The sequence below is a fragment of the Bacillus sp. SSR7 genome (genome assembly GCF_055902415.1).
This window is the reverse complement of the sequence record NZ_JBVVXV010000011.1, coordinates 57,672-112,712: the sequence shown is the minus strand read 5'-3', so window position 1 is coordinate 112,712 and position 55,041 is coordinate 57,672. Positions and strand designations below refer to the sequence as shown.

The window sequence follows — 55,041 nt, the reverse complement described above, 5'->3', positions numbered from 1 at the left end:
GCATTTGTTGCGATAATTGGTTGGACATATAAAAAATTAAAAGAAAAAAGATTAGCAACTCATATAGATGTATACAGCGATTTTCAAGTGCATCAACAGGTGGATATTTTAGATCAATGGGAACGTAATATTCGTAAGGAGGAGAAGTAATAATGGGTATTTTAAAACGTATTAAAAATATTGTAGTGGCGGATGTGCATCAAACGTTAGATAAGATAGAGAATCCGGTTAGTATGTTAAAGCAATATCTTCGCGAGACAGAACAGCAAATTACGAAGGCGGAAAAAGCACTTTCGCATCAATATTATTTAGAAAAAAAATATGAAGCATTAATTTCAGAAACGAATGCTCTTATTGCGAAGAGAACTCGCCAAGCGGAACTTGCCGTATCACGTGAAGAAGATCATATGGCGCAGTTAGCCCTGCAAGAAAAAATTGTGAATGAGAAAAAGGCGGAGTTATACCGTCAGCAGTACGAAATAACAAAAGAGCAAACAGCGACGCTTTATGAACAAATTGACAAACTGCAAAAGAAATATGGAGAATTGCAATATAAAGAACTCGTTCTTGTTTCAAGGTTAAATGCGGCGCAAGCGATAAAAGAAAGCAACAGAGCGATTGATTCGTTCCATACAGAAAGTACGGCGAAAGGTTTTGCACGTATTGAATCTTACGTACAGAAACTAGAAGCAGAAACAGCTGCTAGCAACTACTTTTACAACATGAAGTCTCCGAATCAACAAGAAGTGTTAGATCAAAATTTACAAGAAGAAGTGCAGCGGGAGTTAGAGAAGTTGAAAGAGAATAAATAGTATGTAAAAAGCCCATTTCATATGGGCTTTTTTTATCGATAAAATTATTCTTTGCCAAACTGAAAAATATCCCGGTTAATAAGTTGGTGGAGATACATATCCATTTCAGTAGCAGAAACTTTTCTTTCATTTTTAAACCACCATGCGTTTAATGAGGTAATTGCCCCTGAATAAAATTCAATGATTAAATCATTTGGCATCGTATGATTTTTACACAGTTGATTTAACGCTTCTATTTCTTGTTTTCTCGTTTCGTGACTTAAATATTGTGCACGACTAATAAATTGTTCATCAGACATTTGTGTTTCTAATATTTTACCGATTTCTTCATGATGTAGGAATTGTTCCATTACTTGAAATGGTTTACTTAATCGATCTGAGACCGGTATTTCAGCAATCATCTTGCCGTATCGTTTAAATCCAAATGTTAATAAAGCATCTTTATCTTCGAAGTGTTTATAAAAAGTTGTTCGGTGTACCATTGCGCGGTCACATATTTGGTTAATTGTGATCGTACTATATTTCTGTTTTGATTGTGTCATTAATTCGAATAAGGAATCCCATAGTAATTTATGTGTACGTCTAATACGTAAATCAAGTTGTTTTTCATTATCATTCATCTACAATTCTCCTTTTTTGTAGATTAAATATACAGTGGCTGAAAATTGATTCTCCCTTTTTAATCTACATATGTATATTATATTACATGTGTTCCGGTGTATTTAAAATGTTTTAAGCAAGAAACAGGAGGAGAATTTGTAAATGAATATGACAACTAAGAGCCCTGCAAGTGGCAAAGTTGATACTTCTAATTTGAAACATATCCCCATTTTAATTGCATTACTTTTAGGGGCAATGGTTGCATTATTAAACGAAACGTTACTTGGTAATGCGTTAACAGTATTAATGAAAGAATTCGACGTAACAGCTTCAACGATTCAATGGCTTTCTACAGCATACATGTTGGTGGTTGGGGTTTTAGTCCCAATTACAGCGTTACTTCAGCAATGGCTTACAACGAGACAGATGTTTTTGATCGCTATGGTAACGTTTTTAGCTGGTACATTAATTGCGGGATTTGCACCGACATTTTCTGTTTTATTAATTGGCCGTATCGTCCAAGCGATAGCGACAGGGTTAATTTCACCGTTATTAATGAATACGATTTTAATTATTTGTCCGCCTGAAAAACGCGGTGCCACAATGGGATTAATCGCACTTGTGATGATGGCAGCTCCGGCAATTGGCCCTACATTATCTGGAGTAATTGTGGATTCACTGAATTGGCGCTGGTTATTCTATATTGTTATTCCTATCGTAATCATTTCCATTATGATTGGAATGAAGTATATTCAAAATGTTTCAGAGTTAACAAGACCAAAAGTAGATTATCCATCTATCCTTTTATCGACATTAGGATTTGGCGGGCTTGTGTATAGCTTTAGTGCATCGGGTGATTTAGGATGGTCCGATGCGAAAGTATATGGTGCTTTAATTGTTGGGCTTATCTCATTATGTATTTTTATCGTGCGACAATTAAAAATCGAGAATCCAATTTTAGAATTACGCGCATTTAAAGTTCCGATGTTTACATTATCAGTTGGATTAATTGTCATTGTGATGATGTCGTTATTTTCAACGATGACTTTATTACCGATGTTCTTGCAAACCGTTTTACTCGTTACAGCTTTTAAATCAGGAATTATCATGCTTCCGGGAAGTATGATTAGCGCTATAATGGGACCAATTGCAGGTAAACTATTTGATAAATTTAGTCCGAAAGTTATTATCGTTCCCGGCATTGTGTTAGTAGGGATTGCAATGTTCTTATTTAAAGGCATTACGCCTGACACATCAATGTTACAAATTATTATTATGCACAGCATATTAATGGTTGGACTCATGTTTGTCATGACAGCACAAACATACGGTTTAAATCAATTAACACCAGATCTATATCCGCACGGAACAGCACTGTTTAATACGCTGCAGCAAGTAGCTGGCGCAATTGGTACGGCTATCTTTATTTCAAAAATGTCTTCAGGAACAACTCAGTATATGGAAAGCTCCGCAAATCCAATGGATCCAGTAGAGAAGTTAAATGGTTTAACGTCAGGATTCCAAGGGGCATTTGCACTTGGATTAGTCTTTATCGTTGTTGCATTTATCGTATCGTTGTTCTTAAAAGAAGAGAAAAAGGGAGTAAAGGTAGCAGGGGTTTTACAGAACGAAAATTAAGATTTATATAAAAAGACATCTTTATGATTAAAGATGTCTTTTACATTTCCTCCGTAACATCATACCGAAGCAACTCTTCCTGATTATAAAACCTCTCAAAAATAAGCCCCATAATATAGAAGAATACTAGACCAAAACAAATATGAATAAGTGTAAAAGTAGTGCCAAATGAAGAAAATTCATACACGAGAATTGGCAATTTCGCAGTTGTCCAAACGCCTAAGAAAAATACGATGTACCGAATGCTTGCACCTTTTTTTAATAGTAGTGCTGCGATTGGAAAGGCGACGTAGAGAGGACCAGCTGCAATGCCGCCTAATAATAGAGAGAATAAGATACCATAGATGCCTGATTTTTCACCCATATATTTCATGAGCGTTTCTTTTTTCACCCACTGATCAAGTAGCCCTACAAATAGTAAGACAGGGGGGAGGAGAAACAGCATATCTAAAATGCTATTCCCTGTTAGTTGTAATGCACTCCATCCTAAAGATTGATTTATAAAAGTTAATATAAAGAGCCCGAGTAGTAAGACGAAAAAGAAGCGATATCTTTTTAGTTCTTTCATACCATCACCATCCAAATGATATAGGAGAATAGAAGAGACATGAGCAAAGCAGCTGCATTACGTGCGTAAGCAAAGCTTCGCCCAAGTATCTTTTGTTCCATCGGTAAAGTTGTAATTCCTACTGACATGAGTGTAGACATAAGTGTCGCAACTTGAGGTAAGCCTGCACCGTGTTGGACTAACGTATGACCAAGAGGAAATACGACAAAGCTTGGAATAAGTGCAATGGATCCGAGTATTGCTGAATACATAATACCTAACAATCCGGACTGTTCTCCAATGATAGAAGAGATAAAGGACGGCGTTAATATAGAAAGCGATAAGCCAACGAAAAGCATGATGGAGAGCATCCCAGGGAGAAGGTTGCGAAACATTTTCCACGACTTCATTAGAGCATCTTTTGTTTTCTTGCGGTCCTTCATAAAAGAAATCCCCGTAAGAATAATGGCTAAAGTATAAAGAATCACGCCGTTAATCATGGTCGGATTCCTGTAAGTCTTTATATTTGCCCAGGAAAAAGGATAAGTTCTTCATTTTTTCTTCAATGTCCATTTGAAAGTCTGCCAATTGTTCCTTCCCAGCAGGCGTAATTTTGTACATCTTTCTCGGTTTGTCTTGATGATCTGTGCTTACGTAAGATTCAATCGCACCTTCGTTTTCTAATTTCTTTAACGTGCGATATAAAATGGCACTATCGATTGGATTGACGGGAAGTTCTTCCTCGCACTTTTGTAGTAATTGCCCGCCGTAGTTATCGCCCTGAGCTAAAAATAACAAAAGAAATGCACCTGTATGTCTTCCTGTATGTTTCATGGGTCTTCCTCCTAGAATGAATTAGGATTTATACTGTTAATGACAGTATACTGTTGTTAACAGTATATGGTGCATGAAGTGTTATGTCAATTTCAAAATGTACGAATTTCGAGGGAGAAGATAACAAGAACATTGTTTTTTTAGCGCTGGGAAACGACGGATAGGGAGGGCCTGTACATCCAAAAACACAAAAAAAGACACTCTCAAGAGTGCCTCCCCTTAGCAGCCGAATCCGCCGCCCCAACAGCTAGCGCCAACGATGATTAATAAAATAAACAGTACAACAAGTAAAGCGAATCCGCCGCCGAAACCGCAGCCTCCACCACAACTACCGCCATAGCCCATATTAACTCCTCCTTCCATAAAGACCATTAATTAATGGATTTAATTCACTTTATGTTTTTACGGATAATCTTGAGCAGGTCCTTTTGAAAAATAAAGGTGCTTAGATTTTAAAAGAGTTGACAACATTATTTTTGTCACCGCTATTCGGCTGATGACATATTGTATTTTATTCTGTGTATTGGGGGAAGGAGGATCTTTATGGCCAATTCTGAAATGATTTTACGATTACTTACGGATTTAAAGATTGAACAGCAAGCCTTAAAAGAGCAGTTGGAAAAAATACAGACAGCCGTGAATACTCTTGAAGAAAAATCAGTGATTGTGGAAGAAAAACCAAAGACTATTGAAGAAAAACCAGCTGTTGCTGCTGCAAAGCAAAGAGCTCATTCTGGACACCCAACATCTTTTCGTGCTTGGAGAGCATCTGCTCAACGGAATTCATAAAAAATATAAGAAAAGAAGACATCTAGTAAGATGTCTTCTTTTGCTTGTACAATCCAAATGAAGTTAAGAAGATATATCTATATTGCTTTAAAACTAAGAAGAAAATAACGATTGTCGACTCCTTTTTTAGTATAGCATGTAATAGTGAAATTTTTCTATGTAATATTGCATATATACGAATTATACAATTTTTATCGTATATATTTTAATTGTCTGTTATTTGTTTTAATTCATTTACTTATATTATTTTTTGAGTGCCCCAGTGATGGGGCCTTTTTTTCTAATTGTTTTAAAGTGGAAACCCCTCAAGCATAAGGAGGGGTTCCATAACTAGGGAAATGGTTATTAGTGTTTAATAAGATGAAGCTCAGGATATTGCTTCTGAATTTCTTCTAAATGATTTTCGTTTATCCCTTTTAAAGTTTGATCGAAAAAGCTAGTTACTAGTTTATTAATGAGTTTATAATTTGCGGCTACATCTTCACCGGGTTCATTAATAATACGTGAAAATGCGGCTAAATCTGTAAAACTATTATGATTTGTTTTTGGAATTACAACTGTGTACACGCCAGGTTTTTCAATGGTTTTATTTCTTAAATAGGATATTTCAAACAATTCATCTTGGATTCCGCCTGTCTTTTGATTCTCCGCTTCTTTCATATACTGAATGGTAGCTTCAGCGTTCATCAACATGAATGGTTTCTGAGGGCCGTCTTTAGGCATTGGATCTCCATACAATCCGCCGTCCATATCAATTGCAGCTTTAATACGAGTATCCTTTATTAACATTTGCGCGGCAGTTGCTCCTCCATAAGAGTGACCTAACATGCCGATTTTGTCATCGTCAATTAAATTTGCAATGGCTGTAAAGTTTTTATCAAAATTGCCTTTTATTACTTCGTTTAAAACAAAAGTAGTATCCTGTTCCCAATTTCGAACCATGTTATTTAAAGCGTTAGGTGTAAATTCAATTGGTACGGAATCTATACGTTTTCCATTAGGGAAAATTGTTGTTGCTGCGTATCCTGTGAAATTAAGAGCGATTACTACATAACCTTGACTAGCTAATTCTTCTAACTGGAATGTATTTTGTTGTCCGTATAATTCCATCCCATGGCCGAATAAAAGGAGTGGGAATTTTTCTTTAACTTGAAGTGGCTTAGCACCTTGATAAGAATGTGTTTTTGTCAGCCCTAAATGTGTCGTTACGATATACGGAGCACCTTTTGTTACACCCAATTGTTCAGCGAGGGCGTCTATGTTCTCAAAGTAGGCAGAAGGTTTCCCAGATCCTTTTTCAGCAGGATAGTACACTTGTATCATAAGTTCACGATTTCCATGACTACTACTCGGTACAATGGTTTCTTTTCGATTTGTATCAATTAAATGAAACGCTTTCGTTCCTACTGTATATTTTCCTGTAGGCTCTGGGAGTGTTAAGATCGGAAAAAGCAAGGGTAGCGTAAACATTGCGATAGCAGTTACGATAATTCCTAACCCTTTTAAAATTTTGATCACTAACTTTTTAGAAACAGCTGTAGTTTTTGGTTTCAAAAAAACTTGTAATGTTAAAACGAACAATAAGAAATAGGCAGGGATCATACGCCAGTTTGCGTCAATTAATACGATGGTGGCTAATAAGAATGTGTAATTTATTATTAAGATGAATACATTCTTTTTCGTCAACCCGCGCTTGATAAAGATAAGTTGGATGCTAGACAAAAGTAATACAGCAACAAAAATGATTTCTAACATTTTCAGTTTTTAGCTCCTTTCCTAATCATATAAATGTAGATTGCTAAATTGATAATCTATAATCTTATCGGTTATATAACCGTCATTGATAATTGTATGCATGTAAGTAAGTTTAGAATGTTTTCAGATGACATATTAAGAAAAAAGTACTCATACGAGTACTTTTTTCTTAAACCGTTCCCCATAAATGATAAACCATACCGATAACAAAAAAAGCGAGTCCCACAAATAAAACGATTAAAGCAAGTATTCCATTTTTATTATGTTCCATACAGTCAGCTCCTTTTTAGTTATATAGAAAAAAGCCTTTAGTCGTAATTATGGCTAAAGGCTTTGGGTATCATACGTTTAAGTTTATAAAAATTTACTTGGTTATGTATCCCACTATTTGCGGGCTAATAATCAGTGGAGGGTGGACAAAGCCCCGGCTGATTAAAGTTCCACTGTATGGGAGACTTATATCCTGTAATAATGAGAAAAACAATATAAAGATTCCGATGGAAATAGGTTGTATATTTGAATGTAATCCAAAATGAAAGAAGAATTTACGGCGTTACTAAATGTATTAACTTGATAATGATGCTTGATTATTAGAATCGAAAAATTTTATTTTTATTATAATTAATAGAAATGAAAGTAGTATAAATATAAATCCACTCCAAATAAGCTGGTGAATACCTAAGTTTGAAATAAACCAGCCTCCAATAGTTGTACCTAAAGTAATTCCGAGATTGGAGAATGAAACGAATAGGCTATTACCAAATTCAGGTGCTTCTTTTGCTTCGCTTATTAACCATGTTTGACCAACAATTAATCCGCCGGCATGTATGATTCCCCAAATGAATACCATAAAAATCATTGGAACAAGGTAGGAGCCTAAATAATAAACCAATATGTAAACAATAGAATATAAAATAGGGAACGATATTACTGTATTTACTATACTTTTTTGTAGGAGACCACCAAATAATTGATTGCCTAAAATCATAACTATACCAAATATAAATAGCATAATACTGATGAGCGATCCATTCATAGAAGTTACTTTTGCAAGGTACTCGGCGAAATAGCTGTATACAGAAAACATGGCCGCAAAAAGGAATGTGACGGTTAAAATATTTAACCATAATCCCGGTTTTCCGAGTATGCGAATTTGTTTGCCAAAGGACATTTTTTCTTTAACAGGCATAGAAGGAAGTGAAATTAATATTCCAATGAATGCAAGAGCGTTAACAAGCGCTCCGAATAAGAAAGCAATTTCTAGTGAAAACTGGTCTGCAAGGTAAGAGGTTAATGGTACACCTAGAGCAAAACCAACTGTAATTCCCATAAAAACTTTTGTAACTGCTTGACCACTTTTTTCAGGGGGGACAAGTTTAGCAGCAGTTACAAGAGCGATTGAAAAGAAGAGTGGGTGAAGAGCTGCTGGTAAAATACGAAAAATAAGCATGATTTCAAATTGTGTTGTATAAGCGTAGATTATATTTGAAATAACAAAAATAAAGATTGCTGTTAATAAAATTATTTTTCGATTCACACTAGAGACGAGCAAAATTAAAAACGGACCAGAAATAGCAACAACTAGCGCGAATATACTTACTAAAAATCCTGCTTGTGCAGTGGAAATACCAAATTTCTGAGTGATTTGTGGTAATACACCGACAATACCCATCTCGGTAGTAATAATTCCGAACACACCTATTGCTAGTGTCAGAATAAGTAAAGGATTTACTTTTTTCATTTGTAAAAATCTCCATTCTTATTATTATTTTGAAAATAAAGTTGATTCATTAACAAAGAAAATGAGCATTATTATAAGTATGATTGGATGTAAATAGTATTAGAATTATGTAATGTTAAATACAATAACAGATATCTAAATAACTAGATATGATATGTTAAAAAATTTTCTCCTTTCTATGTTTTTTGCTTTTATAGGTAGTGCAATTTTATAAAAGAGTAATTGGACACCTGTAAAAAAGCAGAAGGTGTGAAAGCTACTAATCAATTGGTAGTTTGATTAGTAGCTTTTACTTTATAATTCGTTTTGGACATATTCAGAAAACGCCCGTATTGTTTCTTCATTTCGACGATAGTATGTCCATTTTCCAATTCGATCAGAGTCTAGTAGCCCTGCCTTTTTCATAGTTAATAAATAACTAGAAATAACCGATTGGGCTAAGCCAGTTTTAAGCTGGATATCTCCTACACACACTCCAATCTGAAAATTAATTCCTTGTTCTAAATAAGGTTTTTCGTCGAAATGGTTTTCTGGATTTTTTAACCATGATAAAATTTGACATCTTGTTTCATTTGACAATGCTTTATAAATTAATGAAGGTTCCATAAGGATATTATATCTACTTTTATAGATTTGTAAATGGGTTTTGATGATTTTAAGGGAAGGAGGTATATGTAGATTCTTTTAAATGTGAATGGGATGCTCTAGTAAGGGGGGGGGTTCTAGATGTGAATTTATAAAAAGTTGTACTTCTGTATGAATTTGGAATATGATTATTTAAAGAGTAGGTGATGAGTACATGCAGGAAACAAAACAATTCCCGCTTATATCTGGAAATCTCTCATTAGATTTAGTGAATACAGAGTTAGTTAGGCGTGGACAACGTTATGATTTATTAATAACAGATGAAGATGTATTAGAATGGATACATGTAATAAAGGTTAATTTGCCTTTTTGGAATGAAAAAACACTTATAGAAATTCAAGAGCGCATGAATCAAGTTACATCTAGCATATTAGAGGCAAGAGAGGTACTGAGAAAACAGTTTGAGGCAATTGCTGATCAGCACGAAATTTCTAATGATTTTATTACGTATTTAGAAAAACAAATTGAGAAGGCACCATTTACATATAAAGTCATTGAACAACGTCTAGTACCTGTCCCAGTTGGAGAAATTGAGGATGTACTTGTATCGATAATTGCATTGGATGCTTTAACCTTAATAACAGAAAATAAGCTTATTTCTCTTAAAAGGTGTTCAAATCCCGACTGTGTTTTATTATTTATAGATAAAAGTGGAAAACGAAAATGGTGTTCTATGAAAATATGCGGGAACCGGAAAAAGGTAGCAAAATTCCAGGATCGAAAATGTGAAGAAGTTTAGGGGATCAACTTATATGAGTTGATTCTTTTTTTCCGTCTTTTAAAACTAACCCCTAAAATCAATATTGACTGGTTAGTTTTTTTAAAATATAATTGTTGGTAAATAAAGGAGGAGAATGATGAATCCTATAACAGCAGCTAAGCAGAAAGAGGCTCAACCAATAAGGGTACGATATTTTGCAAAAATGAAAGGGAAAGGAAGAAGTCCGTTACAAGTAAATATAAAAGATTCTTTAACGGGATTATTGGGGGGATTTTTAACAATTCTCACCTTAACATATTTAACGAGTATAACTTCTACAGAATTGTTAATGGCTCCATTTGGGGCGAGTTGTGTATTAGCGTTTGGAGTTTGGAATGCACCGTTATCGCAGCCGCGTAATATTATTGGAGGACATTTGATTTCAACTTTCATTGGTCTATCAATATATCATTTGTTTGGGAATGAATATTGGACAATTGCTTTAGCAGTTGGGATGTCGATTGCTATTATGATGTTAACGAGAACAACACATCCTCCGGCAGGGGCTGATCCAATTATCGTTATTTTAGGGGCATACAGTTGGAGTTATTTAGTAACACCCGTTTTAGTTGGTTCTCTTGTTATTGTAGTTATTGCTTTATTCATCAATAACATGAGTAGTAAAAGAAGCTATCCAACTTTTTGGATATAATTAATAAGGTGAAAAACAATTTGAGTAAGTATCCCGTTTTTCCTATGTCTTCATTTCATATACTTTTTAGTTTACAAAGAAAAGACACCCATATAAGAGTGTCTTTTCCGATAGTTTGTTTAGCAGAAGCAAGCAGCTCCAACGATGATTAATAAAATGAATAACACAACTAGTAAAGCAAAGCCTCCAGCGAAGCCACAGCCTCCACAACTACCACCAAAGCCCATAATAGTTCCTCCTTTAAATAAGAGGGAGAAAACAAAGGATCACTCATGCGTTTTAACGGATTCTATATACTTTATGTTTGACGCATGAATGTGAGCAGGTCCTTTTGAAAATAAAAAAAGACACCTTGAGGTGCCTTCTGTTCAATGGATGTAATTAATATTCGTTAGCATAAAACTCTTTTATTAGCTTTATTTCATTTGTATCCGGATCAAACTTAAATATTTTAATTTGATTAGATTCGTCTTTATAGGCAAATGTATGATCGCCAACTTGGGTCATATTGCTAGTGTTTAAGATAGGATCGCTACCATGATCAGTGATTTCTACAGGTTTCTCACGATCCCAAAATGCAATGACAATGATCAAGATAATAAGGCATACACGTATGTTACGTAGTTCTCTCGATACAGTATTCTCCATTCGATAGTTCTCCTTTGTTGTTTAATAGGTTTTGTTTATAAAAGAGATAATTCTTATGAAAATAAATAAAAAAGACACTTTCAAGTGTCTTTTTTATTTTAGTTATGCGCGTTGCTTAATAAGACGCTAGTTCCTCAGTATAAATATGAGTAACTATGTAGGGTGATTTCATTATAACATTTTAACCAGTAATGGGTCTATATGGAATTTTTGTAATGATTATGTTTATTTATTCAGAATGATAGATGTAGTGAAAGATAAATGCTACCTGCAGCAATTGTAAAATATAATGATGTTTGCTTTGTAAAAAAATATTCAATAATTCATCATTGCAACCGCTTACTTTTTGTGTATAATGAAGGTAAGTTAATAAGTAAAAGGATTGTTACTGTTCGGCAGGCAAAACCTAAATTGATTTAGAGGCTACGGGTGTAGTGTGGCTTTTGGAATCAGTTTAGGTTTTTTTATTACCTTTTGTGAATTTAATAAGAAGAAGGCGGAACACTATGAGAATCCATAAAATCTTAAATAACAATGTTGTTTGTACGATGAAGGATAATGAGACAGAAGTTGTACTTATGGGCAGAGGTTTGGGATTTCAGAAAAAAGTAGGCGATACGATTGATGAATCTAAGATAGAAAAGACCTTTGTGCTAGAAACAAGGGAATTATCAGAGAAACTTGCTAGGTTGCTAACTGAAATTCCTGTAGAAAATTTAGAGATTACCGAGAGAATTATTCAGTTTGCTAAGACAGTTTTGCCGGGGACTTTAAGTGATTATATTTATCTTACATTAACGGATCACTTAAGTTTCGCCTTAACTCGGCATAAAGAAGGAATGGATCTGAAAAATACTTTGCTTTGGGAGATTAAGAGATTCTATCAGAAAGAGTTTGAAATTGGTCTACAAGCTTTGAACATTATTGAAGAAGAGACTGGCTTTAGACTTTCTGAAGATGAAGCAGGGTCAATTGCCTTGCATTTCGTGAATGCGCAGCAAGGAGAGCCGGCAATGCAGCAAACGGTGGCGATGACGAAAATCGTCCAAGATATTTTAAATGTTGTAAAGTACCACTATAAGATGAACTTAGATGAAAATTCATTTAATTATAGTCGGTTCGTAACGCATTTACGATACTTTGCCCAGCGTTTAATGCAGAAGGAATTGCATTCGGCAGAGGATGATTTTTTATACGAGCAAGTGAAAAGTAAGTATGAAGAGGCATATTGTTGTACAGAAAAAATTGAAGCATACTTACAAAAAGCACATAATAGTCATCTTTCAAAAGATGAAAAAGTGTACTTAACGTTGCACATTCATCGTGTAACGAAACGCAATGCATTATGTAATTGAATAAACGGGATTGTTACTGTTTGGCAGGCAAAACCTAAATTGACTTGTAATGGAGTGATTCGTATGTATCACGTCGTTACGGTTAGTTTAGGTTTTTTCTTTTATAAAAATGATAAAAGGCATGATTGTAGGGAGGGAAAGTTACTATGAAGTATGAAAAATTAGCAAAAGACATACTGAAGAATGTTGGCGGGAGAGAAAATATAAGTAGCGTTGTACATTGTGTCACTCGTTTACGATTTCAGTTGAAAGATGAGGGGAAAGCAAATACAGAAGTACTGAAAAGTATGGAAGACATTGTGACTGTTATGAAAAGTGGCGGACAATATCAAGTTGTAATTGGTAACCATGTATCCGACGTATATAAAGCAGTTATTGCTGTTGGAGGGTTTCAAGAAACAGAGGAAGAAAGTGCGGGTGAGAAGAAAAAGAGTAGTCTTATAGATATTCTTTCTAGCATTTTCACTCCTATTTTAGGAGTGTTAGCTGCAACTGGGATGATTAAAGGATTGAATGCACTATTTGTAGCGTTAGGCTGGTTAAGTATGCAGTCAGGAACGTATCAAATATTAAATGCAGTTGGCGATTCGTTATTTTATTTCTTCCCAATCTTCTTAGGATATACAGCAAGTAAGAAATTTGGAGGATCACCATTCATCGGTATGGCAATTGGGGGAGCGTTAGTGTATCCGGCTTTATCCGGTTTAAAAGCAAGTGAGCCATTATATACGCTATTTGCAGGGACGATGTTTGAATCACCAATTCATATTACGTTTTTAGGAATACCAGTTATTTTAATGAACTACGCATCATCTGTTATTCCAATTATTCTTGCTGCTTATTTTGGAGCGAGAGTTGAACAGTCTTTAAAGAAAGTGATTCCGGATGTTGTGAAAACATTTGTACTACCATTCTTAACGTTACTAATCGTTGTACCAGTTACATTTCTCGTTATTGGTCCAATTGCGACGTGGGCAGGGCAGTTTTTAGGACAGGCGACACTTTGGGTTTATCATTTAAGCCCGTTAGTAGCAGGTTTGTTACTTGGCGCTTTCTGGCAAGTACTCGTTATATTCGGTCTTCATTGGGGAATTATTCCGATTGGTTTTAATAATTTAGCAGTGCACGGTATTGATCCGATACTCGCACTTATATTTGCTGCTTCATTTGCTCAAATTGGTGCGGTGCTTGGCGTTTGGATGAAAACGAAAGATAAGAAATTAAAAACACTTAGTATTCCAGCTTTTATTTCAGGTATTTTCGGCGTTACAGAGCCGGCGATTTATGGTATTACACTTCCGCTTAAAAAGCCGTTTATTATGAGCTGTATTGCCGGAGGAATTGGCGGCGCAATACTTGGTGTATTTGGTACACAAGGGTATATGACAGGCGGACTTGGTATATTTGCACTTCCGACATTTATTAGTCCGAAAGATGGGATTACTGCTGGATTTTGGGGAGCAATTGTTTCGATGGTTGTTTCTTTACTAGTCGGTTTTATTCTGACTTACTTATTCGGTTTTACGAAAAAGCAAACATCTGCAGAAACAGAGGAAACAAGTAATAAAATTGCTGCATCAAACGATGATGAAGTAATCTTTAGTCCTTTCCATGGGGCTGTTATGCCGCTTCAAAATATTGACGATGCTGCATTTGCATCAGGTGCACTAGGTGAAGGAGTTGCGATTGAGCCTTCAGAAGGAAAGTTGTTTTCACCCGTTTCAGGTACGATTTCTGCGCTGTTCCCGACAAATCATGCGGTAGGAATTACGGCAGATTCAGGTGCTGAAATTTTAATCCATATTGGGATGGATACTGTGAAATTAAATGGCGAATTTTTCTCCTCTCATATTGAACAAGGAATGAGGGTAGAAAAAGGGGAGTTACTTATTGAGTTTCATATATCTGAAATTCAAAAGGCGGGTTATATTGTGACAACACCAGTTGTTGTTACAAATTATGATAAATATAACATGAAAAAAACAGAAGTAGAAAAGATACAAGCAGGAGATTCCTTACTAAAGTTAGGAGTTAAATAGTAGTTACATTTCATACTGGTTCATACGAAGAAAGGTATTCTTTGAGAATCGTAATACCTTTCCTCGTTCATTCTTATATAAAGGAGTTTTTCTATATGTCTAAAGTTAATTTTCCAAAAGGATTTTTATGGGGTGGAGCAACTGCAGCCAATCAAGTTGAAGGCGCATATGTAGAAGATGGAAAAGGATTAACGACGGTTGATCTATTACCAACTGGTGAGAAACGTTGGGATATTATGAAAGGAAATATTCATTCCTTTACACCGGTAGAAGGAGAGTTTTACCCGTCACATGAAGCGATTGATTTTTACCATCGTTATAAAGAAGATATTGCGTTGTTTGCAGAGATGGGATTTAAAGCGTTACGCGTATCGATTGCTTGGACACGTATTTTCCCAAATGGTGATGATGAAAAGCCAAATGAGGCAGGGTTACAGTTTTATGATAATTTGTTTGATGAACTGTTAAAGCATGACATTGAACCAGTCGTTACGATGGCTCACTTTGATGTACCTGTTCATTTAGTAGAAAAGTATGGAAGCTGGAGAAGTAGAGAGCTTGTTACTTTCTTTGAGACGTACGCAAAAACGATTTTTAATAGATATAAAGATAAAGTGAAATATTGGATGACATTTAACGAAATTAATATGCTGTTACATTTACCTTTCATGGGAGCAGGATTAGCGTTTAAAGAAGGTGATAATAAAAAACAAATTCAGTATCAAGCAGCGCATCACCAACTTGTCGCAAGTGCGTTAGCTGTAAAAGCGTGTCATGAAATTATTCCAGATGCAAAAATCGGTTGTATGCTTGCTGCTGGTGCGACGTATCCGTACACATGTAATCCAGACGACGTTCAACGCGCGATGGAACAAGACCGTGAATCATTCTTCTTCATTGATGTACAAGCAAGAGGAGCATATCCTGGATACGCAAAACGCTTCTTTACAGATAATAATGTAACAATTGAAATGGAAAAAGAAGACAAGGAAATTTTAAAAGAGCATACGGTTGATTATATTGGCTTTAGCTACTATGCAAGCCGAGCAACAAGTACAGATCCAGAAGTGTTAAAAAGCATAACGAGCGGAAATGTATTCGGTTCTGTTGAAAATCCATATCTTGAAAAATCAGAGTGGGGATGGACGATTGATCCGAAAGGCTTCCGTATTACAGCGAACCAACTGTACGATCGTTACCAAAAACCTTTATTTGTTGTTGAAAATGGTCTCGGTGCAATCGATCAATTAAATGGTGAAGATGAAGTGAATGATGAATACCGTATTGATTATCTAGAGAAGCATATGATTGAAATGTCCGAAGCCATCCAAGATGGAGTAGATATTATCGGATACACAAGTTGGGGCCCGATTGACCTTGTAAGTGCTTCTACTGGAGAAATGAAAAAACGTTACGGATATATATATGTTGATAAAGATAATGAAGGAAAAGGTTCATTAAAAAGATCGAAGAAGAAAAGCTTCGATTGGTATAAGGAAGTAATTGCGACGAATGGTAAGAGTTTGGAGTTTTAAGTAGGAGAAGAAGACATCTTAATGGATGTCTTCTTTTTTCGTTGTGAATAAAGTGCGGAGCTAGATTTCCCTTTACACAAACATAACGGTATACTATAGTTAAGTTAAGTGAACTTAACTATTAAAACCGAAATAACCGCATGGAGGAAGAGTGCTATGACGAGAACGTATAAAGAAATAATTAATGAAATGAACCGAGCCTATAATGAATTCTACATTTTACTATTTCAGGAGTTAAAAGATGAGTACGGTCTTACAGGACAGCAAGAGAGTATGTTATTTCATATTCATTTAAATGAAAACACGACAGCAAATCACATTGCGACTACTTTTAATGTATCGAAAAGCGCTGTGAGCCAAGTGTTATCGAAATTGGAAAAGCAGAAGATGATTTCAAAACAAGTAAATCCTAATAATAAAAGGGAGTATTTCCTTACCCTTGGTCCAAACGGTAGTAAGTATATGGAGCAGTTGTCTGAGCTAGATGATGTATTAATTGAAAAGTATTTTTCAAAAATTGATATCGGTGCTTTAGAGCAAATGACGGATACGTTAAAGAAAATAAATAAGGTGATATTGGAAGAAAAACAGAAAGATCTTGATTGTAATGAGTAAAAAGGAGGAGAAGCATGTGATGAGTTACATACCAAATATGATGACGATAGCAAACTTTGTATGTGGACTTCTCGCTATTCACGCTGTTTTCGTTCACGATATGCATGGTGCAGTCATGTTCATTATTACAGGTATGGTATTTGATTTGTTTGATGGTATGGTGGCTCGGAAACTGGATGCTGTTTCGGAAATTGGCGGAGAGTTAGACTCATTTGCGGATTTAGTTACCTTTGGTGTGGCACCGTCTATTCTTGCCTATAGTGTCGCGTTAAAAGATTTGCAGTCTATTGGGATGATATGTGCGCTTGCTTATAGTATTTGCGGAATGCTTCGGCTTGCGAGATTTAATACACAACAAAGCAAACTCCCGACATTCATCGGAATGCCCATTCCATTTGCGGCAATGTGTCTCCTCATTTTATGTCTCTTAAATAAACCAGTTTCCGTGGCATTTGGCACATGCGTACTTGCTTATTTAATGGTGAGCAAAATCAAATTCCCTCATTTTAAAAAAGATATATCGGAAAGCTTGAAGCCCGAAAGATGGGAGTAATAGGAAAGGTAAGGAGCATAACATGATTCGTATGGCATTAAGATCATTTAACATACAAATATATTGTTTGCTAGGCGTGATGTTACTGGGATGGCTGATGACACCTTTTCGAGCACAGTTTGTAGGGATAAGCATTGGCCTTATAGTTAGTATGTACTGCGCCTGGATTTTAGGAAGGCGTATCGAAAAGTTTGGAAATAGCATTGTAAAAAAAGAAAAAGCACCGATGCTGGGCATGATGAACCGGTTTGCAGCCGCCATACTTGGCTCGATTATTATGTATGAAATTGAACACCGTGAGTACATGTGGACATTTGCTGCTGGAATTATGGGTGGGTATTTCTTGGTTATTATTAATTTGGGGTATTACAGTATGATGGATGAGAAGGAAGAAATATGAGGAAGTTAAGGGATTGCTATATGGCAATCCCTTAATTAATATAATTCCTTAATAGTTTCTTTAGCAAATTCATTAAAAGCATCGAACTCTAAAATTTTATTACAAATTGCAAGTACCTTTTCATTCACGCTAATTGTTTTCCTCTTGTCAGACTTCCATACTGCATTGATGAAAATACTACAAGGGTTGCATGTAAAGATTTAAGAAAAATTTTATATTTACCCCACTTTTTATTTTAAAAGTTTTTCCTATCCTATAAAGTGAAACTTTAATCAGTGGGGGCTTTCTTCATCCCCACTGATTATTAGTTGAACCAATCGGGCTTTTACGGGCAGTTGACCCTCCACCTAACTCCTTTGCTTTCGCTGAATTTTGAGGTGGGGGTCTTACTGCCCGTTAATGCGGGATAAACAACAAAGTCATAGATGAAATTTTAAAGTTAGGGGATTCCACATGCATACAGGAGTTTTAATGAGTTATTTGTATACGTATTTTTTTACTATAATTTTTTGTATTGTGTTTCAAATTGGATTTTATTTTAAAGCGAAAAACAATATATCTATTCGGCATTTTTTATGGGTATATGTTTTTCTATTCTACCTTTCGCTCGTGTATAAGGTGACGCAAATCGCGACTGTATGGGATATAAGTAGATATGAAACGTGGATTCGTGTAAATCAAATCAACTTGAATCTATTTGATACAGTAGGTAGTACTACGTATCTTTTAAACATTGTACTGTTTATGCCGTTCGGTTTTTTACTACCGACTATTTGGTCGCAGTTTAGAAAAATGAAAAACACCGTATGTGCGGGATTCTTTTTTTCATTGGCAATTGAGTTAAATCAATTATTAAATAATAGAATTACAGATATTGATGATTTATTTACGAACACCCTCGGGACGATTATTGGATATTTATTATATAGAGCTTTTAAAATGATATGTAAAAGAGAGGGGGAAAAGCTTGATACCAATTCTTCCCTAGTTATAAAATACGAAGCTGTTTTTTGTTTAGTGTGTTCATTTGTAGGTGCGATGTTAATTTATCATCCAGCTTTATTTGGGAGACCTGTAATTCTCCAATGAGATGTGCGATCTCGTTTATAAAATGATTCTAGTATTTCTTCCAATCAGCACAAGATTCTCTCTATACGTTATTAAGCTATTCAGCAGACTGTAAGATTATCAGTAATCGTACTGGTGAGATTGAAATAAAGACTGACAGTTTCTATCCAAGCTTTTCATTTATGTATGATGCGCAAGAATTATTTATTATTGGTGGAGAAGAAAAATGGTCACATATCGATTATATAAAGAGATTTTTCCATCTTGAGCAGATTACAGATGAGCAGACTGTTGATTTAAGAAAATGAGAGACGAGAAGGAATAAATGAGTAAACCCTCAAGTATAGAACGATATACTTGAGGGTTTTTAGGTATGAAGAAGGGCCTTATATCATATATTTTATTCGTCGTTCCATGTAAGTCATTCGGTTTATAAAAACAATGTATTGAATAAATCAGTAAAGAAGGATTTTTTATTTTTCCCTAGAATGAACAGTAATGTAATAAGGAGGCAGTGAAATTTGAACAGGAAAATTTGGTTTGTATTTACTTGTTTTGCTTTTTTAGTATCTAGTTATATTGTTGTCCAATATTTTATTATGGATGGATTTCAAACAGGGCTTGTAAAAGCGAAGCTTATGTATGGATCTAAATTAAGTGAGTTCTGGTATAGTATGTTATTTACACATATTACAACGAGTATAGTAGCATTAGTAATTGGTCCGTTTACATTATCCACTAAATTTAGAGAAAGGAATATCAACCGTCATCGAATAGCTGGGAGAATCTATATGGTTGGTATATTATTAGGAGGCGTTTCTGGACTGTACCTATCCTTTTATGCTACGGGAGGATTGGTAGCGAAGCTAGGTTTCGGTTTGTTATCTGTATTTTGGTTAACATCAGCATATCAAGCGTTACATAGGGTTAAGAATAAAAAAATGAAAGACCATCGGAATTGGATGATTAGAAATTATGCTTTAACCTTTGCGGCAGTTACATTAAGAATTTGGCTACCTTTGTTTATCGTTCTATTTGGGATAGAACATTTTGAACTTAGTTACGCTATTATTGCTTGGTTAGCATGGGTACCCAATTTAATTGTCGCAGAATTATTCATAAGAAAAAGGCTTAATAAAGGAAAATACGAAGGAAATGAGGATTTACATTTTTGATGTAAATTTGCTGTAATATTGAGGACAGAAATTTTTAAATAGCTGAATTTCGTGCAAAAATAGGATGGCCCATTGAAGCCATCCTATTTTTATTTGTATTACCAATTAGCAGTTTCCGTATTTTCTTTCAACCACTTCACCCAATCAGAATCCTCCACCTTAAGCAAACTAAGTGAAACACCCTTCATATCTAAAGAAGTTAGTAGCGTACCAACTTTTACGAATGTGATTTGTAATCCTTCTAGCTCACATAAACGGCGAATGTCATTTGCGAAAATGTATTGTTCCATTAATGGGGTTGCACCTAATCCATTAATGAGAATAGCGAAGTTGTCACCTTTTCTCCAGCGATAAATGCTTTTTAATTTGTTCATCAGTTCAATCGCTAATATTTCAGAAGAGGATAGCGCTTCTTTACGGTAACCTTTTTCGCCGTGGATACCGACGCCATAAAAGACTTCATCGTCGTTTAACGTGAAAGAAGCTTTTCCTTTCACTGGATCATTGGCAGGTGAAAGAGCGACTCCTAATGTGTGTAAGTTTTCAGTGATAGAATGGCCGAGTGCTGTTAGTTCTTCTAAAGAATGTCCTTCAAGGGCAGCCGCACCAAGTATTTTTTGAACGAAAATAGTGCCAGCGACGCCGCGTCTTCTTTTATTAAAAGAAGCATCATCTTCAATTGAAACGTCGTCATTTACGATGATATGGTCAATTTTTCTTCCTTCTTCTTTGGCAATTTTTTCAGCCTCTAAAAAGTTAGCTACATCATCTTTAAAGTTTTTGATGATGAATAAAATACTCTTATCTTTTGGCATGAGGCGAGTTGCGGCAATAATTTGTTCCACTGTAGGCGGAGTGAAAATCCTGCCGTTTACTGCCGCTGTAAGCATTCCTTTTCCTACATAGCCAACATCAGCAGGTTCATGTCCGCTACCACCGCCGCTTATAATGACAACGTTTTGCTGCAGTTTTTCGATATCTTTTACATAAATGATGTTATTTGTTTCGTCGTAATTTACTTTGTCGTTATGTTCAAAATAAAAGCCATGCAGCATATCTTGAACAATATGTTGTACATCATTCATAATCTTTTTCATTGCTTTTTCCACCCTTTAATTACTTTGCTGATTGCTCCAGTAATAGTAGTAATTGATTGTTTATCATATTTTTCATGAGAGAAGACATAATGGACGGATCTACTTTGCAGTTGCTTTCAATCCAATCTTTTATCGTTCCGACGAAGCCGTGACTATAAAAGGAGGCAATCGTATTTTTTGTCTCATCAGAAAGGCTGAATCCATAGCTCACAGATAATTCATCAATAATCTTCATATATAAGTTTTTCGTATGCTCAAATAAATAGTGATTAAACGAGTTTTGTTCAATGACTTTAAAAGCATTTCGGTAAAATTTTTGATTTTCATAAAAGTAATCAAATAATAAATCAAAAATGTTTTCCCACGTTTCATAGTCGAGAAAGTCGATAATGTTCTCTTTCGTTTCTTCTCTATAAATCCAGCTTAATAGTTCAAATTTATCTTTAAAATGGTAATAAAAAGTTTGCCTACGCATTTGACAGTGTAACATAATATCGCTCACTGATATTTTATGAAAAGACTCTGTTTCCATTAAATGTTTCAATGAGTTCGCGATTATCTTTTTAGAAATTATAGAAGAGGTCATCTCAATCATCCCTAGAATGTTAGTAATATGAAAATCCTACCCATAAATGAGAGCGGTGTCTTTAGACAGATTGTCCATTTTGTCCGTTTACTATAAAACGCTTTCATTTTAACATGGATAGTAAGAAGAAGATTTCAAATATATCACAATATATTAAAGGAATTGAGGGAGAACTACAATGAAAAAGATTATAAACAAACCAGAAACATTAGTAATGGAAATGTGTAACGGAATGGTTATGGCTCATCCAGAGCTCGAGCTTTTGAAAAAATATAAAGTCATTAAGAAGAAAGAAATGAACGAAAACAAAGTAACGTTAATTAGTGGCGGCGGTAGTGGGCATGAGCCGGCACATGCAGGGTTAGTCGGAAAAGGAATGTTAGATGCGGCAGTGTGCGGAGATGTGTTTGCTTCGCCTTCACAAATTCAGGTATATCAAGCAATTAAAGAAACAGCTAGTAAAAAAGGTACGTTATTAATTATTAAAAATTACAGCGGCGATATTATGAATTTCAAAAACGGTGCGCATTTAGCAACTGAAGATGGAATTGAAGTCGACTACGTAAAAGTGGACGATGATATCGCGGTAGAAGATAGTTTGTATACAGTAGGACGTCGCGGCGTTGCGGGCGTTATTTTAGTTCATAAAATTGCTGGTGCAGCAGCGGAAGCAGGTATGGATTTAGGAGCGGTGAAAGCTGTAGCAGAAAAAGCAGCGGCTAACGTGCGCACAATCGGTTTAGCGTTAACGTCTTGTACCGTTCCAGCGAGCGGATCACCTACTTTCACACTTGCGGAAGATGAAATGGAATACGGCGTAGGTATTCACGGCGAACCAGGAATTAAACGTGAAAAAATGCTGTCGGCTGATGAATTAGCGAACCGTATGACAAATGATTTAATGAAAGATTTAGGAGTAAAAGACGGCGAGGAAATCGCACTTCTAGTTAACGGTTTTGGCGGTACGCCACTGCAAGAACTTTACTTATTTAACAACGCAGTTACGAGAGAATTAGCAGCTAGAAACATTAAAATTAATAGAGTATTTGTCGGTAACTATATGACGAGTATCGATATGGCAGGTATGTCTTTAACAGTGATGAAGCTAGATGATGAGCTAAAAACATTACTATCGAAAGAATGTAATACACCAGCGTTTAAAGTAGATGGGCCAGTTGAAAGTGTTGAGTATGTAAATGTACTTGAAGAGGCAGAAGAGAAGGAAGTTTCCTTTGAACTAGAAACGGCGGAAGAGCACGCTGTGATTAAAGATAATGTTATTACATTAAACAACATGGTTTATCTCGTTGATAAAATGAGCGATATTATTATTAAAAATGAAGTACCATTCTGTGAGCTAGACACGCATGCTGGTGATGGAGACTTCGGAATGAGTGTAGCAAAAGGATTTAAGCAATTAAAACGTGAGTGGCATTCGATTGTAGAACAAGAAAACGTAACGATCGGATCATTCCTTGACAGTTGTTCGATGATTATTATGGAACATTGCGGCGGCGCATCTGGTCCAATTTGGGGCGGGGCGTTCCGCGCAGCTAGTAAAGCAGCAGGCGAGAAGCGTGAGCTAACAGTGAAAGAATTCGCTGAAATGTTACAAGCAGCACTGCAAGGCATACAATCTATCGGTGAAAGATCATTCGGCAGAGGAGCGGTAGTTGGTGATAAAACACTTGTTGACGCACTTGCTCCATGTGTAGATTCTTGGTTAGATAACGCTTCAAATGAAGTAGACATGAAAACTGCCTTTGAAAAAGGTGCAGAAGCAGCAGTTAAAGGAGCAGAGTACACGAAAGAAATCGTAGCTCGCATGGGCCGCGCCGGTACAGTTGGTGAAAGAAGTTTAGGCTATCCAGATGCAGGTGCGCATGCACTTGGGGTTATCTTTACGGAGATTGCGGGTAGTTTGAAATAGGAATAATGTTAGTTTGAAAGAATCCCCTTCATGGTAAGTTGTTTACTGTGGAGGGGATTTTTGTAGTTGATATATATAATTTCATTAAATGTTCTCTCCACAAAGATATGTATTTTATAAATACTGAGATGAAAATTTTAAAAGAAGTAATATGAGTCCTTATTTTTTACGGTACTTATTAATCTTTCTCATCATTGGCTTAGTAATACCGGGGGGGATTATAAATATATTAATTACATAATTTGTCCCTATCAAAATGAACGTTTTTTGCATCTAATATATTGTAAATATATTTTATTTTGAAAGGATGTGATGATATGGCTCATAAATCTACTGGAGTGTTTCGAGTTCCAGTTTCTGAAAATGGGATTATTCCAACTGCTCTCAACATTATGTTAAACAATGATTCACGCTGCCATACTAGTAATGTAACGGTAACTGTTAAGAGAAGTCCAAACACTTCTTTCCCAACTCAAAATGAATTAGTTGAAATCTCTCGTACTTTTGTTTCTTTACAACCGAACAGAACAACTAAGATTGTGTTGTTTACTCCAGAATTCCAAATAGAAGATTTTCTTGATGTTATTATTAGTGGAAATAAAGCTGATGTTAAGGATGTTCTTGTATATTCTTTCTTAGCAGATTCAGCGGGTCACAATTTGTCATCTACTGTTTTCAGAAATGCAGAATACACTTTTGCCTGCTGACAACGTGATGATGTATTCTTTACATCATATCAAGGTGCCATCCTGCAGCATGATATGATAGTAATTTTATTGTGTTGTTATTATATAAGAAAAGAAGACATCGATTAAGATGTCTTCTCTTACTTGTACACTTGGTGTTAAGAAGGTATCATATTGCTTAAAAACCATAAAAAATTGTAGAAACTATTATTAAATCAAATCATGTTCTCTATTAACAAATTTTTTAATTTTATTCCCATATAATACTTTCTTTGGATTTATAATTATAAGTAAAATCGCAACTATTAAATAAAAAATTGCAGTATACATAATTAATTCAATTAATGGTCCATTTATTATGCCAATAAATAAATTAAAGAAAAAATGGATGATAATTGGAACAATTAAATTTTGATTTAAATTATAAAATGTTGTCATGATAATTGTAGTAGATATAATTGCAATCATAAAAAATAAAATATATTTGATTAAATTACTGCCTGTAAAACCTGTAGTAAACCATATAGGAAGATGCCACATTCCCCACCAAAAACCAATAATGATTGAAGATTTTAATGGCGAGTATTTTTTCTGGAGCTCCATTAATGCAAAACCCCTCCACCCTAATTCTTCTCCTAGTGGTCCAGATACAATAGTTTTAACAACATAATAAAGTAACACGCCCCATGTAGTTCTATTAAAAATAGAGTCTGCTTCACTATTAGTCGAAATGAGAAACAGCATTGTCAAAAATATAATTATTTGAATCATACTGACAGTAAGAACTATAGAGTAGTTAAGTTTATTTTTAAATCTATCTTTTACGAATTGAATAAAACTTTGTCCAGAATAAATTCTTTTAAATAGAAACATAAAAGCAAAAGTGGAAGACCAAGCTGATATGCAGAGCATTACATCAAAAATCCAAGTTGGAAAATGTAATAACTTTGTAATTCCTACAAGCAGAAAAAGTGGCCAAAAAATAATGTTGGTTAGTAATATAAAACTTACCACGGGCTTTTTCAGTCTTTTATCTTCAGTCATATACAATCCCACCTTAAGCTAAATTTTTAACATATAATAATGTACTTATTCAGTGCGTCGAGATAATAAACCGAATATTCTTTCTATTATATTTGACATATGTAAATTCCTACAGAGATTTTTCATTGTATATGTTGGAGTTACTTGCCGTTTACGTTATAAGAGATATATACATCTTGGTAAATTTTTAGATGCAATGGGTGTTTCAAGATTTTTTTGCTTCATATGTTAAAGAATATAGAGCAAAAACCAGAAAATGAAAAGATTTATACAGAACTATAGGTATATATAATTTTATACATTTACATAGTTTTTTAATTTTAAACAGTAAACTAATTCTGGATGGTGTCCTTCTTCAATCTCTCCTGTTGGCCTAAAACCCACTTTTTCATAAATCCGCTTTGCGCGTTCATTATCGTGAATAACCGATAAGAATATTTCTTCGCATTTGTACGTCTGAACCATACTATCTATTACTGCTTTTAAAACAGGAACCCCATACCCTATCCCTTGATATTGATGGCCAAGCATCATACTAATTAACTCATATTGCTTCGTTTCATTTCTAAACCCATACGAAGCAAAACCTATTAAAACATCATTATCATATATAGCTTTCGGAGTAAACCCAAACGTTTGGCAAGCTGCAAGAAAGAAAGCATTTGAACCAACCCATCTTTCATATATTTGAATGTGTTTTTCTTGAAGTTTATCTGATTTTAAATTAATAATTTCAAAAAAATTTTCTTCTGTTACATCTATTAATTTTAGATTCATCTTTTCCCCTCTTTCCATTTTTTACATTATCTATTCTAATTCTTTATCGTATTTCTTATTCCTTTATCTTCTTAATCAATAACTCATTAGTATTCCACATACTAATTGCATGAATTAAGAGGTTTCGTGCACTACTTCTTGGAAGTTGATCTTGTAGCGCTCTTTCTCGTAATTCACTATGTTTTCCAAAGAAAATAATGAAAGGAAAGGCGATGAATACATTTACAAAATGACAAAACTGTAAGAATACACGAATGTTTGTAAGAAAGTTCGATGTTTTCCTTTTTCTTTTTTTATTATAGTGAAAAAGAAGAACGAAATATTCTCTTATGTAGGAAAGGAAGATAATAATGATTGATCTATTAAATAAATGGATGTTAGAAAGTACAGGCAATTTCAATATCGTTGTAGGACTTACAGCACTTCTATTTTTAGGTTCAGTAATTGCACTTATTATTATTTACAAAAAAATTGGTAAACCAGATGAAAGAACAAATGCTATTTATTTTAAAATTATTTCTTGTATGTTTACTACTCAAATTCTAATGAATTGCATATTTATTTCTTTAGTTGGTAAAGATATCGAGAATTTCCGTCAAATCTTTATATTATTTGAAGCTTTTGTATTCTTTATTGGAGCTATTTATTCGTTTAAATTATATAGACAGGAATACAAATAGTTCACTTATAAGAAACAATAAAAAATGTAAACTTTTCATTTTTAGTTTACTGTATATTCTATACATATGAGGTTAATATAACGTCTCATTATCGGTAGCAAGAAAAAGGCGCATTCCTACTTTCAAAAGGAATTCGCCTTTTTCTTTTTCTATAACCCTATCCATCTCTTTATACATTCCTATCATGGCAGTACCCTATTTATAGGTTATGAGAAAGGGTGTTTTTTGCACTATTATCTATTCTTAGATATTATTAATAATATCTATATGAACTTCTTTTTTATTAAAAAAGGTTTGGCGGTGTGTAAAATGATTAAAGGGATTAAAAATATTGAAACGAAAGAACCGATAAAAATGTTTCTATTGGTTCCCTGTAGTATTCTTTTGTTTGATAATATTTATCAACATTTTATTCTTAGAAAGGACTTTTCACTACAGAAACTTTTATTTGAACTCGTATTTTTATTTATTTTTATTTCATTTATTTTATATAATAAGTGTTTACAAAAAATGAATAAACAAATGTTTACAAAATATATTTTTCTTGGAGTAAGTATTATTTATCTTTTGGCATATGATCTTATGTTTATACGTAATCCTGATGCTTCTTTACATATCCCTTATTTAGAGTGCTTCTTAGTAATTTCTGCACCTTTATTTTTAAGTATTCAGTATCTGCTATGGGTATCTATTTGTATGATATGTAGATTTTTAATTGCTATTTATTATTTTGACATTAACTATCCAATATCATTAATACTATTGTTTCTAACAATTTTTGTTACGTCATTTTTTGTATTTCTTTCATTAAAATTTTTAGTACAAAAAATCAAAGCATCCTATGAAAAACAAATGAAAGAAACAGCTTTATCGATAATGAGGATAATGGAATTAAAGGACCAATATACGAAAGGACATAGTGAACGTGTAGCAAATTATGCTACTATTCTTGCTAAAGAAACAAATGAATATGATGATAATTCTTTAAAACAATTTCATTTTATTTGTTTATTACATGATATAGGGAAAATAGGTATTCCGGATGAAGTTTTAAAGAAAGCATCTTCTCTTACAGAAGAAGAATATAATATTATTAAGACACACCCACAATTAGGATTAGAAGTCTTCAAAAATATATCTTTAATAAAAGGTAGTGAAGATATAATTCTTTCTCATCATGAAAGATGGGATGGAAAGGGCTATCCTCAAAAACTAAAAGGAAATGAAATACCATTATGCGCAAGAATTGTTGCAATAGCAGATGCTTTTGATGCGATGACTTCTTCAAGAGCGTATCGTTCGGCTCTATCTCCTGAAGAGGCGTATAGACGTATTATAGAAGGATCTGGTACACAATTTGATCCTTCCATGGTAGAGATTTTCAAAAAGGTATTTCCTTTGTGGGAAAAAATGGTCCCCAATTCTTTTCGTTAAAAACACATGTCTGAAATCGATTCTTATTTCAGGTATGATGAATACGAAAAATGAAAAAACAAATTCAATCGTCATAAAAGTTTGGAACTAGATAATGAATAAGGCACATAAAGAAAAGGTACCTATATGTAGGTACCTTTTCTAATAGTTTTTTAGCAGAAACAACTGCATCCGATAATGATTAATAGAATAAATAATACAACTAATAAAGCAAATCCTCCAGCGAAACCGCAGCCTTCGCCGCAACTACCACCATATCCCATAACAATTGTGCCTCCTTTAGATAAGAGGGGAAAACTAGGGTTCATTCCATGGATTTTAATGGGTTCACTTTACCTTATGTTTTAAAGAACGAATGGAGCAGGTCCTTTTGAAAATAAAGAAAAAACGCCATTAGGCGCCTTCCTTTTAGGTAGATAAGACTTTAGTTTTCCAATCTAAAGAAATTTTGTATCAGTTCTTTGTGAGTATATCATAATATCTGGTTGATTTATTATGCATTGTTACATACTTCTCTAAATTCCTCTATTTTTCATTTGATAAAATAAAATCCTAATATTACCAAAAGTTAAATAAATATTTCTACATATTCAAGATATTTACATAAATTACAAAAGTGATACATTTAAGTTGTAAGCTATAAAAACTATTAAAGGGGGATTTATTATGTTTAAGAAATTAGTAGTAGGGCTATTGGCAACTGGTATTGCATTAACAGGAGGAATTGGAGCGGCTTCAGCTGATACGCAAAAGGCTGTGAGTTCTCCGAAGCAAGCAGCATGCTCAATTCCTTATGAGTATTCTAATGGTAAATTCAAAAGAACTCTTTATTACTCAAATGGAGTATATGCTAATAGTTTTACTGAAAATGTTTGTGGCGGGACGATTACATGGTATTTAAAACATGTTCAAAATGGAGTTGCTTTTTACGAAGGTAATTTAAAATAGTAGAGTTTTTGAACCTCATGTATTGAGGTTCTTTTATTTTTGATTTTTAAACTGATTCTCTATAAAAAAGCTAGGATTTCTCTTAGCAAAAGAGTTATATGTCATACAGAAAGACAATTGTATGCAAACTGGATATTTTCAATTTTATTATATAACGTTTATTGAGGGATTAATTGAATTATAGCAATCTTTACGTAAGTTTTATGTGATATTAAAGTTTTTGGGAGAGGTTGAAGTAGAATTTTGTACAAATAAGTAGGAAGTATGGGGATAATATTATAAATAAAGGGCTCAATTCTCAAAAGGGAGAGAGTTGAGCCTGAAGAGGTAATTACTAAGCTCTCGGGTTGATGAAAACTAGTAATTAAATAAAATCGCCCTAGGTTTAAGGGGTCTAGGGTTTCACGTTTTGGTATATCTCACACGACATTATAAAAAGAATAGAACGTACTGAAGATAACACATGAATGTTTCATAAATGTATCAAAAAAATGAACAAATTGTGTTTGAAATAAAAAAGGTCCTTACTATTATGTAAGAACTCTATAAACAAAGAAAAAAGTCGTATGTGCCTCTATATTAGAATTGAAAGTTAGCAAGCAATACTTAAAAAAGTAAAAACGGTAAATCCGTAAACTAATAAGCTACTAGTAGCAAGGAATTTTATAATTTCATGTGTAGAAATAATAGTTAAACATAGTGATATAGATGCACCTATAAAGAATTGGTACTTCGTATGTATATTTGTAAGATTAATTATTACAAGTATAGTTAAGAAAAGTGAAATGAAGTTAAAATATCTTTTCATTGTCATATTTCCTTTCAATGTTTGATCTGTATTTATTATACCGGATTGTACCAGTAATAACATACTTAGTAATGAATCTTAATAGAAATCTTATTTTTCATAAATAAAAAGGCGGTTGTTTCCGCAACCACCTTTCAGCAAAATAAAGCACTTTTTCAGAAATAAAATATGGATGATTCCTAAAAATGTTATAGGATATAATTCCATTTTTATATTTCAAGTGACGAGCTTAATTTATAAGAAAGGAATGACTACATTATATGAAAGCTTGTTTAACAAGGTTACATATAAAAGAGCAGCTAGCAAAGGCTAACTGCTCAATACAAGGAGATACAGAGAAAACTAAATGGTTTTTGGCATACAGCCTATCAACATTATGGACATAATATTGAGTTTTATTCGAAGGAATTCATGTTTTATAAATTATATTATAATAATAGATAATTTAATAAATTCTACGATTGGTTTAGGGTTAATAAGGCAATACATCGCTCCACAGAAATTAGAAAAGGCTGTGGCTTGTATAATGAAATAAGTGATGATATGGCACGAAAGCAAACGCGAGAGTCTCTTAGTATTGTACTAGATAAAACGATAAATGCGTTTAGAAAAATGAGGAATAAAAGAAAGGACCCCCTGGAGTTCGGGTCCTTTTAGAAGTGATGATGTTTTCTTGGCTTGGGAAACTGAGAAAATACAAAAATATAATACATTGAGATTTAGAGAATTTCAATACTAAATTAGAGATTATCATGAGGGAGTTATAACGAGTTACTATTTATATATCCACAAGTAAAACAACATAATATCACCATGAGCTTCTATAACAATATGAATTTTTGCATATTTCAAAACCTAATATATCCTTCAAAAAATTTTAATAGTATAATATGTTTTGTCATATTCTTTTAGATTTTTCGACAAAAAATAACATAAATAGAAACGATATTGGGAGAAGGAATTATGTACATAAAACTATTAAAATCAATTACATCATTATCGCTTATTGGCGGTGCTTTATTTTATACAAACGGCAGTGATGTGAAGGCTGCTGAGGCGGGGATTTTTTCTGATGTGCCTACATCGCATTGGTCGTATCCAGCGATTAAAGATTTATCGAGTAAAAATATTATTTCTGGTTATGGAAATGGGAAGTTTGGTTTCGGTGATGTTGCGACGAGAGAGCAAGTTGCAGCTTTAATTTATCGTGCGTTGTTACCGAATAAGCAAGGTGGTACGTTTAGTAATGACGGTGCTTGTTACGTATTACAAGATGGATCCACTTTAAACAATCCGTATCGAGATATTCGCTCAGGATCCACATTGTTTCCAGAAGAGGTTTTAACGTTAACGAAATTAGGGATTTTTAACGGGGATGGAAACGGAGGTTTTAGACCGAAAGATTCTGTTAGCCGTGCAGAAATGGCGCAAATTATTAAAAATGCTTTTCAAGTTTCGGCTAAGCAAAAGCATACATTTAATGATGTTCCGAATGGTTTTTGGGCAGAAGGGGCGATTAGTGCGGTGCAGTCAAACGGGATTGCATCTGGTACAGGCGACGGGAAATTTGAACCTTCTAAAACGGTAACGCGTGAACAATATGCACAGTTTTTATATAATGCTTTGCAGTATAAAAAGCCTGCGGTTGCGGTGCAAGATACAGGGGATGCAGCACTATTAGCAGCATTTAAAGATGAAGTGCAAAAGCGTATTAATGCGTACGAAACGAATATTACACTTCCATATAAAACGACAAATAGTAATACAAAAGAAGTGATGAATACACTTTTTAACGCCTATAAAGAAGTGGCAAGTAAAAATGAGTATACAAATAATAATAGATCGAATGTTTCATATGGACTTTCTGGATCACCTGGAAATTATACGTTTACGCTGAAAATTACATATCGTGAAACGAAAGAACAAACAGAATATGTAATGAAGCAAGCAAAAGCAATTGTTTCTTCTATTATACAAGTTGGGATGGATGATCACGAAAAAGTGAAAGCGATTCATGATTATGTCGTAAAACATGTTTCTTATGATACGTCTTATAAAGCTTACACAGCATATGAAGCACTCGTAAATCGTTCTGCGGTTTGCCAAGGTTACGCACTATTAACTTACCAATTATTAAAAGAAGCTGGAATTGAAAATCATTTCGTAACGGGAACTGGTGATGGACAACCTCATGCTTGGAATCTAGTGAAAATCGAAAACAAATGGTATCACCTTGATACAACATTTGATGATCCAGTGCCAGATGAACAAGGCCGCGTAACATATTCTTATTTCAACTTATCAGATGAGCAAATCGCAAGAAATCATGAGTGGAACCGAGGGGAATATCCGCAAGCTACAACAAATTATTATAGTACATTAACAAATAAAATTGCTGCAGGTGGTACGAAAATCCCTGCCTATCAGCAAATATTAAAAGATACAAAGTTAAATTATTTAGGAAATGAATACATCGCAAATAACTATAATGAATTAAAAAATAAAATGCAGCAACGTTATAACGAAAAGTCACCAAAGATCGAAATCCTTTATAAACAATCAATGGATGGCGCATTGCAAGATGTGAAAAAAGTAATTGGAGAAATCGGCTATCCGCAAGGAGCAAGCCGTGTTTCTTATAAAGCGGAGCCATATAATGCGAAAGAAGGGTATTCTTTAGTGACGATTACGTTTATGTAAAAAAATAACCTAGATCCTATGGGATCTAGGTTATTTTTTTATAACTTAATTTGACATATACAGTCAAACTGTATAAAATCAAGATATATAGTTCAACTATATAGTTTAGCTATATATTTATCGTTACATTGGAGGTCTTTATGAATAGAGATAAGAATTTACCATTAACGGAAACAACGTATTACGTTCTTTTAGCTTTATTAGAGCCAGCACATGGTTATTTAATTATGCAAAAGGTGGAGGAACTGAGTAATCATCAAGTAAAAATCGCAGCGGGTACATTGTATGGGGCGGTTGAAAATTTATTAAAACAAGGGTTAATAGAATCGGTAAAAAGTGAAGATAAACGAAGAAAAGTGTATGTCATTACGGAACGCGGGAAAGAAGTATTGCATTTAGACTTTATGAGAATGCAGCACATTATTGCCGTTACAAAAAGTTTATTACATGTATAGTTAGGGGGAAACAATGATGTGGAGATTGAAATTCTTTTTAGACTTTGAAAAAGAGGAAAAATGGTTAGAAGAGATGGCTTGGAAAGGCTATCAATTAGAAAGCAATACATTTGGTTATACATTTAGATATACAGAACCAGAAGATGCGACGATTAGAATAGACCATAGAGTATTTAGTAGAAAAAGTGAATTTATGAATTACTGTACATTATTTGAAGATAGTGGCTGGGAGCATATAGCTGGTAATTGGTGGTCAGGTACGCACTATTTTAAAAAGGTAAATGAGGAAAATGACGATGACATTTTTTCAGATCAAATGTCACGAGCAGGGAAATATAAACGTCTATCTAAAACATTTTTAGAATTAGCGATATGTTCTATTCCGATATTAATTCTATTTATGTTTAATGACACGATTCGTTTAGGAGCACTTGCAAATCCGAAAGAACTATATTTTACGCCAGGACTATGGGATAAGCAAGGTGTATCATTTCTATGGGCATTCTTATTTGAAACACCACTTGCATTGATGAGAGGCTTTGCATGGTTGTTTATCCCTGCTGCAATTGTTATGTATTTAGTTTGTTCGTATAAAGCAAATCGATTATATGAAGAGAGAAGATGATAGGATGGGTCCCCTTAAAGCTGATGCTTTGAGGGGATTTTTTGCATTTATAAATTGTATTTTTTTAAATGGATAAAGGAAATGAGTGCGTATTGGAAGCAAGTTAGTACGATTTTAATTTAGTTGTATAAACATTATATGCTGGAATAACCTTCTTTAAATATTCCATAATTAACCTACAAAAAACATTTTTATATGTTAATATTAAAAAATGTGTACGGTATTTTTTTAATATATTATTTTAAGAATAAGGGGATTCAATTATGAATTTTAAACAATTAATTTTAGCAGGGGCAGTTATTGCATCAACAACACTAACACCTCTAACAAATGTGCAAGCAGAAAATACACTAGGATTTAAAGATGTTCCTGAAAATCACTGGTCTTATCAAGCAATTATGGATTTAAAAGAGAAAAATATTGTGGCTGGTTATGGAAACGGAATGTTTGGTTTTGGTGATAATATTACACGAGGACAAGTAGCTAGACTAATATATGCCTACTTGAAGCCAGTAGATGAACTTAATACACAAAACCCTTTCACAGATATAGAAGAGCATATGTTTAAAAAAGAAATTTTAGCTCTTAATAAAGCTGGTATTATGAACGGATTTGGTAATGGGAAATTTGGTCCAGATAACGTTTTAACGCGTGAACAATTAGCTGTTGTATTAACAAAGGCTTTTAACTTCAAAGCAACATCTACTACTACTTTCAAAGATGTAGATAAAAATTACTGGGCAACAAATGCTATCAGTGCATTACAAGAAAATAAAATTACGACGGGCACAGGTGATAATAAGTTTGAACCACAAAGTCTCGTGACTCGTGAGCAGTATGCACTATTCTTATACAATGCTATTATTAAATCCGAAAAACCAGAAAAAGAGCCTGAGTCAAAGCCTACTGTTATTCCGCAAGATTTAGCAGACGATGATATTTATTATGACAAAGATTATTGGATGAATGGATCATCTGTATTAAAAAAATCTATCTCTAAGGAAGCGCAAAATCTTGTTACTGAAATTAATGCAAAATATAATGTGAATTTAAAGTACAGTGATATAGGAGGTCCATATTCAGAAGTATTTTTAAAAACTCCTAACTTAAGAGGATTTGCTGATTTCGGTAGCAATTTCTATGTACGTGGTAATAATGAAAATGACTTTTTTGTCATGTTTGTAATTGATAACGCTAAAGGTGATAAGTCATTAATAGAGTTAGCAAAAAAATGGATTAACATGATAAATCCGAACTTAGATTTAAGTAAAGAGATTGATACACGATTAGCTTCTAATGTAGAAAAAGATGAATATGATGTAGGAGATACACACAAGCTTATGATAGAAAAAAATAATCTTAAAATAGATATAAGCTTAACGTCGCAATTTTATAATAGCGATCAAATGTTTATTAAAGTCTACAAGTAAAAAAGAGGAGTGAAATGTCACTCCTCTTTTAATTTTTATGTATGGTGATCCTATATAAATAAAGTTAATAAAAATTGCTTCTTTTAAAAGAAGCAATTGTATAGAGCATGCCCGTAATTTAGAATTTACTACATCCATTGTTGTAAATATGTATAATTACATAAAAATTCAAGGGAAAAGAGAGTATACTTTCTTATTGTGTAATAAAGATAAAGCCCGCCTACGGAAATAGGCGAGCTTTTTTAACGTATAACGAAAAAACAACTTTAAGATGCCTTTCTTCGAGTTGAAACAGTTTACTAGGTTAAGTATTGTGATGAGTATCTCTTTTCATTTAAAGGAACTAGAGTAGTGCATCACTTTATTTTTAAGCATCCTTCTCAACAAATATGAATATTTTCATTATCCTTTTCACTACAAACGGTAGTAATTTAGAAGCTAAAAATGCAAGCACGAAAGCAATTGCCCATGTTTTTATCCATGATTTGAGAAATAAAGCTGTATACCCGACGTTCATTGAAACCATGACGAAAGAGATAATACTAGATATACCTAAAATCATAAAGATATTAAAAATTAATGGTTCAAATTTTTTATTGATTTTCAAAATTAACACCTATTTTCTATATACTTTGCTGCTCAATTTCACCAACATCTAATCTTACAGTTTGAAATCTAGGTTGTCCAGTTTGTTGTACTTTTCTGCAATAGCAACAATAGGTATATAACCATAGAGTAAATAAACGTCTTTATAATATAACTAATACTTCTGCTTTGGATGATAAGGAGCAGAACTCGATAGGCTGTATGAAGAGAGAAAGGATCCCCTTAAAGGAGATCCTTTTTACATTTTAAAGAAATCTTTCATCATTTTAGCGTCCTCAATATTCACGATCACGCCTTCAACTTTATCTTGTTTCTTATCTTTAGCAATTGTAATTTGCTCCTTATTATCAACCCAAACAAGAAACTCTTCTTTGGAGTCATCTTTATATGTAACGGTAATAGTAGAATGTGCAGATTCTCTCTTTTTTTGATCTAAAGTAATTGTTTTAGGTGTTCCATTTTGAACTGCTGAAACGATAGATTTTATCATTTCTTCGTTATCTGTTTGAGATTTTGAAACGTTGTTATTTATTGTGTTAAGTATTTCAATATCTGTAATGTTTGCGGAATTTAATTGAAAGGTATTTTGTGTATGTTCTTGCTTAACTTGTGAAGCTTTATCTGTAGCCGAGGTGCTTGTACAACCTATTAAAGTGAAAGATAGAGCAGTTAGAGCGCATATAGATATAATTTTTTTCATAGTATCCCTCCTCACGTTTAATTATAACAATTTTCTGTCGATTTAGGTAGTTATTGTAAGGAGAAGATGTTTTAAAATGGTAAATGATGTTGTTCATTCTCTATTAAAAGCAAAATTCACATAACTTTTTTCATATTTTATGTTTAACATTTCGAAAATGGGTGTACTACATATAATATAACAAATAATTCATTTTAAAGGAGGAAGTTAAAGATGGAAACGAAGTATAGTAAACCTTTTGTATATGAATTTATTACGGAGAAAGAGGTCATGAATGCGGCGAATGATCTAGTGAAGAAAGGAATAGACCAAAAAGATATTTACGTATTAACACACGAGAAAGAAAGGACAGATAGAATCGCAGACAATGCAGACGTAAATACAATTGGTATAAAAGAGGAGGGGCTTGGGACAAGCATTATTAATGTCTTTCAAAAAACGGGAGATCAGTTAAGAAATAAGATGCAGGAGTTAGGGCTTAATGAGGAAGAAGCAAACTTTTACGAAGAAAAGCTAGATGAAGGGAAGATCTTGTTATTCGTTAAAGATTTAGAAAGAGTTGGTGAATGGTTACAAGAAAGAAGATGCACGTATTCTATTTAAATTTGTATCCTTTATATCTATAAATCTATTACGAAAAGGAGATGGAAAATATGAGTGAGAGCGGGCTAAAAGAACAAATTACGGGTAAAGTTGAAAAGAAAAAGGGGCAAGTAAAAGAAGGAATTGGTGAAATTACAGAAGATAGAGAGTTGAAAAATGAAGGGAAGTGGGAGAAGACGAAGGGAACGATAAAAGAAAAAGTCGGAAAAGTGAAACAAAAGATAAGTGATGGGTTGGATCATAAAGAATAATACATGTTTATCAAGCTTTGGTTACATACCAAAGCTTGATAAACACAATATAAAAACAATATAGGAGGGTTAATTGTGGGACTTATTATTACGTGTATTGTAGGTGGACTTATTGGGGCGTTAGCTGGAATGATTACGGGAAAAGACTTTCCTTTAGGTATAGTTGGTAATGTGATTGCTGGATTAATCGGATCTTGGGTAGGTAGTGCATTATTTGGTCATTGGGGTCCTGAATGGGGAGGTATTTTCGTTCTTCCAGCGTTATTAGGTGCAATTGTCTTTATTTTAATCGTTACATTCTTCTCTAGAATGCTACGGAAAGCTTAAGTATGATAATGAATAGTAATCTTAAGTTTATTATATATAGTTATAAAGTGAATGAACTGATAAAAATACATAAAAAAGCATCCAAATTAGTTTAATTGGATGCTTTTTTAATGTAATCTGCATAGGAATGAACGGGGGATGAAGGTCCCCCGCTCATTGAAATTACACTTTCTATTATGTATTAAACCACCGTTACTTTTTCACAATTATTTATTCTTACGACTTGCCGTGGCTCTATATGAGATAAGTCCTCGTTATTACCTATATCAACTACAATTGTATTCGTTAGTATGTTAATAATGGAACCAACTAATTTTGTAGCATGATCGTGTCGATAAGAAAATTGAACAAAATCTCCCTTTTTAAAGTTGTGCTCTTCCATAGATAGATCCCCCTAAAAATAATGTTTATACATTATACATACACAAATTTACAAGGTTTAAACATTTAGTAGTATTTTTTAAGTGTTAAGCCGAGAAAGGTGTAGAAAATTTATTTATAATAAAAATAAAAAAATATGTTTAAAACTAATTTTTATGGGTAATTAACATAGTAGTAGTAGTTTGAGATAAGGGGGCGGAAATGATGAATTTGGGAATACATATTTTGCAAAATGATGTAGGTTATACGGTACAACTTAATGGTGAAATTGATGCATATACAGCATCAGATTTGAAAAATAAGATCATGCCTATTGCAAGCGAAAAAGAGGTTCATATTGTAGTAGATTTTCATAAGGTAGATTATATGGATAGTACAGGCTTAGGTGTTTTTATAGCGCTATTAAAAGCAGTTAAGAAAAATGATGGAAAACTAGAGTTTATTGGTGTATCTAAAAGGTTAAAAAGATTATTTGATATTACAGGGTTAACAGAAATATTAAATTTGAATTCCGATTTTGAAAAAGTAGAAAGAAGGTGACTAGGGATGATGGAGAGATTTGAAAAGATAGAAATGAAAATTCCTGCAAAGGCAGAATATGTGGCTATTATTCGTTTAACAATGGCTGGTGTTGCGAATCGAATGGGCTTTGCTTATGACGATATAGAAGATATGAAAATTGCTATTAGTGAAGCATGTACAAATATTGTACAACATGCATATAAAGAAGACGTTGGAGAAATTGCAATTGTCTTTGGGCTATATGAAGATCGATTAGAAATTATGGTTGCGGATAATGGGGTTAGCTTTGATTTTAATAACTTAAAAAGGAAAGTTGGTCCGTATGATATTAATAAGCCGGTAGAACATTTGCCGGAAAATGGTTTAGGTTTATATTTAATCAATACGTTAATGGATGATATACAAATTATGCATGATGAGGGCATGACAGTTTTAATGACAAAATATATACAAAGAGAGCAGGTGGAGAATGATGGAAATCCAATCTCAACCTACAACTCTTTCTAAAGAAGATGTTATTAAACTCATTGCAGAATTTCAACAAAACCAATGTGATGAAGCACAGGAAAGGTTAGTTGAGCACTATAAAAATCTCGTATATTCCATTTCATATCGTTATTCAAAAGGTGGGCCGATGCACGAGGATATTATACAAGTAGGCATGTTAGGGCTCTTAGGAGCAATAAGAAGGTATGATTATTCGATAGGGAATGCTTTTGAGCCGTTTGCAATACCAACGATAGTAGGGGAAATAAAGAAGTTTTTACGTGATAAAACTTGGGGCATTCACGTTCCAAGGCGAATTAAAGATTTAGGCGGGAAAATTAAACTTGCGATAGAGGAGTTAACAGATCACCTGCAACGTTCACCGAAGATTATAGAGATTGCAGATCATTTAGGACTATCCGAAGAGGAAGTGCTAGAAATTATGGATGCGAAAAATAATTATCGAGTATCTTCCTTAGATGATGTAGTCGAAAATTCATCTGATGGAAGTTCGGTAGCGAGAATTGAATCTGTAGGTGAAGTAGAGCAAGGATATGAAGAGACAGAAAGGCGTCTCGTTTTAAAGGATATTTTTAACGTATTAAATGATACGGAAAAGAGTGTTATTCATTATATATTTGGAGAAAATTTAAATCAAAAGGATACAGGGGAACGGTTAGGTATTTCACAAATGCACGTTTCTCGTATTAAAAGACAAGCGATAAGTAAATTGAAGCAGGCAGCATTTTTAGATACATAAAAATTTTAAAGAATTATGTTTAAAACATGAGAAAAGGGGTAGTTATTAAGTATAGGAGGAGATAGTAAATGTCACACGATGTGAAAGAACTAATCGAAGGATTGAATGAAGATTTAGCAGGAGAATACGCAGCAATTATTATGTATAACCATAATGCAGCTACAGTTTCTGGTATATATAGACAAGTGTTAAAACCTTTCTTTGAATCTGAAATTAGTGATGAACAAGGACATGCCCTATATTTAGCGGAGAAAATTAAGACGTTAGGTGGTACACCTACTACAATCCCTTTACGAGTGAAACAAGTAGAAGATGTGAGAGAAATGTTAGAAGAAGCTAGGAAGTCAGAATATGAAACAATTAAGCGTTATGAAAAGCGAAAAGAACAGGCAACAAAATTAAATATGACAGAGTTAGTTGTAAAGTTAGAAGATATGATTGCAGATGAAACAAATCATATGGAAGAATTGGATCGTCTTTTAAATGACAAAGCAATGGTGCTAAATTAAAAGTGGAAATAATTTATAGAGTGAAAGAACAAACTCTCATCTCTGGGGGTTTGTTCTTTTGCTGTATAAATGTGTTTGAGTAGGAAATTTTCATTTTATAACTGAGTATGTAATACTAGAAAAATAGAAAATGATAATCGATTTACATTTTAAATAAGAAAAGGGGAAATAACTTGTGTCCATTTTAATTGTAGATGATAATCCGGTGAACATCTTTGTAATTGAAAAAATTTTGAAACAAGCCGGATATCAGGATCTTGTATCGCTGCATTCTGCACAAGAGCTTTTCGAATACATACAGTTTGGAAAAGATTCTTCCAGGCATAATGAAATAGATTTAATCCTATTAGATATTATGATGCCTGAAATTGATGGACTTGAAGTTTGTAGGCGATTACAAAAAGAAGAGAAGTTTAAAGATATTCCTATTATTTTTGTAACAGCTTTAGAAGATGCGAATAAATTGGCCGAAGCGCTTGATATAGGGGCAATGGATTATATTACGAAACCTATAAATAAAGTTGAATTGTTAGCGCGTATGCGTGTAGCATTACGCTTGAAATCGGAATTAAATTGGCATAAAGAACAGGAAGAAAATCTTCGGAACGAACTAGATTTAGCTACACAAGTACAAAGAAACTTATTAAGTTGCCCATTAAGAGAAGAACATATAAAAATTGAAGCAAGTTACTTACCTTCATTCAAACTAGCAGGAGATATGTATTATTGGTATAAAATCGATGAAAACCGCTACGGTATTATATTACTAGATGTGATGGGACATGGTGTATCTGCTTCATTAGTTTGCATGTTTATTTCGTCTGTATTACGTGAAACGATTAAATGTTTAATCGATCCAGAACTCGTTATGAAAGACTTAAATAAATATATGACTCTTTTACATAATGAGAATGACAATATTCCATATTATTTTACAGCGATATACTTAGTTGTTAATACAGAAAATAGAACGATTGAATATGTAAATGCAGGACATCCTTCTGGATACGTTTTAGTTGATGAAACCAATGTAGTAGAACTAAATCGCGGGAGTTGTGCGGTAGGATTTTTTGATGAAATAAAAGTTAAAAAGACCGTTATACCTTTTGAGAAGAACGCTCAAATCGTATTGTTTACAGATGGTGTTCTTGAAGCAATTGCAAATGATGAATTTGAGGCTGAAGAGAAATTACGTACTTTTACAGAAAGAAAATGGGGAGAGTTAGAAGAAGAGATAGAAGGGTTTTACAAGGAAGAACAGAAGAAAGCACAGTCAGATGATATGTGTCTCATTATGATACAAACGAATGCGAAATAAAAAGCGTATGAAATCCAAACAGAGGATTTCATACGCTTTTATTGTATTTTTTGATAGATTTGTTCGTTCGGATTAAATTGGATATAATGCGGCATTATATTTGAAAAACGAAGAGTTTCTTTATTTCCTAAACATAGGAATCCATTGTGACTTAAACTTTCATAAAAGAGTTGCTGTACTTGGTTTTGAAGTTTACTCGTAAAGTAAATTAAAACGTTACGGCAAAGTATAATGTGAAATTCGTTAAAAGATTGATCAGTTACTAAATTATGCTGTGCAAAAATAATGTTTTGTAACAGTGACGGATTAAAATAAGCAAAGCGACTATCCGTTGAATAATAGTTAGAAAATGCTTGTGTACCGCCAGCTTGTAAATAGTTTTTCGTATAAGTTTGCATTTTATTTAATGGAAGAATACCTTGTTTTGCTTTTTCTAATACATTTGTATTCATATCTGTTGCGTAAATAACAGCTTTTTCACTTAATCCTTCTTCGTGAAGTAAGATGGACATTGATAATACTTCTTCCCCAGTTGCACATCCAGCATGCCAAATTCTAATTTCAGGATGCTTTCTTAATTCAGGAATAACATGCTCTCTTAGCGCCTTAAAAAAGATAGGGTTGCGGAACATCTCAGTTACATTGATCGAGAAATCATTTAATAACTGTTCTAAAACCCCTTCCTCATGAATTACTTTTTCAATTAATTTTGAAATGGTAGGGATATGAGAGAGCTGCATTCGATTACAAATCCGTCTATAAATAGATGTGCGAGCATATTGGCGAAAATCAAATCCTGATAGTTTAAATACCGCTTCTAATAGTAAGTCAATTTCTAAGTTCGTGCGCTTATCCGTATCTACTGATGGATCAAAATTATAATACTTATTTTCCACTGAAACAAAACCTCACTTATTTTATTAACCATACACTCATTACCGAATAGAGTTGATGTAAATTTAATGGTTTACTTATATAATCTGAAGCGCCAGCAGATAAACATTTTTCCTTATCATTTGGCATTGCTTTAGCAGTTAATGCGATAATAGGTATTTCATGTAACCCTAAATTCATTCGGATATGTTCCATCGTTTCATAACCGTCCATATTTGGCATCATAATATCCATTAAAATAAGGTCGATATTTGTATTGTTTTTTAGTATTTCTAAACACTCTAGGCCGTTTTGTGCAGTAATGATATTGGCATGTTGTTTTTTTAATGCATTTTGTAATGCAAATATATTTCGATGATCATCATCGACAATTAAAATAGTTTTCTCTTGGAAGACGTTATTAGTTTCTGGAATCACGATAGTCTCCTCAACAACTTCAGCAGGAATAACTTCATCTACCGTTGCTGCGACTTCTAAATTGGATAACTGTATATCATGTAATCCATTTGGAAGGTTAGGAATATATACTGTAAAAGTACTGCCTTCTCCTACATGACTATCTAACGTAATCCAACCACCTAACAATCTAGCAAACTCTTTACAAATAGATAAACCTAAGCCTGTACCACCATACTTTCGAATTGTTGCACCATCTGCCTGTTGAAAGGCTTCGAAAATAAGTTGATGCTGCTCTTTAGCGATACCAATACCAGTATCTTTTACCGAAATTGTCATCCAATCATTACTGATAGACTGCATATCATGACTTAAATTAGTTGTTTCTATTGAATCGAAATGTAAAGAAACGGATCCTGTTTCCGTGAATTTAAATGCATTGGATAATAAATTTTTAATAATTTGTTCAATCCGTTTTGCATCTGTATAAAACAGATCAGGAATGGTGTCACTGTCTTCAACAGTAAATTCTACATTTTTTTGTGCAGCGATATGTAAGAAGTTTTGCTGCATACTTGCTGCCATATCACTTATGTTCGTTGCTTCGAAAATGACGTCTAGTTTTCCAGCTTCTACTTTAGATAAATCAAGTATGTCATTAATTAAAGTAAGCAAATCTTTTCCTGATGAATGAATAACGGTTGCTAATTCAATTTCATCATCGGATAAATGATTATCATGATTTTCTCTTAACATTTCAGATAATAGTAAAATACTATTTAACGGTGTGCGTAATTCATGTGACATATTTGCTAGGAATTCTGATTTGTATTTTGAGCTACGTAACAACTCGCTTGCTTTTTCTTCTAATTCTAATTTAGTGATTTGTAAGTCAGCTGTCTTTTGTTCAGCTTCTTCAGTTCTAGTTTCTAATTGTTCATTCGTTGTTCGTAATTCTTCGGCTTGCATTTGGAGTTCTTCCGCTTGCGTTTGCAATTCTTCTGATTGAACTTGCAACTCTTCCGTCATTGCTTGTGATTCATGTAAAAGAGTTTGAATTCGCATACGTCCCATAATACTATGGATTGTTAAACCTAGATTATCAACAGTTTGTTGAATGAAATCTTGATGTAAGTCTGAGATCTCAGTTACACTTACTAACTCCATTACTGCAATTACTTCATCTTCAAATAAGACAGGGATGACTAGTATATTTTTAGGACGTATTTCTAATAATCCAGTAGTAACGTAACGAAACTCTTCGGGTATGTCCCTAATAATAAAACTTTTCTTTTCTAAAGCAGACTGTCCAATGAAACCTTCACCCATTTTAATGGATTGTTTTCCAATATCAACACCCTGATCGGCGAAAGAAGCTTTTTTCACATAGTAGACAGCTTCTTCAACTTCTTCACGTACATAAAATGCACCGCAAGAAGTTTGCGTTTTTTGTATAATTCCACTCAAAATTTTGTTACCTAACATTTCAATAGAAGATACACCTTGATACATTAAAATTAATTCTGCAAGCTCAGTTTGCAACCACTCTCTTTTTGATATTTCGTCTAGTAGGTGGTTCGTTGTATGAGCAAGATCTTTTATTTCGTCATGGGTGTTTACATGAATTCTTTCCGTAATTTTTTCTTTAGAAGAAATGGATTTAATAGCTTGAATTACATGTTTAATCGTTTTTGTAATGGAATTCGAAATATAGAGTGAAACGATAATAGAAATACAAGAAAGTAAGAACAATAAACTGTATAACCAAATCTCTAATTTATTATTTTCAGTATCTAATTGTGCAGCTCTTTTTTTCGTTAATTGCTCCTCTACACTACGGAAGTCAGTTAGCTGCGACTGTAATGACTGAATTTGAGTTGTGTCGATTGCTTGTATGTTATTACTAGTATTGCTTGTAATTAGTGGGTGAATCTCTTTATTTATCCAACTAGTAATGTTTTCGTTAATCTGTCTTAATTTTTCTTGCTGAGAGGGGTTATCCTCTAATAGAGCAAAAAGATCATGATAATGTTTTTCGTAATCCTTTTCCGTAGCGTTAAGGGATTGAACATAATTTGCATCATTAGAAGTGATAAAGCTTTTCGCTTTATTTTCAATTGTTAGCAATTCTTTTTCCACTTGATTCGTTAAATTAAGAACTTTAAAATCGTGATCAATAATAAAATTACGAGATTTTTGTAAATTAGAAATCTCATTGTTTAGCATAATGAAAGAAATAAGTAAAAACAAAATAATAACTAAATAACCAGCCATAATTTTGTAGCGAATACTAAATTTTGCTTCCGATTTCATTAAAAATTCCTACCTTCAAGGTTATTAAAAGTTTTCTATTTTAAAGAATGAAAAACGTAATATATATTATATCAGTTTTCATAGGGCCAAACTAGAAATCCCCCTATTGTATTAGGGGGCTCGTTTGGAATAGAGGAAATCATTTTGAAGTATAAAACGATATATGAAAAGTAACGACTGAGGGAATAGGGGGATAACAAAACTTTTAAGAAGGAAAGAGTGTTCTTAAAGCTTTTTTTGCATCTATTCCTTCAAAGATAAATAATACAAGTTCTTTCTTTTTGACAGTAAGGAAAAAGGATACTAATGTGCTTAAGTTTTTAATAGAAGTAAGTGTTCCATGTTTACTTATAAATACATTCGTTTGAAATGTTGTCATTACAGCATAAAAATGATGAATCTGCGTTATTGTAGGTGTTTCATTATAAAGAATAGTAGTAGAGTGAATGGCATTCATCGTAATATTCCTTTCCATATAATAAGCATAACAATATAAACATACCCGTTTTAAAAAATGTTAAACATATAAATAAAAAAAATATAATTATAGTTTTTTACGTTTAGAAAGAGTTACGGAGGGTATACATATACTACAAAGAGATTGACCGAAGATGAATTGTAAGGTTTTATACTTTTACTTTAAATAAAAAGGAGACTGTTACATATGGATAAAATGATAACGGATATTACATTTGATTTCATTTACTTGTTAAGTAGTTCTCTTGTAATTCTTTTATTGTTAGCGTTTTTCGTAAATGGTTATGTGAATAAAAAAATTAGTGTATATAAAAACGAAGAGTAATAAAGAAGCATTATATAAAACTTTAGGAGGTTAATAGTTATGAATATGGATAGAAAAATAGTAGGTGTTTTTCAAAAAATTGATGATGCGGCACTCGTTATTAATGAATTAAAGGAAAAAGGATACCCGGCAGATAACATTTCAGCTATTGCGAAAGATCAAAAGGAAATTGAACATCTGGAAGAAAAATCAGGTGAAAAAGTGAATCATGAAACTGCGCATAAAGCGGATATCTTTTCAGCAACAGGGCTTGTAGCAGGAGGAGTAGCAGGTGGACTCGGTGGTTTATTAACAGGTCTTGGTGTACTTGCCGTATCTGGACTGGGCCCAATTGTAGCAGCAGGACCTATCGCAGCAGCTATTGGAGGGGCCGGTATTGGCGGAGGAGCTGGAAGTTTAATAGGGGCATTTATCGGCTTAGGAATCCCTGAAGAACATGCTAAAAAGTATGAAGAATATATTTACGATGGAAATATATTAATTTTAGTAGATGCAAAATTAGATGATAAGTTAGAAATCTATAAAATATTTGATAAGCATCATGCTTATAACTCTGATTTCTTTAAATAAAATGTAAACAAAGTAAATATCGTTTTTTGGTCTTACAACTTTGGCGCGACCGAGGAGTCGTATGACTATAAGAGAGGAAGGGCTTATAGTAAAAGATCAAGTTCTATTACGTTATTTTAAAAGGAAAGAGGTGTCTATTCGTGATTGTAAAAATATTAAAAGATAGTAGTAATAGTTTCCTTTGTACAGTTCAAAATAAAAATGGAGATCAGTATGTGAAGAAATGGTTTCGTAAACATGAAAACAATGAAGAATTAGGACGACCAACTTTTAAAGAAGTAGAACGCGACTGGAAAGAAAATAGGGAATCGTTTATATATCCTAATGTTAAAGCACTTTATTAAACATAATAGGCATTTTATTCTTACAAAACTGTCACATTCCTGTAAGGTAATTCAATAGATTCGTTGCTTGTTCCATGTCATAATAAAGACATAAGAAAGCTTATTCAAACTACAACTTATTAGGAGAGTGTCAGTCATGATTGTAACAACAACGTCTGGAATTCAAGGTAAAGAAATTATTGAGTATATCGATATTGTAAATGGTGAAGCTATTATGGGTGCAAATATTGTCCGCGATTTATTCGCTTCTGTTCGTGATGTTGTCGGTGGTCGTGCTGGTTCTTACGAAAGTAAGCTAAAAGAAGCTCGTGATATCGCAATGGATGAAATGAAAGAACTTGCAAAACAAAAAGGTGCGAACGCTATCGTTGGCGTTGACGTAGATTATGAAGTTGTTCGTGATGGAATGTTAATGGTTGCTGTAAGTGGTACAGCTGTACGTATATAAGTAAATAAAAAACAGGCTCACCCCTTGAAGTTTATGCTTTGAGGGGGTTTTTTATTTTTCTTTTGTTCATGACTAAAGTTAAAATAGAGAAGGGCCGACGTACTAACTCGCTTATTTCAAATGTAGTATGTCATTTCTGAAGGTAAAAGTAATAATATAGAAATTATGTATTTAACGAAGGTGTTAACTTTATGACAAATAATAAAATTGTTATTTGGGGTAAGGAGAGAATTATTGGTATGAATAATTTTAGAGAGTGTATGGTTGATAGAAATAAACAATGGAGCATGTAAAGAGTTATATTACATAAAATTTATAAAGAATTGGAGGCGGTTACAATATGTTTTGGTTAGGGTGCTTTTTAGGATACATTGTAGGTTCCGTTATTACATGTGCATTACTTTACTTTGGATATCGATCTAATGAAAATAAAAAAGCGGATATGCAAAAGGGGAAGGAGAGGAAAATCAATAAAAAAGGTGTATAGTAGGCGAAAGGTAAGGTGATAGTGTTGATACAAAAATAAAGAACAGTACATATTGTATATGACTACTATGTACTGTTCTGCTTATTCTTTTTGGATTATGAGAAGTTGTTTCCTGTCTTGCTATAAAATTCATAGGCAAAAAAACCAAATAAATAGCCGATTCCGGATCCTAAACTAATGGAAAATAGTGAGAAATCCGGGAAAAACATGCCGAAAATCAAACCGATTATACAGCCAACAAGCATTCCTATAGGTATTAAACTGTCTAATAACAGTTGAGCCTCTTTTGATTTTTTCTTACCCAATTTGCCGTGCTTATATTTATGTTCCAATCTTTTTATTACAAATACTACAATTCCCCCGACTAGTATAATAGGCCAAATTGCCGTAAGTAACCACATGTTAGAGTCTCCTTTCACCTTTTAACATAATTATACTAGATATTTACAATTAGAAGTTTCTAAACGTACTATCTAGTCTATTTAAAAGGCCAATCAAAAAGACTCCTTCAATTGTATTCAATAACTCGTCAAAAACACTTTCCCTTTCGTTTTTTTAGCAGACTGCACAATATCAACCGCTGTTTTCACATCTGCTAAGTCATATGTAGAATGTACTTTCATAAAACGTAATTGCTTATTTTCTACTAAGTGAATTAAATGACGGAACGTTTCTTGCCATTTATATGGTGACACTTCTTTATTCCAATGTCGTAAATGAAATATGTTCGCGTGCACTTTTGCTTTCGTGACAATTTCTGCCCAGTTAACTTGTACACCTGATAGAAGACCAATCGTTAAAAAGTGCCCGTTTGGACGTAAGGAGAAAGCTAATTCATTTCCATCCGGTCCCCCGATAGAATCAATTGCAGCATTTGCACCAATCCCGTTTGTTAATTCCATAACGGTTTCATAAAGCGGGGCGGTGGAAGTATCAATTACATACTCGGCACCAAGGCGCAGTAACTCTTCTGTATGCTTATTATTTCTTGTAACAGCAATTAATCGGAAGTTTAAAATTTGTGATAACTGTGCAAATAGATGACCAATAGCGGATCCGCAAGCATTCACTAATAAAACGTCATTACTCTGTAAGTTTAACGTTTCTGTACAAGTAACCCAAGCCGTAAGTGGATTAATATACATTTGTGCCGCTGTGAAATCGTCAATGGATTCCGGAATAGGGACTACAAAATCAGCTGACGTCTTCACATACTCTTGCCAAGTACCTTCTCCGCGTAACGGTAAAACACGTTTACCGATAAGGTCTCTCGTAACGCCCGCACCTATATCTTCTACAATACCAACACCTTCATAACCAGGTATGTTAGGTAACGGAATTCTATGTGCGTACGCTCCCGTGATTGGAATTAAGTCAGATGGATTAATTGGTCTAACTAACATACGAACGAGAACTTCATTCTCTTTTAATGGTTCTATATTTTTATATTCCACTTGTAATACATCTTTTGGGTTGCCGAACTTGTGAAATTGAATGTGTTTTCCGTGCAAGATAAATGATCCCCCTTAGTTTGATTGGGTTTATTATAGCATTTTCAGCTTGGTTATTTACTTCGTTAAATATATAGGGAATAGAAATTTAAAAAAGGGAATAAGCACGAAGAACTAGCCAAACAAAAACTAAAGTTAAAGGCACCCGAAAGAGTGCTTTTATTTTGTTTTTACAAATATAATTTAAAGATTATACATAAATGGGGGATTCAGCATGAATAAAAAGATAATCTGGGGAATTTTAGGGGTTATTGTAATTATCATAGCTCTTGTGAGTATGAACGTATTACAGGAAAATGCTAAAGAAGCAAAAGAAAAAAAGGAACGTGAAGCTAGATATGTTCAAGCGGCAGCGGAATTTTATTATAATATTGAACTAATGGGGTTTGTTGCTACTTTTGTTTTACCGCAATATTCCGAGGTTTGGTCTAAAGCTATTGATGATCGCCGAGACTTTAACGTAGCTATTCATGCTAAGAGAAAATCTCTAAATTCAATGGTGGCTCAATCTTCTGTAATATATAGCGATATGGAAGATCAATTAAAAACAGTGTCTGAAGCTGCAAAAGAAAATCCAAATAAGTACAAAGAACTTTATGATGAATACAAAAAGATGTACGGCACTATTACATCTTTAAAGGAACAAACAGAATCACCTAGTGGGACTCTGGTGACATTTAACCAAAATGCAAATATGTTACTCCAAGAATACAAGAAATATAAAGGGAATATAGAAGTGGCTGTATCTGAGGATATAAAAAATGAAGTAGAGGAGATAAAAGAAAAAAATAAAAAATAATTACAAAATAAAACATATGGCTTAAAAAGAAAAATTATTAATTCTATTATATAGTTAAAGCTTTAAAAGTTTGTGATGGAGGTATTCTAAATGAAGCTATTTAAAGGAAAAGTTGTTTGTCCAAGGTGTGATGGAAATGGTCTCGTTTATAAAGCAGAAATTAAAGATATAAATAAAGTTGTATATGTTTGTGATGAATGTGACGCAACGTGGTTTCGGAATGAAAGGTTTGGAATGGATAATTTTGTGGACTATGAGACGTTTCTTGAGGAGAATTCATTGTCTTATATGAAGGCGAATGTTATTCATTTAGGCTATGATTGGTACGAAAGATAGTAAATTTTTCAAAAGCAAGAAGCTACTTGAAAAGTAGCTTCTTCTATTTTTTATTAAGCCGAAGCTTTCTTCATTCTCTCAAGTAAACTAGATAACACATGCGTACGATACGATTCTAGTTTTTTACCTTCATAAGTACGGATACCTAATTTTTTAAGTTCTTTTACATACCAACCTTTGCTTCCGAAATACATGTGATCGCTCCCCTTCAACTTTGTTTTTACCCCGCATTAACGGGCAGTAAGACTCCCACCTTGAAATTGGGCTATGAAGCAAAGCAGTTAGGTGGGAGATCAACTGCCCGTAAATGCCCGATTGGTTCAACTAATAATCATTTGGGATGAAAAGATTCCCCAATGATTAAAGTTTCACTTTATCTGTTCTGATTGCATATGGAGGTACAGGATAATAATGAAGGAAATGAATTTCGCGCGAAAATGGTTAACTTTGTTGCAAAAGACATATATACTAAGGATAGTATATAACGAGGTGGGCAAGACGTGATTATAGAGAAGCACGAAATTCAAATTGATCAAATTACGAGCGGTAAAGTGAATATCTTTACTTTCTATCGAAATAGAAAGCAAATTGATGATCATTTTTTACGATTGCAAGAACCATCGCTTACAGCAAACTACTTCTTCCATTTTCATTTTGATGCAGAGAGCTTGCATCTACTGCAGAAAGAGTTTCCAAGCGTATATCCGTACGACGGTAGTGAAACGATTCACGACTGGACGGAAAAGATGAAAGCAGAATTGCAACATCAGATCCAAACAGGAAAATGGAATAAACGCGTACGTATCGGTAATCGCATTCTAGATGTGGTGTTTACGTGGTGTGACGAAGATATAGTAGAGTGAAAAAGAAGCGGATGACGCTTCTTTTTTTAGCGCTGGAATAAAACGAGCTTACCTGCAGTAGATGTGCAGCGATGTGTTTTTTCATACAATCCTTTTTCTTTTAAAATAGATTCACCTTTTGCTTTCGCTTCTTTTTCAGTTGCCGCCTCGAATGATTCGTCTAATGCTTTAGAACCATCTTTTTCAAAGACTGTTAGAACGTATACTCCCATGAAAATTCCCTCCAATAATAAAAATCAGAATCTTATAACTATTTTGGCATAAATCACTAGAATATGCAAAGAAATATATGACATTGCGTGGTAAAATAAAGTGAAACTTTAATCTTCGGGGAGTCTTTTCATCCCCGAAGATTATTAGCCTTCACCAATCGGGTATTTATGGGCAGTTAACCCTCAGATTAGCTTCTTTGTCTACTGCCCGTTAATACGGGATAAAGGGGAAGTTTTATGGACACTAGATTTACTATTCGTAGTAAAGTACGGAAAAAGAAAGGATCGTTATTTGTGAAACAAGTGAAGTTTATACATGCGGCTGATTTGCATTTGGATAGTCCGTTTAAAGGGATGGAGATGAATGTACCGCAGTCTGTTTGGGAGAGAATGAAACAAAGTACGTTTGAATCATTCGAACGTATTGTTGATAAAGCGATTCAAGAGCGCGTTGATTTCGTATTGCTAGCCGGGGATTTGTATGATGCGGAGACGAGAAGTTTGAGGGCGCAAGTGTTTGTGCGCGAACAAATGAAGAGACTGTCGCAGTACGATATCCCTGTTTTTATTATTCACGGTAACCACGATCATTTAGGGGGAAGCTGGGCAGCAATTGAGTTTCCGGAAAATGTTCATGTGTTTACGGAGCCTTACGTAGAAGAGAAATCATTTTATAAAAATGGTGAGTTGTTAGCTTCTATTTACGGTTTTAGTTATTTGCAACAAGCGGTAACGGATAATATGACAGCGCAGTATACGAAAATGAGTGATGCGCCTTTTCATATTGGTATGCTTCACGGAAGTGTGGAAGGAGATGCAGAGCATAATCGCTATGCACCGTTTCAAATTCGTGAGTTGAAAGAAAAACAGTTTGATTATTGGGCTCTTGGCCATATACATAAACGTGAAATTTTATCAGAAGAGCCGTGCATTATTTATCCAGGGAATATACAAGGGCGTCATCGTAAGGAAATGGGCGAGAAGGGTGCGTACCTGATTGAACTTACGAAACAAGGAACGCAATGTTCCTTTTTCCATACGGCAGATGTTGTATGGGATGAAATCGAAGTCAATATTGATGGACTTGAAACTGTTGATGACCTTATGACGGCAGCATCAACTATGATGAATGAGTGCCGGAGAGAAGAGGAAGGTACGTTACTAACTGTTGTATTTACAGGACAAGGGCCACTTTCTCCTTATTTACGTGATGAAAAACGCGTAGAAGAGATTTTTCATATATTAGCATCTGGCGAAGAACGAAAAGATTTCGTATATGCGATGAAGTGGAAAAATGAGACGGTTTCGTTTGCAGAAATTGAGCGTTTGAAAGAAGAAAATCATTTCGTCGGTAGTGTGCTAAAGGAGTTAGAAGCTTTCACAAATATGGACGGAGTATTGCGCACCATTTGGACATCTCCTGTAGCACGTAATAGTATTGAATCTTTTACAGAGGAAGAGAAGAAAGAGATTCAGAAGGAAGCGGAAAATATTATTTTAGAACAATTATTCCAGCAAGAGAGGGATAAAAAATGAGAATGGAAAAACTCTATATTTATGGGTACGGAAAATTAGAAAATGTGGAAATGGATCTTTCAACGCTGACGGTGTTATACGGTGAAAATGAAGCGGGAAAATCGACAATTCGCTCGTTTATGAAAAGTATTTTGTTCGGCTTTCCGACGAGAGGACAGCGCCGTTATGAGCCGAAAGAAGGCGGCAAGTATGGTGGAGCAATTACTGTACAAACAGAGAAATACGGCCGTTTGAAAATTGAACGATTGCCAAAGACGGCCGCTGGCGAGGTGACCATTTATTTTGAAGACGGGAAAACGGGCGGCGAAGAGATTTTACACGATATATTAACCGGGATGAATGAAAGCTTATTTGAATCGGTCTTTTCTTTTGATATGCACGGTCTTCAAAACATTCATCAGCTTGGCGAAGCGGATATCGGCAATTATTTATTTTCGGCAAGTGCGGTCGGAAGCGATGCGTTATTGCAACTCGATAAAAAGCTAGAAAAAGAAATGGATCAGCGTTTTAAACCGAGTGGGCGTAAACCAGAGATTAACGTGTCACTGCAAGAGATGAAGAAACTGGAAGAGAAGATGAAAGAGTGGCAAGGGTAACTAACTGTTACGATTTATTTAACCAATTATAACTAAAGTTAATTAAATATATCAGTAAGCCCTGCTAGTCAAGTGATTGGCTAGTAGTGAGGGTTAACTGCGGGCAATCCCTAAAGCTGATTGAACTACAACGTGGCTAGAAATGGTGAGCGTGAATGTTGCGAAAGCAGAAAAAATCAATCAGATGATGTAAGGTTAAATCCTAAACATTAGAACAATGGGTCTTCCGCCTCGAATCATCTAAGTCAAAATGGATAAGATGAACGTTCAACGACTATCTCGTATAACTGACGAGAGTACATCACAAGCCTATGGTGGTGGAAAAATCCTCTATCTCTAAAGAGATAAACATATAGTCTGCGCTCATGTGAAAACAGGAGAAGTTCATAAGAGAACTGGCTAAGGAATTGCGCCCTTAGTTGAACGAGATACATTTAATTAAATCTATCAAACCTCATTGAATATATAGAACGTATGTGCTATGGTGGTTTCAATGAGGTAAGAATAATAATGAAATTTTCACGAGTTAGTCAAGTATCAGAATTAACAGGTTTGCATCCGAGTGCTCTCAGGAGAATGCTGGTGGAACACGCTACTATTCAGAAGAACAAATCTTTCATTAAAGGAGTTACATTCTAATGATATTGGCGAAGAAAGTTAGACTGATTCCAACCCCTGAACAAGAACAAGTGCTTAGAAACCATGCCGGTGCTGCAAGATTCGCTTATAACTATTGTAAAAGAATGAGTGATAGATACTATAAGCTATTTGGAAAATCTGTTTCACAGTTAGCTTTACAGAAACGATTTACAAAGATCAAGAAGCGAAAGAGATATGAGTGGTTACATGACATCAACGCACAAGTTCCCAAACAGGCTTCAAAAGATTTTGATAAGGCGAGAAAACATTCGTTCAAAAAGTACAAAAATGGGTATCACACTTCTTATAAATCAAAAAAAGATTTAATCCAAGGATTTTATGCCAATTATGAAAGGCTGATTATAGGAAAGAAAGTAGTTCATATTCAGTCTATTGGAGAAGTGAAAACAAGCCAACAACTACCAAGAAACAAAAAACCATCAAATCCAAGAGTTACCTTTGATGGTCGTC

Annotated in this window: 67 protein-coding genes and 3 pseudogenes (2 of these 70 running past the window's edge); 43 read left to right on the top strand and 27 right to left on the bottom strand. The window is 33.9% G+C overall.

Annotation, left to right across the window (positions count from 1 at the left end; all coding sequences use genetic code 11):
- Positions 1-150: the 3' portion of a hypothetical protein gene (locus tag AC0NJG_RS18930; protein ID WP_308902168.1), read on the top strand. The gene continues 396 nt to the left of window position 1, outside the view; 150 of the gene's 546 nt are visible here — the last part of the coding sequence; the start codon falls outside the window, past its left edge; it ends in the stop codon at positions 148-150.
- A gap of 2 nt (positions 151-152) precedes the next feature.
- Positions 153-812 (top strand): PspA/IM30 family protein, encoded by a 660-nt coding sequence (locus tag AC0NJG_RS18925; protein WP_429680503.1) that lies wholly within the window; start codon positions 153-155, stop codon positions 810-812.
- A 44-nt stretch (positions 813-856) separates the two neighbouring features.
- Here the strand turns inward: AC0NJG_RS18925 and AC0NJG_RS18920 are convergent, their stop codons facing one another.
- On the bottom strand, positions 857-1,432 hold the full coding sequence (locus AC0NJG_RS18920) for a TetR/AcrR family transcriptional regulator (protein ID WP_143880871.1): 576 nt from the start codon (positions 1,430-1,432) through the stop codon (positions 857-859).
- Between the two features lie 142 nt (positions 1,433-1,574).
- Between AC0NJG_RS18920 and AC0NJG_RS18915 the strand changes: the two genes are divergently transcribed.
- The gene (locus tag AC0NJG_RS18915) at positions 1,575-3,050 is read left to right on the top strand and encodes an MDR family MFS transporter (RefSeq protein WP_474063294.1); all 1,476 of its coding nucleotides are present in this window, start codon (positions 1,575-1,577) and stop codon (positions 3,048-3,050) included.
- Positions 3,051-3,090: 40 nt separating this feature from the next.
- Here AC0NJG_RS18915 and AC0NJG_RS18910 read toward each other — a convergent pair whose 3' ends face one another.
- The 4 genes from AC0NJG_RS18910 to AC0NJG_RS18895 all read right to left on the bottom strand — a co-directional run bounded on the left by AC0NJG_RS18910 (position 3,091) and on the right by AC0NJG_RS18895 (position 4,776).
- Positions 3,091-3,618: a permease gene (locus tag AC0NJG_RS18910; RefSeq protein ID WP_474063293.1), complete on the bottom strand. Its 528-nt coding sequence runs from the start codon at positions 3,616-3,618 to the stop codon at positions 3,091-3,093.
- Positions 3,615-4,097: a hypothetical protein gene (locus AC0NJG_RS18905; protein WP_474063292.1), complete on the bottom strand. Its 483-nt coding sequence runs from the start codon at positions 4,095-4,097 to the stop codon at positions 3,615-3,617. The genes AC0NJG_RS18910 and AC0NJG_RS18905 overlap by 4 nt, the downstream gene beginning before the upstream one ends.
- The gene (locus AC0NJG_RS18900; RefSeq protein ID WP_474063291.1) at positions 4,090-4,431 is read right to left on the bottom strand and encodes a PadR family transcriptional regulator; all 342 of its coding nucleotides are present in this window, start codon (positions 4,429-4,431) and stop codon (positions 4,090-4,092) included. The genes AC0NJG_RS18905 and AC0NJG_RS18900 overlap by 8 nt, the downstream gene beginning before the upstream one ends.
- 219 nt (positions 4,432-4,650) lie before the next feature.
- Positions 4,651-4,776 carry a YjcZ family sporulation protein gene (locus AC0NJG_RS18895; protein WP_000540377.1) on the bottom strand — a complete coding sequence of 42 codons (126 nt, stop codon included), beginning with the start codon at positions 4,774-4,776 and terminating at the stop codon, positions 4,651-4,653.
- Between the two features lie 198 nt (positions 4,777-4,974).
- On the opposite strand from AC0NJG_RS18895, the gene AC0NJG_RS18890 reads away from it, so the two are divergent.
- Entirely contained in the window at positions 4,975-5,220 is a 246-nt protein-coding gene (locus AC0NJG_RS18890; protein WP_098925675.1) for a hypothetical protein, read from the top strand.
- 345 nt (positions 5,221-5,565) lie between these two features.
- On the opposite strand, the gene AC0NJG_RS18885 is transcribed toward AC0NJG_RS18890, so the two are convergent.
- The 3 genes from AC0NJG_RS18885 to AC0NJG_RS18875 form a co-directional block, all read right to left on the bottom strand.
- The gene (locus tag AC0NJG_RS18885) at positions 5,566-6,975 is read right to left on the bottom strand and encodes an alpha/beta hydrolase family protein (RefSeq protein WP_087965719.1); all 1,410 of its coding nucleotides are present in this window, start codon (positions 6,973-6,975) and stop codon (positions 5,566-5,568) included.
- A 565-nt stretch (positions 6,976-7,540) separates the two neighbouring features.
- Positions 7,541-8,716, bottom strand: coding sequence for an MFS transporter (locus AC0NJG_RS18880; protein WP_474063290.1), 1,176 nt, complete (start codon positions 8,714-8,716; stop codon positions 7,541-7,543).
- A gap of 294 nt (positions 8,717-9,010) precedes the next feature.
- Positions 9,011-9,322 (bottom strand): ArsR/SmtB family transcription factor, encoded by a 312-nt coding sequence (locus AC0NJG_RS18875; RefSeq protein ID WP_060629779.1) that lies wholly within the window; start codon positions 9,320-9,322, stop codon positions 9,011-9,013.
- Between the two features lie 193 nt (positions 9,323-9,515).
- Between AC0NJG_RS18875 and AC0NJG_RS18870 the strand changes: the two genes are divergently transcribed.
- Positions 9,516-10,100: a CGNR zinc finger domain-containing protein gene (locus AC0NJG_RS18870; protein WP_087951528.1), complete on the top strand. Its 585-nt coding sequence runs from the start codon at positions 9,516-9,518 to the stop codon at positions 10,098-10,100.
- A 118-nt stretch (positions 10,101-10,218) separates the two neighbouring features.
- Positions 10,219-10,773: an HPP family protein gene (locus AC0NJG_RS18865; RefSeq protein WP_087951529.1), complete on the top strand. Its 555-nt coding sequence runs from the start codon at positions 10,219-10,221 to the stop codon at positions 10,771-10,773.
- Between the two features lie 119 nt (positions 10,774-10,892).
- Here AC0NJG_RS18865 and AC0NJG_RS18860 read toward each other — a convergent pair whose 3' ends face one another.
- Both AC0NJG_RS18860 and AC0NJG_RS18855 read right to left on the bottom strand, forming a co-directional pair.
- The gene (locus AC0NJG_RS18860; RefSeq protein WP_000505670.1) at positions 10,893-11,000 is read right to left on the bottom strand and encodes a YjcZ family sporulation protein; all 108 of its coding nucleotides are present in this window, start codon (positions 10,998-11,000) and stop codon (positions 10,893-10,895) included.
- Between the two features lie 154 nt (positions 11,001-11,154).
- Positions 11,155-11,421, bottom strand: a complete 267-nt coding sequence (locus tag AC0NJG_RS18855; RefSeq protein WP_087995461.1) for a YmzC family protein — start codon at positions 11,419-11,421, stop codon at positions 11,155-11,157.
- Positions 11,422-11,927: 506 nt separating this feature from the next.
- Here AC0NJG_RS18855 and licT point away from each other — a divergent pair.
- The 9 genes and pseudogenes from licT to AC0NJG_RS18810 all read left to right on the top strand — a co-directional run bounded on the left by licT (position 11,928) and on the right by AC0NJG_RS18810 (position 20,161).
- On the top strand, positions 11,928-12,776 hold the full coding sequence (licT, locus tag AC0NJG_RS18850) for a BglG family transcription antiterminator LicT (RefSeq protein WP_087951531.1): 849 nt from the start codon (positions 11,928-11,930) through the stop codon (positions 12,774-12,776).
- Between the two features lie 146 nt (positions 12,777-12,922).
- Entirely contained in the window at positions 12,923-14,815 is a 1,893-nt protein-coding gene (locus tag AC0NJG_RS18845) for a beta-glucoside-specific PTS transporter subunit IIABC (protein WP_474063289.1), read from the top strand.
- 95 nt (positions 14,816-14,910) lie between these two features.
- A complete protein-coding gene (locus tag AC0NJG_RS18840; RefSeq protein WP_474063288.1) occupies positions 14,911-16,350 on the top strand; it encodes a 6-phospho-beta-glucosidase in 1,440 nt (479 codons plus the stop codon).
- A gap of 156 nt (positions 16,351-16,506) precedes the next feature.
- Entirely contained in the window at positions 16,507-16,965 is a 459-nt protein-coding gene (locus tag AC0NJG_RS18835; RefSeq protein ID WP_000198936.1) for a MarR family winged helix-turn-helix transcriptional regulator, read from the top strand.
- A 19-nt stretch (positions 16,966-16,984) separates the two neighbouring features.
- A complete protein-coding gene (gene pssA / locus AC0NJG_RS18830; RefSeq protein ID WP_088326381.1) occupies positions 16,985-17,518 on the top strand; it encodes a CDP-diacylglycerol--serine O-phosphatidyltransferase in 534 nt (177 codons plus the stop codon).
- Between the two features lie 22 nt (positions 17,519-17,540).
- A complete protein-coding gene (locus AC0NJG_RS18825; RefSeq protein ID WP_088326361.1) occupies positions 17,541-17,918 on the top strand; it encodes an ATP synthase subunit I in 378 nt (125 codons plus the stop codon).
- A gap of 453 nt (positions 17,919-18,371) precedes the next feature.
- Positions 18,372-19,007, top strand: a complete 636-nt coding sequence (locus AC0NJG_RS18820; RefSeq protein ID WP_087951535.1) for a VanZ family protein — start codon at positions 18,372-18,374, stop codon at positions 19,005-19,007.
- Between the two features lie 32 nt (positions 19,008-19,039).
- A pseudogene (locus AC0NJG_RS18815) lies at positions 19,040-19,294 on the top strand (hypothetical protein); the annotation flags it as partial.
- Between the two features lie 213 nt (positions 19,295-19,507).
- Entirely contained in the window at positions 19,508-20,161 is a 654-nt protein-coding gene (locus AC0NJG_RS18810) for a DUF2306 domain-containing protein (protein ID WP_474063287.1), read from the top strand.
- A gap of 98 nt (positions 20,162-20,259) precedes the next feature.
- On the opposite strand, the gene dhaQ is transcribed toward AC0NJG_RS18810, so the two are convergent.
- Positions 20,260-21,258, bottom strand: a complete 999-nt coding sequence (gene dhaQ / locus AC0NJG_RS18805) for a DhaKLM operon coactivator DhaQ (RefSeq protein ID WP_474063286.1) — start codon at positions 21,256-21,258, stop codon at positions 20,260-20,262.
- Between the two features lie 19 nt (positions 21,259-21,277).
- Positions 21,278-21,844, bottom strand: a complete 567-nt coding sequence (gene dhaS / locus AC0NJG_RS18800) for a dihydroxyacetone kinase transcriptional activator DhaS (RefSeq protein WP_087995454.1) — start codon at positions 21,842-21,844, stop codon at positions 21,278-21,280.
- 178 nt (positions 21,845-22,022) lie between these two features.
- On the opposite strand from dhaS, the gene dhaK reads away from it, so the two are divergent.
- Together dhaK and AC0NJG_RS18790 are read left to right on the top strand one after the other, a co-directional pair.
- Positions 22,023-23,774, top strand: coding sequence for a dihydroxyacetone kinase subunit DhaK (gene dhaK / locus AC0NJG_RS18795; protein WP_474063285.1), 1,752 nt, complete (start codon positions 22,023-22,025; stop codon positions 23,772-23,774).
- A gap of 317 nt (positions 23,775-24,091) precedes the next feature.
- A complete protein-coding gene (locus AC0NJG_RS18790; RefSeq protein ID WP_087951540.1) occupies positions 24,092-24,481 on the top strand; it encodes a hypothetical protein in 390 nt (129 codons plus the stop codon).
- A 189-nt stretch (positions 24,482-24,670) separates the two neighbouring features.
- Here the strand turns inward: AC0NJG_RS18790 and AC0NJG_RS18785 are convergent, their stop codons facing one another.
- The 3 genes and pseudogenes from AC0NJG_RS18785 to AC0NJG_RS18775 form a co-directional block, all read right to left on the bottom strand.
- Positions 24,671-25,504, bottom strand: coding sequence for a CPBP family intramembrane glutamic endopeptidase (locus AC0NJG_RS18785; RefSeq protein ID WP_087951542.1), 834 nt, complete (start codon positions 25,502-25,504; stop codon positions 24,671-24,673).
- A gap of 294 nt (positions 25,505-25,798) precedes the next feature.
- A complete protein-coding gene (locus AC0NJG_RS18780; RefSeq protein WP_001049722.1) occupies positions 25,799-26,281 on the bottom strand; it encodes a GNAT family N-acetyltransferase in 483 nt (160 codons plus the stop codon).
- A gap of 88 nt (positions 26,282-26,369) precedes the next feature.
- Positions 26,370-26,477: pseudogene (locus AC0NJG_RS18775) on the bottom strand (transposase); the annotation flags it as partial.
- Between the two features lie 154 nt (positions 26,478-26,631).
- On the opposite strand from AC0NJG_RS18775, the gene AC0NJG_RS18770 reads away from it, so the two are divergent.
- Complete coding sequence (locus tag AC0NJG_RS18770; protein ID WP_087951544.1) at positions 26,632-26,961, top strand: 6-aminohexanoate hydrolase; 330 nt, start codon at positions 26,632-26,634, stop codon at positions 26,959-26,961.
- Between the two features lie 309 nt (positions 26,962-27,270).
- Positions 27,271-28,395 (top strand): HD-GYP domain-containing protein, encoded by a 1,125-nt coding sequence (locus AC0NJG_RS18765; RefSeq protein WP_140421258.1) that lies wholly within the window; start codon positions 27,271-27,273, stop codon positions 28,393-28,395.
- A gap of 152 nt (positions 28,396-28,547) precedes the next feature.
- Here AC0NJG_RS18765 and AC0NJG_RS18760 read toward each other — a convergent pair whose 3' ends face one another.
- On the bottom strand, positions 28,548-28,658 hold the full coding sequence (locus AC0NJG_RS18760; RefSeq protein ID WP_000540371.1) for a YjcZ family sporulation protein: 111 nt from the start codon (positions 28,656-28,658) through the stop codon (positions 28,548-28,550).
- Positions 28,659-29,061: 403 nt separating this feature from the next.
- Here AC0NJG_RS18760 and AC0NJG_RS18755 point away from each other — a divergent pair, with 403 nt between their 5' ends.
- Positions 29,062-29,343, top strand: coding sequence for an LCI fold-containing protein (locus tag AC0NJG_RS18755; RefSeq protein ID WP_474063284.1), 282 nt, complete (start codon positions 29,062-29,064; stop codon positions 29,341-29,343).
- Positions 29,344-29,935: 592 nt separating this feature from the next.
- Here the strand turns inward: AC0NJG_RS18755 and AC0NJG_RS18750 are convergent.
- On the bottom strand, positions 29,936-30,151 hold the full coding sequence (locus tag AC0NJG_RS18750; RefSeq protein ID WP_372514586.1) for a hypothetical protein: 216 nt from the start codon (positions 30,149-30,151) through the stop codon (positions 29,936-29,938).
- Positions 30,152-31,114: 963 nt separating this feature from the next.
- Here AC0NJG_RS18750 and AC0NJG_RS18745 point away from each other — a divergent pair.
- The 4 genes from AC0NJG_RS18745 to AC0NJG_RS18730 all read left to right on the top strand — a co-directional run bounded on the left by AC0NJG_RS18745 (position 31,115) and on the right by AC0NJG_RS18730 (position 35,361).
- Positions 31,115-32,851, top strand: a complete 1,737-nt coding sequence (locus tag AC0NJG_RS18745; RefSeq protein ID WP_474063283.1) for an S-layer homology domain-containing protein — start codon at positions 31,115-31,117, stop codon at positions 32,849-32,851.
- Between the two features lie 140 nt (positions 32,852-32,991).
- The gene (locus tag AC0NJG_RS18740; protein ID WP_001078063.1) at positions 32,992-33,306 is read left to right on the top strand and encodes a PadR family transcriptional regulator; all 315 of its coding nucleotides are present in this window, start codon (positions 32,992-32,994) and stop codon (positions 33,304-33,306) included.
- Positions 33,307-33,319: 13 nt separating this feature from the next.
- Positions 33,320-33,931, top strand: a complete 612-nt coding sequence (locus AC0NJG_RS18735; protein ID WP_474063282.1) for a DUF2812 domain-containing protein — start codon at positions 33,320-33,322, stop codon at positions 33,929-33,931.
- A gap of 263 nt (positions 33,932-34,194) precedes the next feature.
- Complete coding sequence (locus tag AC0NJG_RS18730; protein WP_087951551.1) at positions 34,195-35,361, top strand: S-layer homology domain-containing protein; 1,167 nt, start codon at positions 34,195-34,197, stop codon at positions 35,359-35,361.
- A gap of 367 nt (positions 35,362-35,728) precedes the next feature.
- Here AC0NJG_RS18730 and AC0NJG_RS18725 read toward each other — a convergent pair whose 3' ends face one another.
- Together AC0NJG_RS18725 and AC0NJG_RS18720 are read right to left on the bottom strand one after the other, a co-directional pair.
- Positions 35,729-35,968 (bottom strand): DUF2798 domain-containing protein, encoded by a 240-nt coding sequence (locus AC0NJG_RS18725; RefSeq protein WP_087995448.1) that lies wholly within the window; start codon positions 35,966-35,968, stop codon positions 35,729-35,731.
- Positions 35,969-36,205: 237 nt separating this feature from the next.
- Positions 36,206-36,667, bottom strand: coding sequence for a hypothetical protein (locus AC0NJG_RS18720; RefSeq protein WP_474063281.1), 462 nt, complete (start codon positions 36,665-36,667; stop codon positions 36,206-36,208).
- A 213-nt stretch (positions 36,668-36,880) separates the two neighbouring features.
- Between AC0NJG_RS18720 and AC0NJG_RS18715 the strand changes: the two genes are divergently transcribed.
- The 3 genes from AC0NJG_RS18715 (at position 36,881) to AC0NJG_RS18705 (ending at position 37,848) form a co-directional block, all read left to right on the top strand.
- The gene (locus tag AC0NJG_RS18715) at positions 36,881-37,270 is read left to right on the top strand and encodes a YflT domain-containing protein (protein ID WP_000448809.1); all 390 of its coding nucleotides are present in this window, start codon (positions 36,881-36,883) and stop codon (positions 37,268-37,270) included.
- Positions 37,271-37,320: 50 nt separating this feature from the next.
- Positions 37,321-37,521 carry a CsbD family protein gene (locus AC0NJG_RS18710; protein ID WP_143880889.1) on the top strand — a complete coding sequence of 67 codons (201 nt, stop codon included), beginning with the start codon at positions 37,321-37,323 and terminating at the stop codon, positions 37,519-37,521.
- A gap of 75 nt (positions 37,522-37,596) precedes the next feature.
- A complete protein-coding gene (locus tag AC0NJG_RS18705) occupies positions 37,597-37,848 on the top strand; it encodes a GlsB/YeaQ/YmgE family stress response membrane protein (RefSeq protein WP_000522903.1) in 252 nt (83 codons plus the stop codon).
- Positions 37,849-38,029: 181 nt separating this feature from the next.
- Here the strand turns inward: AC0NJG_RS18705 and AC0NJG_RS18700 are convergent, their stop codons facing one another.
- Positions 38,030-38,230 (bottom strand): methyltransferase, encoded by a 201-nt coding sequence (locus AC0NJG_RS18700; RefSeq protein ID WP_143880890.1) that lies wholly within the window; start codon positions 38,228-38,230, stop codon positions 38,030-38,032.
- A gap of 200 nt (positions 38,231-38,430) precedes the next feature.
- On the opposite strand from AC0NJG_RS18700, the gene rsbV reads away from it, so the two are divergent.
- The 5 genes from rsbV to AC0NJG_RS18675 all read left to right on the top strand — a co-directional run bounded on the left by rsbV (position 38,431) and on the right by AC0NJG_RS18675 (position 41,824).
- On the top strand, positions 38,431-38,769 hold the full coding sequence (rsbV, locus tag AC0NJG_RS18695) for an anti sigma b factor antagonist RsbV (protein WP_308902190.1): 339 nt from the start codon (positions 38,431-38,433) through the stop codon (positions 38,767-38,769).
- Between the two features lie 6 nt (positions 38,770-38,775).
- Positions 38,776-39,258 (top strand): anti-sigma B factor RsbW, encoded by a 483-nt coding sequence (gene rsbW, locus AC0NJG_RS18690; RefSeq protein WP_087951556.1) that lies wholly within the window; start codon positions 38,776-38,778, stop codon positions 39,256-39,258.
- The gene (gene sigB, locus AC0NJG_RS18685) at positions 39,221-39,997 is read left to right on the top strand and encodes an RNA polymerase sigma factor SigB (protein ID WP_087951557.1); all 777 of its coding nucleotides are present in this window, start codon (positions 39,221-39,223) and stop codon (positions 39,995-39,997) included. Before rsbW ends, sigB begins: the two co-directional genes overlap by 38 nt.
- A gap of 68 nt (positions 39,998-40,065) precedes the next feature.
- Positions 40,066-40,506: a ferritin-like domain-containing protein gene (locus tag AC0NJG_RS18680; RefSeq protein ID WP_474063280.1), complete on the top strand. Its 441-nt coding sequence runs from the start codon at positions 40,066-40,068 to the stop codon at positions 40,504-40,506.
- A gap of 175 nt (positions 40,507-40,681) precedes the next feature.
- Positions 40,682-41,824 carry a SpoIIE family protein phosphatase gene (locus AC0NJG_RS18675; protein WP_474063279.1) on the top strand — a complete coding sequence of 381 codons (1,143 nt, stop codon included), beginning with the start codon at positions 40,682-40,684 and terminating at the stop codon, positions 41,822-41,824.
- 38 nt (positions 41,825-41,862) lie between these two features.
- Here the strand turns inward: AC0NJG_RS18675 and AC0NJG_RS18670 are convergent, their stop codons facing one another.
- From AC0NJG_RS18670 to AC0NJG_RS18660, 3 genes are all read right to left on the bottom strand, one after another.
- On the bottom strand, positions 41,863-42,720 hold the full coding sequence (locus tag AC0NJG_RS18670) for a CheR family methyltransferase (RefSeq protein ID WP_087951559.1): 858 nt from the start codon (positions 42,718-42,720) through the stop codon (positions 41,863-41,865).
- 16 nt (positions 42,721-42,736) lie between these two features.
- Positions 42,737-45,427: a response regulator gene (locus AC0NJG_RS18665; protein ID WP_088327700.1), complete on the bottom strand. Its 2,691-nt coding sequence runs from the start codon at positions 45,425-45,427 to the stop codon at positions 42,737-42,739.
- Between the two features lie 205 nt (positions 45,428-45,632).
- Positions 45,633-45,884 (bottom strand): hypothetical protein, encoded by a 252-nt coding sequence (locus AC0NJG_RS18660; RefSeq protein ID WP_140168617.1) that lies wholly within the window; start codon positions 45,882-45,884, stop codon positions 45,633-45,635.
- A gap of 207 nt (positions 45,885-46,091) precedes the next feature.
- On the opposite strand from AC0NJG_RS18660, the gene AC0NJG_RS18655 reads away from it, so the two are divergent.
- The 5 genes from AC0NJG_RS18655 (at position 46,092) to AC0NJG_RS18635 (ending at position 48,078) form a co-directional block, all read left to right on the top strand.
- The gene (locus tag AC0NJG_RS18655) at positions 46,092-46,229 is read left to right on the top strand and encodes a hypothetical protein (RefSeq protein WP_000359813.1); all 138 of its coding nucleotides are present in this window, start codon (positions 46,092-46,094) and stop codon (positions 46,227-46,229) included.
- 39 nt (positions 46,230-46,268) lie between these two features.
- Positions 46,269-46,799, top strand: coding sequence for a general stress protein (locus AC0NJG_RS18650; RefSeq protein ID WP_143880892.1), 531 nt, complete (start codon positions 46,269-46,271; stop codon positions 46,797-46,799).
- A 140-nt stretch (positions 46,800-46,939) separates the two neighbouring features.
- Positions 46,940-47,143 (top strand): DUF4028 family protein, encoded by a 204-nt coding sequence (locus AC0NJG_RS18645; RefSeq protein ID WP_001970570.1) that lies wholly within the window; start codon positions 46,940-46,942, stop codon positions 47,141-47,143.
- A gap of 136 nt (positions 47,144-47,279) precedes the next feature.
- The gene (locus AC0NJG_RS18640) at positions 47,280-47,591 is read left to right on the top strand and encodes a YbjQ family protein (RefSeq protein WP_000637511.1); all 312 of its coding nucleotides are present in this window, start codon (positions 47,280-47,282) and stop codon (positions 47,589-47,591) included.
- 340 nt (positions 47,592-47,931) lie between these two features.
- On the top strand, positions 47,932-48,078 hold the full coding sequence (locus tag AC0NJG_RS18635; RefSeq protein ID WP_176364517.1) for a hypothetical protein: 147 nt from the start codon (positions 47,932-47,934) through the stop codon (positions 48,076-48,078).
- A gap of 95 nt (positions 48,079-48,173) precedes the next feature.
- Here the strand turns inward: AC0NJG_RS18635 and AC0NJG_RS18630 are convergent, their stop codons facing one another.
- Positions 48,174-48,479, bottom strand: coding sequence for a hypothetical protein (locus AC0NJG_RS18630; protein WP_087951563.1), 306 nt, complete (start codon positions 48,477-48,479; stop codon positions 48,174-48,176).
- 117 nt (positions 48,480-48,596) lie between these two features.
- Positions 48,597-49,589, bottom strand: coding sequence for a zinc-dependent alcohol dehydrogenase family protein (locus AC0NJG_RS18625; protein ID WP_142940634.1), 993 nt, complete (start codon positions 49,587-49,589; stop codon positions 48,597-48,599).
- Between the two features lie 214 nt (positions 49,590-49,803).
- On the opposite strand from AC0NJG_RS18625, the gene AC0NJG_RS18620 reads away from it, so the two are divergent.
- Together AC0NJG_RS18620 and AC0NJG_RS18615 are read left to right on the top strand one after the other, a co-directional pair.
- Positions 49,804-50,388 (top strand): hypothetical protein, encoded by a 585-nt coding sequence (locus tag AC0NJG_RS18620; protein ID WP_087995441.1) that lies wholly within the window; start codon positions 49,804-49,806, stop codon positions 50,386-50,388.
- A 90-nt stretch (positions 50,389-50,478) separates the two neighbouring features.
- On the top strand, positions 50,479-50,724 hold the full coding sequence (locus tag AC0NJG_RS18615; protein ID WP_474063278.1) for a 3'-5' exonuclease: 246 nt from the start codon (positions 50,479-50,481) through the stop codon (positions 50,722-50,724).
- Between the two features lie 53 nt (positions 50,725-50,777).
- On the opposite strand, the gene AC0NJG_RS18610 is transcribed toward AC0NJG_RS18615, so the two are convergent.
- A complete protein-coding gene (locus AC0NJG_RS18610; protein ID WP_000273536.1) occupies positions 50,778-50,918 on the bottom strand; it encodes a YflJ family protein in 141 nt (46 codons plus the stop codon).
- 306 nt (positions 50,919-51,224) lie between these two features.
- Between AC0NJG_RS18610 and AC0NJG_RS18605 the strand changes: the two genes are divergently transcribed.
- The gene (locus tag AC0NJG_RS18605; RefSeq protein WP_000582785.1) at positions 51,225-51,587 is read left to right on the top strand and encodes a hypothetical protein; all 363 of its coding nucleotides are present in this window, start codon (positions 51,225-51,227) and stop codon (positions 51,585-51,587) included.
- A 26-nt stretch (positions 51,588-51,613) separates the two neighbouring features.
- Here the strand turns inward: AC0NJG_RS18605 and AC0NJG_RS18600 are convergent, their stop codons facing one another.
- The gene (locus AC0NJG_RS18600) at positions 51,614-51,799 is read right to left on the bottom strand and encodes a YhzD family protein (protein WP_000539548.1); all 186 of its coding nucleotides are present in this window, start codon (positions 51,797-51,799) and stop codon (positions 51,614-51,616) included.
- Positions 51,800-52,093: 294 nt separating this feature from the next.
- Between AC0NJG_RS18600 and AC0NJG_RS18595 the strand changes: the two genes are divergently transcribed.
- The 3 genes and pseudogenes from AC0NJG_RS18595 to AC0NJG_RS18585 form a co-directional block, all read left to right on the top strand.
- The gene (locus AC0NJG_RS18595) at positions 52,094-53,335 is read left to right on the top strand and encodes a metallophosphoesterase family protein (RefSeq protein ID WP_140168616.1); all 1,242 of its coding nucleotides are present in this window, start codon (positions 52,094-52,096) and stop codon (positions 53,333-53,335) included.
- Positions 53,332-53,928: pseudogene (locus AC0NJG_RS18590) on the top strand (AAA family ATPase); the annotation flags it as partial. The gene AC0NJG_RS18595 and the pseudogene AC0NJG_RS18590, both read left to right, overlap by 4 nt.
- Before the next feature lie 641 nt (positions 53,929-54,569).
- Positions 54,570-55,041: the 5' portion of an RNA-guided endonuclease InsQ/TnpB family protein gene (locus AC0NJG_RS18585; RefSeq protein WP_474063277.1), read on the top strand. It continues 659 nt past the right edge of the window; the window shows 472 of its 1,131 coding nt (coding positions 1-472); the start codon lies at positions 54,570-54,572; its stop codon lies beyond the right edge, outside the window.

Excerpts from the sequence above, each read along its gene's own strand:
- AC0NJG_RS18925 (WP_429680503.1), top strand. The coding sequence starts at position 153 with ATGGGTATTTTAAAACGTATTAAAAATATTGTAGTGGCGGATGTGCAT.
- AC0NJG_RS18920 (WP_143880871.1), bottom strand. The coding sequence starts at position 1,432 with ATGAATGATAATGAAAAACAACTTGATTTACGTATTAGACGTACACAT.
- AC0NJG_RS18915 (WP_474063294.1), top strand. The coding sequence starts at position 1,575 with ATGAATATGACAACTAAGAGCCCTGCAAGTGGCAAAGTTGATACTTCT.
- AC0NJG_RS18910 (WP_474063293.1), bottom strand. The coding sequence starts at position 3,618 with ATGAAAGAACTAAAAAGATATCGCTTCTTTTTCGTCTTACTACTCGGG.
- AC0NJG_RS18905 (WP_474063292.1), bottom strand. The coding sequence starts at position 4,097 with ATGATTAACGGCGTGATTCTTTATACTTTAGCCATTATTCTTACGGGG.
- AC0NJG_RS18900 (WP_474063291.1), bottom strand. The coding sequence starts at position 4,431 with ATGAAACATACAGGAAGACATACAGGTGCATTTCTTTTGTTATTTTTA.
- AC0NJG_RS18895 (WP_000540377.1), bottom strand. The coding sequence starts at position 4,776 with ATGGGCTATGGCGGTAGTTGTGGTGGAGGCTGCGGTTTCGGCGGCGGA.
- AC0NJG_RS18890 (WP_098925675.1), top strand. The coding sequence starts at position 4,975 with ATGGCCAATTCTGAAATGATTTTACGATTACTTACGGATTTAAAGATT.
- AC0NJG_RS18885 (WP_087965719.1), bottom strand. The coding sequence starts at position 6,975 with ATGTTAGAAATCATTTTTGTTGCTGTATTACTTTTGTCTAGCATCCAA.
- AC0NJG_RS18880 (WP_474063290.1), bottom strand. The coding sequence starts at position 8,716 with ATGAAAAAAGTAAATCCTTTACTTATTCTGACACTAGCAATAGGTGTG.
- AC0NJG_RS18875 (WP_060629779.1), bottom strand. The coding sequence starts at position 9,322 with ATGGAACCTTCATTAATTTATAAAGCATTGTCAAATGAAACAAGATGT.
- AC0NJG_RS18870 (WP_087951528.1), top strand. The coding sequence starts at position 9,516 with ATGCAGGAAACAAAACAATTCCCGCTTATATCTGGAAATCTCTCATTA.
- AC0NJG_RS18865 (WP_087951529.1), top strand. The coding sequence starts at position 10,219 with ATGAATCCTATAACAGCAGCTAAGCAGAAAGAGGCTCAACCAATAAGG.
- AC0NJG_RS18860 (WP_000505670.1), bottom strand. The coding sequence starts at position 11,000 with ATGGGCTTTGGTGGTAGTTGTGGAGGCTGTGGCTTCGCTGGAGGCTTT.
- AC0NJG_RS18855 (WP_087995461.1), bottom strand. The coding sequence starts at position 11,421 with ATGGAGAATACTGTATCGAGAGAACTACGTAACATACGTGTATGCCTT.
- licT (WP_087951531.1), top strand. The coding sequence starts at position 11,928 with ATGAGAATCCATAAAATCTTAAATAACAATGTTGTTTGTACGATGAAG.
- AC0NJG_RS18845 (WP_474063289.1), top strand. The coding sequence starts at position 12,923 with ATGAAGTATGAAAAATTAGCAAAAGACATACTGAAGAATGTTGGCGGG.
- AC0NJG_RS18840 (WP_474063288.1), top strand. The coding sequence starts at position 14,911 with ATGTCTAAAGTTAATTTTCCAAAAGGATTTTTATGGGGTGGAGCAACT.
- AC0NJG_RS18835 (WP_000198936.1), top strand. The coding sequence starts at position 16,507 with ATGACGAGAACGTATAAAGAAATAATTAATGAAATGAACCGAGCCTAT.
- pssA (WP_088326381.1), top strand. The coding sequence starts at position 16,985 with ATGAGTTACATACCAAATATGATGACGATAGCAAACTTTGTATGTGGA.
- AC0NJG_RS18825 (WP_088326361.1), top strand. The coding sequence starts at position 17,541 with ATGATTCGTATGGCATTAAGATCATTTAACATACAAATATATTGTTTG.
- AC0NJG_RS18820 (WP_087951535.1), top strand. The coding sequence starts at position 18,372 with ATGCATACAGGAGTTTTAATGAGTTATTTGTATACGTATTTTTTTACT.
- dhaQ (WP_474063286.1), bottom strand. The coding sequence starts at position 21,258 with ATGAAAAAGATTATGAATGATGTACAACATATTGTTCAAGATATGCTG.
- dhaS (WP_087995454.1), bottom strand. The coding sequence starts at position 21,844 with ATGACCTCTTCTATAATTTCTAAAAAGATAATCGCGAACTCATTGAAA.
- dhaK (WP_474063285.1), top strand. The coding sequence starts at position 22,023 with ATGAAAAAGATTATAAACAAACCAGAAACATTAGTAATGGAAATGTGT.
- AC0NJG_RS18790 (WP_087951540.1), top strand. The coding sequence starts at position 24,092 with ATGGCTCATAAATCTACTGGAGTGTTTCGAGTTCCAGTTTCTGAAAAT.
- AC0NJG_RS18785 (WP_087951542.1), bottom strand. The coding sequence starts at position 25,504 with ATGACTGAAGATAAAAGACTGAAAAAGCCCGTGGTAAGTTTTATATTA.
- AC0NJG_RS18780 (WP_001049722.1), bottom strand. The coding sequence starts at position 26,281 with ATGAATCTAAAATTAATAGATGTAACAGAAGAAAATTTTTTTGAAATT.
- AC0NJG_RS18770 (WP_087951544.1), top strand. The coding sequence starts at position 26,632 with ATGATTGATCTATTAAATAAATGGATGTTAGAAAGTACAGGCAATTTC.
- AC0NJG_RS18765 (WP_140421258.1), top strand. The coding sequence starts at position 27,271 with ATGATTAAAGGGATTAAAAATATTGAAACGAAAGAACCGATAAAAATG.
- AC0NJG_RS18760 (WP_000540371.1), bottom strand. The coding sequence starts at position 28,658 with ATGGGATATGGTGGTAGTTGCGGCGAAGGCTGCGGTTTCGCTGGAGGA.
- AC0NJG_RS18755 (WP_474063284.1), top strand. The coding sequence starts at position 29,062 with ATGTTTAAGAAATTAGTAGTAGGGCTATTGGCAACTGGTATTGCATTA.
- AC0NJG_RS18750 (WP_372514586.1), bottom strand. The coding sequence starts at position 30,151 with ATGAAAAGATATTTTAACTTCATTTCACTTTTCTTAACTATACTTGTA.
- AC0NJG_RS18745 (WP_474063283.1), top strand. The coding sequence starts at position 31,115 with ATGTACATAAAACTATTAAAATCAATTACATCATTATCGCTTATTGGC.
- AC0NJG_RS18740 (WP_001078063.1), top strand. The coding sequence starts at position 32,992 with ATGAATAGAGATAAGAATTTACCATTAACGGAAACAACGTATTACGTT.
- AC0NJG_RS18735 (WP_474063282.1), top strand. The coding sequence starts at position 33,320 with ATGATGTGGAGATTGAAATTCTTTTTAGACTTTGAAAAAGAGGAAAAA.
- AC0NJG_RS18730 (WP_087951551.1), top strand. The coding sequence starts at position 34,195 with ATGAATTTTAAACAATTAATTTTAGCAGGGGCAGTTATTGCATCAACA.
- AC0NJG_RS18720 (WP_474063281.1), bottom strand. The coding sequence starts at position 36,667 with ATGAAAAAAATTATATCTATATGCGCTCTAACTGCTCTATCTTTCACT.
- AC0NJG_RS18715 (WP_000448809.1), top strand. The coding sequence starts at position 36,881 with ATGGAAACGAAGTATAGTAAACCTTTTGTATATGAATTTATTACGGAG.
- AC0NJG_RS18710 (WP_143880889.1), top strand. The coding sequence starts at position 37,321 with ATGAGTGAGAGCGGGCTAAAAGAACAAATTACGGGTAAAGTTGAAAAG.
- AC0NJG_RS18700 (WP_143880890.1), bottom strand. The coding sequence starts at position 38,230 with ATGGAAGAGCACAACTTTAAAAAGGGAGATTTTGTTCAATTTTCTTAT.
- rsbV (WP_308902190.1), top strand. The coding sequence starts at position 38,431 with ATGATGAATTTGGGAATACATATTTTGCAAAATGATGTAGGTTATACG.
- rsbW (WP_087951556.1), top strand. The coding sequence starts at position 38,776 with ATGATGGAGAGATTTGAAAAGATAGAAATGAAAATTCCTGCAAAGGCA.
- sigB (WP_087951557.1), top strand. The coding sequence starts at position 39,221 with ATGATGGAAATCCAATCTCAACCTACAACTCTTTCTAAAGAAGATGTT.
- AC0NJG_RS18680 (WP_474063280.1), top strand. The coding sequence starts at position 40,066 with ATGTCACACGATGTGAAAGAACTAATCGAAGGATTGAATGAAGATTTA.
- AC0NJG_RS18665 (WP_088327700.1), bottom strand. The coding sequence starts at position 45,427 with ATGAAATCGGAAGCAAAATTTAGTATTCGCTACAAAATTATGGCTGGT.
- AC0NJG_RS18660 (WP_140168617.1), bottom strand. The coding sequence starts at position 45,884 with ATGAATGCCATTCACTCTACTACTATTCTTTATAATGAAACACCTACA.
- AC0NJG_RS18655 (WP_000359813.1), top strand. The coding sequence starts at position 46,092 with ATGGATAAAATGATAACGGATATTACATTTGATTTCATTTACTTGTTA.
- AC0NJG_RS18650 (WP_143880892.1), top strand. The coding sequence starts at position 46,269 with ATGAATATGGATAGAAAAATAGTAGGTGTTTTTCAAAAAATTGATGAT.
- AC0NJG_RS18640 (WP_000637511.1), top strand. The coding sequence starts at position 47,280 with ATGATTGTAACAACAACGTCTGGAATTCAAGGTAAAGAAATTATTGAG.
- AC0NJG_RS18635 (WP_176364517.1), top strand. The coding sequence starts at position 47,932 with ATGTTTTGGTTAGGGTGCTTTTTAGGATACATTGTAGGTTCCGTTATT.
- AC0NJG_RS18630 (WP_087951563.1), bottom strand. The coding sequence starts at position 48,479 with ATGTGGTTACTTACGGCAATTTGGCCTATTATACTAGTCGGGGGAATT.
- AC0NJG_RS18620 (WP_087995441.1), top strand. The coding sequence starts at position 49,804 with ATGAATAAAAAGATAATCTGGGGAATTTTAGGGGTTATTGTAATTATC.
- AC0NJG_RS18615 (WP_474063278.1), top strand. The coding sequence starts at position 50,479 with ATGAAGCTATTTAAAGGAAAAGTTGTTTGTCCAAGGTGTGATGGAAAT.
- AC0NJG_RS18610 (WP_000273536.1), bottom strand. The coding sequence starts at position 50,918 with ATGTATTTCGGAAGCAAAGGTTGGTATGTAAAAGAACTTAAAAAATTA.
- AC0NJG_RS18600 (WP_000539548.1), bottom strand. The coding sequence starts at position 51,799 with ATGGGAGTATACGTTCTAACAGTCTTTGAAAAAGATGGTTCTAAAGCA.